The sequence below is a fragment of the Salinactinospora qingdaonensis genome (genome assembly GCF_039539445.1).
GTDB lineage: Bacteria > Actinomycetota > Actinomycetes > Streptosporangiales > Streptosporangiaceae > Salinactinospora > Salinactinospora qingdaonensis.
Window position 1 is genome coordinate 56,323 of the sequence record NZ_BAABDD010000017.1, and the last position, 47,124, is coordinate 103,446.

At 67.0% G+C, this 47,124-nt stretch carries 38 protein-coding genes and 4 tRNA genes (1 of these 42 only partly in view); 35 read left to right on the forward strand and 7 right to left on the reverse strand.

The window, feature by feature from the left end; genetic code table 11:
* The 3 genes from ABD848_RS17000 to ABD848_RS25040 all read right to left on the reverse strand — a co-directional run.
* Positions 1-582 carry the 5' portion of a 2-oxoacid:ferredoxin oxidoreductase subunit beta gene (locus tag ABD848_RS17000; protein ID WP_344973168.1) on the reverse strand. It extends 405 nt beyond the left edge of the window, so only the first 582 of its 987 coding nucleotides appear in the window; its start codon is at positions 580-582; the stop codon falls past the left edge of the window.
* Between the two features lie 70 nt (positions 583-652).
* Positions 653-2,506 carry a 2-oxoacid:acceptor oxidoreductase subunit alpha gene (locus tag ABD848_RS17005; protein ID WP_344973095.1) on the reverse strand — a complete coding sequence of 618 codons (1,854 nt, stop codon included), beginning with the start codon at positions 2,504-2,506 and terminating at the stop codon, positions 653-655.
* A gap of 280 nt (positions 2,507-2,786) precedes the next feature.
* Complete coding sequence (locus ABD848_RS25040; protein ID WP_425567583.1) at positions 2,787-2,900, reverse strand: putative leader peptide; 114 nt, start codon at positions 2,898-2,900, stop codon at positions 2,787-2,789.
* Positions 2,901-3,220: 320 nt separating this feature from the next.
* Between ABD848_RS25040 and ABD848_RS17010 the strand changes: the two genes are divergently transcribed.
* Positions 3,221-4,072 (forward strand): M48 family metalloprotease, encoded by an 852-nt coding sequence (locus ABD848_RS17010; RefSeq protein WP_344973097.1) that lies wholly within the window; start codon positions 3,221-3,223, stop codon positions 4,070-4,072.
* A gap of 159 nt (positions 4,073-4,231) precedes the next feature.
* On the opposite strand, the gene ABD848_RS17015 is transcribed toward ABD848_RS17010, so the two are convergent.
* Positions 4,232-4,729, reverse strand: a complete 498-nt coding sequence (locus ABD848_RS17015; protein ID WP_344973099.1) for a YajQ family cyclic di-GMP-binding protein — start codon at positions 4,727-4,729, stop codon at positions 4,232-4,234.
* A 243-nt stretch (positions 4,730-4,972) separates the two neighbouring features.
* Here ABD848_RS17015 and ABD848_RS17020 point away from each other — a divergent pair.
* The 18 genes from ABD848_RS17020 to ABD848_RS17105 all read left to right on the forward strand — a co-directional run bounded on the left by ABD848_RS17020 (position 4,973) and on the right by ABD848_RS17105 (position 21,700).
* Positions 4,973-5,054 (forward strand) — tRNA-Tyr (locus ABD848_RS17020).
* Positions 5,055-5,530: 476 nt separating this feature from the next.
* Positions 5,531-5,755, forward strand: coding sequence for a hypothetical protein (locus tag ABD848_RS17025; RefSeq protein WP_344973102.1), 225 nt, complete (start codon positions 5,531-5,533; stop codon positions 5,753-5,755).
* 542 nt (positions 5,756-6,297) lie between these two features.
* The gene (locus ABD848_RS25045; RefSeq protein ID WP_425567588.1) at positions 6,298-6,672 is read left to right on the forward strand and encodes a hypothetical protein; all 375 of its coding nucleotides are present in this window, start codon (positions 6,298-6,300) and stop codon (positions 6,670-6,672) included.
* Positions 6,673-6,728: 56 nt separating this feature from the next.
* A complete protein-coding gene (locus ABD848_RS17035; protein ID WP_344973104.1) occupies positions 6,729-6,980 on the forward strand; it encodes a hypothetical protein in 252 nt (83 codons plus the stop codon).
* A 36-nt stretch (positions 6,981-7,016) separates the two neighbouring features.
* Positions 7,017-7,262 carry a hypothetical protein gene (locus ABD848_RS17040; protein ID WP_344973106.1) on the forward strand — a complete coding sequence of 82 codons (246 nt, stop codon included), beginning with the start codon at positions 7,017-7,019 and terminating at the stop codon, positions 7,260-7,262.
* An 11-nt stretch (positions 7,263-7,273) separates the two neighbouring features.
* Positions 7,274-7,588 (forward strand): hypothetical protein, encoded by a 315-nt coding sequence (locus ABD848_RS17045; protein WP_344973108.1) that lies wholly within the window; start codon positions 7,274-7,276, stop codon positions 7,586-7,588.
* A gap of 255 nt (positions 7,589-7,843) precedes the next feature.
* Positions 7,844-8,380, forward strand: a complete 537-nt coding sequence (locus ABD848_RS17050; protein WP_344973110.1) for a hypothetical protein — start codon at positions 7,844-7,846, stop codon at positions 8,378-8,380.
* 262 nt (positions 8,381-8,642) lie between these two features.
* On the forward strand, positions 8,643-9,317 hold the full coding sequence (locus ABD848_RS17055; protein ID WP_344973112.1) for a DUF2397 family protein: 675 nt from the start codon (positions 8,643-8,645) through the stop codon (positions 9,315-9,317).
* Between the two features lie 55 nt (positions 9,318-9,372).
* On the forward strand, positions 9,373-10,602 hold the full coding sequence (locus ABD848_RS17060; RefSeq protein ID WP_344973114.1) for a TIGR02678 family protein: 1,230 nt from the start codon (positions 9,373-9,375) through the stop codon (positions 10,600-10,602).
* Between the two features lie 187 nt (positions 10,603-10,789).
* Positions 10,790-15,199: a TIGR02680 family protein gene (locus tag ABD848_RS17065; RefSeq protein ID WP_344973116.1), complete on the forward strand. Its 4,410-nt coding sequence runs from the start codon at positions 10,790-10,792 to the stop codon at positions 15,197-15,199.
* A gap of 209 nt (positions 15,200-15,408) precedes the next feature.
* Complete coding sequence (locus ABD848_RS17070; RefSeq protein ID WP_344973118.1) at positions 15,409-17,490, forward strand: AAA family ATPase; 2,082 nt, start codon at positions 15,409-15,411, stop codon at positions 17,488-17,490.
* 130 nt (positions 17,491-17,620) lie between these two features.
* Positions 17,621-17,696: transfer RNA gene (locus tag ABD848_RS17075), tRNA-Thr, on the forward strand.
* Between the two features lie 107 nt (positions 17,697-17,803).
* A tRNA-Met gene (locus tag ABD848_RS17080) sits at positions 17,804-17,876 on the forward strand.
* Between the two features lie 84 nt (positions 17,877-17,960).
* Positions 17,961-18,125: a 50S ribosomal protein L33 gene (rpmG, locus tag ABD848_RS17085; protein ID WP_344973172.1), complete on the forward strand. Its 165-nt coding sequence runs from the start codon at positions 17,961-17,963 to the stop codon at positions 18,123-18,125.
* A gap of 238 nt (positions 18,126-18,363) precedes the next feature.
* Positions 18,364-18,828: a MaoC family dehydratase N-terminal domain-containing protein gene (locus tag ABD848_RS17090; protein WP_344973120.1), complete on the forward strand. Its 465-nt coding sequence runs from the start codon at positions 18,364-18,366 to the stop codon at positions 18,826-18,828.
* 19 nt (positions 18,829-18,847) lie between these two features.
* On the forward strand, positions 18,848-19,276 hold the full coding sequence (locus ABD848_RS17095; protein WP_344973122.1) for a MaoC family dehydratase: 429 nt from the start codon (positions 18,848-18,850) through the stop codon (positions 19,274-19,276).
* A 47-nt stretch (positions 19,277-19,323) separates the two neighbouring features.
* A complete protein-coding gene (locus ABD848_RS17100; RefSeq protein ID WP_344973124.1) occupies positions 19,324-20,394 on the forward strand; it encodes a UDP-N-acetylmuramate dehydrogenase in 1,071 nt (356 codons plus the stop codon).
* Between the two features lie 670 nt (positions 20,395-21,064).
* Positions 21,065-21,700, forward strand: coding sequence for a TMEM165/GDT1 family protein (locus ABD848_RS17105; RefSeq protein ID WP_344973175.1), 636 nt, complete (start codon positions 21,065-21,067; stop codon positions 21,698-21,700).
* A 65-nt stretch (positions 21,701-21,765) separates the two neighbouring features.
* Here ABD848_RS17105 and ABD848_RS17110 read toward each other — a convergent pair whose 3' ends face one another.
* Positions 21,766-22,800 (reverse strand): adenosine deaminase, encoded by a 1,035-nt coding sequence (locus ABD848_RS17110; RefSeq protein ID WP_344973126.1) that lies wholly within the window; start codon positions 22,798-22,800, stop codon positions 21,766-21,768.
* 156 nt (positions 22,801-22,956) lie between these two features.
* Between ABD848_RS17110 and tnpA the strand changes: the two genes are divergently transcribed.
* Together tnpA and ABD848_RS17120 are read left to right on the forward strand one after the other, a co-directional pair.
* Positions 22,957-23,379, forward strand: a complete 423-nt coding sequence (gene tnpA / locus ABD848_RS17115; protein ID WP_344973177.1) for an IS200/IS605 family transposase — start codon at positions 22,957-22,959, stop codon at positions 23,377-23,379.
* Positions 23,376-24,593, forward strand: a complete 1,218-nt coding sequence (locus tag ABD848_RS17120; protein WP_344973128.1) for an RNA-guided endonuclease InsQ/TnpB family protein — start codon at positions 23,376-23,378, stop codon at positions 24,591-24,593. The genes tnpA and ABD848_RS17120 overlap by 4 nt, the downstream gene beginning before the upstream one ends.
* A 149-nt stretch (positions 24,594-24,742) precedes the next feature.
* On the opposite strand, the gene ABD848_RS17125 is transcribed toward ABD848_RS17120, so the two are convergent.
* The gene (locus tag ABD848_RS17125) at positions 24,743-25,951 is read right to left on the reverse strand and encodes a pyridoxal phosphate-dependent aminotransferase (protein ID WP_344973130.1); all 1,209 of its coding nucleotides are present in this window, start codon (positions 25,949-25,951) and stop codon (positions 24,743-24,745) included.
* Between the two features lie 317 nt (positions 25,952-26,268).
* On the opposite strand from ABD848_RS17125, the gene ABD848_RS17130 reads away from it, so the two are divergent.
* The 12 genes from ABD848_RS17130 to ABD848_RS17185 all read left to right on the forward strand — a co-directional run bounded on the left by ABD848_RS17130 (position 26,269) and on the right by ABD848_RS17185 (position 44,711).
* Positions 26,269-26,341: transfer RNA gene (locus tag ABD848_RS17130), tRNA-Trp, on the forward strand.
* A gap of 96 nt (positions 26,342-26,437) precedes the next feature.
* Positions 26,438-26,683 carry a preprotein translocase subunit SecE gene (gene secE, locus ABD848_RS17135; protein ID WP_344973132.1) on the forward strand — a complete coding sequence of 82 codons (246 nt, stop codon included), beginning with the start codon at positions 26,438-26,440 and terminating at the stop codon, positions 26,681-26,683.
* A 141-nt stretch (positions 26,684-26,824) separates the two neighbouring features.
* On the forward strand, positions 26,825-27,694 hold the full coding sequence (gene nusG, locus ABD848_RS17140; RefSeq protein WP_344973134.1) for a transcription termination/antitermination protein NusG: 870 nt from the start codon (positions 26,825-26,827) through the stop codon (positions 27,692-27,694).
* A 222-nt stretch (positions 27,695-27,916) separates the two neighbouring features.
* Entirely contained in the window at positions 27,917-28,348 is a 432-nt protein-coding gene (rplK, locus tag ABD848_RS17145) for a 50S ribosomal protein L11 (RefSeq protein WP_344973136.1), read from the forward strand.
* Between the two features lie 155 nt (positions 28,349-28,503).
* A complete protein-coding gene (rplA, locus tag ABD848_RS17150) occupies positions 28,504-29,217 on the forward strand; it encodes a 50S ribosomal protein L1 (protein ID WP_344973138.1) in 714 nt (237 codons plus the stop codon).
* A 303-nt stretch (positions 29,218-29,520) separates the two neighbouring features.
* Positions 29,521-30,366, forward strand: coding sequence for a LolA-like protein (locus tag ABD848_RS17155; protein ID WP_344973140.1), 846 nt, complete (start codon positions 29,521-29,523; stop codon positions 30,364-30,366).
* A gap of 261 nt (positions 30,367-30,627) precedes the next feature.
* Complete coding sequence (locus tag ABD848_RS17160) at positions 30,628-31,509, forward strand: hypothetical protein (protein ID WP_344973142.1); 882 nt, start codon at positions 30,628-30,630, stop codon at positions 31,507-31,509.
* Positions 31,510-31,836: 327 nt separating this feature from the next.
* On the forward strand, positions 31,837-32,358 hold the full coding sequence (gene rplJ / locus ABD848_RS17165) for a 50S ribosomal protein L10 (RefSeq protein WP_344973144.1): 522 nt from the start codon (positions 31,837-31,839) through the stop codon (positions 32,356-32,358).
* 94 nt (positions 32,359-32,452) lie between these two features.
* Complete coding sequence (gene rplL, locus ABD848_RS17170) at positions 32,453-32,842, forward strand: 50S ribosomal protein L7/L12 (protein WP_344973146.1); 390 nt, start codon at positions 32,453-32,455, stop codon at positions 32,840-32,842.
* A gap of 824 nt (positions 32,843-33,666) precedes the next feature.
* On the forward strand, positions 33,667-37,134 hold the full coding sequence (gene rpoB / locus ABD848_RS17175) for a DNA-directed RNA polymerase subunit beta (protein ID WP_344973148.1): 3,468 nt from the start codon (positions 33,667-33,669) through the stop codon (positions 37,132-37,134).
* A 31-nt stretch (positions 37,135-37,165) separates the two neighbouring features.
* On the forward strand, positions 37,166-41,041 hold the full coding sequence (locus ABD848_RS17180) for a DNA-directed RNA polymerase subunit beta' (protein WP_344973150.1): 3,876 nt from the start codon (positions 37,166-37,168) through the stop codon (positions 41,039-41,041).
* Between the two features lie 160 nt (positions 41,042-41,201).
* A complete protein-coding gene (locus ABD848_RS17185; RefSeq protein WP_344973152.1) occupies positions 41,202-44,711 on the forward strand; it encodes a hypothetical protein in 3,510 nt (1,169 codons plus the stop codon).
* Positions 44,712-44,986: 275 nt separating this feature from the next.
* Here the strand turns inward: ABD848_RS17185 and ABD848_RS17190 are convergent, their stop codons facing one another.
* Complete coding sequence (locus tag ABD848_RS17190; protein ID WP_344973154.1) at positions 44,987-45,340, reverse strand: hypothetical protein; 354 nt, start codon at positions 45,338-45,340, stop codon at positions 44,987-44,989.
* Between the two features lie 222 nt (positions 45,341-45,562).
* Here ABD848_RS17190 and ABD848_RS17195 point away from each other — a divergent pair, with 222 nt between their 5' ends.
* The gene (locus ABD848_RS17195; protein ID WP_344973156.1) at positions 45,563-46,414 is read left to right on the forward strand and encodes a helix-turn-helix domain-containing protein; all 852 of its coding nucleotides are present in this window, start codon (positions 45,563-45,565) and stop codon (positions 46,412-46,414) included.
* Positions 46,411-46,617 carry a DUF397 domain-containing protein gene (locus ABD848_RS17200; protein ID WP_344973158.1) on the forward strand — a complete coding sequence of 69 codons (207 nt, stop codon included), beginning with the start codon at positions 46,411-46,413 and terminating at the stop codon, positions 46,615-46,617. The genes ABD848_RS17195 and ABD848_RS17200 overlap by 4 nt, the downstream gene beginning before the upstream one ends.
* Positions 46,618-47,124: the final 507 nt, after the last annotated feature.

Here is a 47,124-nt window from a genome sequence, read left to right on the forward strand (position 1 = left end):
CTGGTATACCTCGACGAACGAGGCGCCCTTGTGGTCGGCGGCCGCGCGCAGCACGCTCGTCAGGTGCTTGCGGTCGGAGTCGATGGTGCGCGCCACGAAGCTCGCCTCCGCGCCCAACGCCAGCGACACCGGGTTGAACGGCGAGTCCAGCGACCCCATCGGCGAGGACTTGGTGACCTTGCCCGACTCCGAGGTCGGGGAGTACTGCCCCTTGGTCAACCCGTAGATGCGGTTGTTGAACAGCAACACGTTGATGTTGACGTTGCGCCGCAGCGCGTGGATCAGGTGGTTGCCGCCGATGGACAGTCCGTCGCCGTCACCGGTGATGACCCACACCGACAGGTCGGGGCGGCTCGCGGCCAGCCCCGTCGCGATGGCGGGGGCCCGGCCGTGGATCGAGTGCATCCCGTAGGTGCTCAGGTAGTAGGGAAACCGGGACGAGCACCCGATACCGGAGATGATGACGATGTTCTCCCGCGGCACCCCCAATTGGGGCAGGAACCCCTGGAACGCGGCCAGGATCGCGTAGTCACCGCAGCCCGGGCACCAGCGGACCTCCTGGTCGGATTTGAAGTCCTTCATCTTGTAGCTGGCGTCGCTGCGCGGCACCAGCTCCAGACCCCCGGACCCCTCCGCCGGGGAGAAGTCGTTGTCACTCGGCACCGTCGATGACCTCCTGAATGACGCCCGCGAGCTCTTCGGCCTTGAACGGCAGCCCGCGGACCTTCGTGTAGCTGATGACGTCGACCAGGAACCTCCCGCGCAGCAGCAGCGCGAGTTGGCCCATGTTGATCTCGGGGACGAGCACGCGCTCGTAGGAGCGCAGCACCTCACCGAGGTTCTCCGGGAAGGGACTGAGGTGGCGCAGGTGAGCCTGGGCGACCTTGCCACCGGCCCGGCGGATTCGCCGCACGCCCGCGCCAATGGAGCCGTAAGTACCGCCCCAGCCAAGGACCAGCACGTCGGCGTCGCCGGAGGGGTCATCCACCTCCAACGGCGCGATGTCACGGGCGATGCCGTCGATCTTGCCCTGCCGCGAACGCACCATGAGGTCGTGGTTGGCCGGGCTGTAGGAGATGTCGCCAGAGCCGTCGCTCTTTTCGATACCGCCGATGCGGTGCTCCAAGCCCGTCGTGCCGGGCACCGCCCAGGGACGGGCGAGTGTCTCCTGGTCACGCAGGTAGGGCAGGAACTTGCCGTCCTCCCCGTTGGCCTCGGTGGCGAAGTCCACGCTCAGGTCGGGCAGCTCCGCGACGCCGGGAATCCGCCACGGTTCGGAGCCGTTGGCCAGGTAGCCATCGGAGAGCACCACGACCGGAGTGCGGTACTGCGTCGCGATCCGCGTGGCCTCGATCGCGATATCGAAGCAGTCGGCCGGCGAGCGCGGCGCCAGGATCGGCAGCGGCGACTCCCCGTTGCGGCCGAACATCGCCATCAACAGATCGGCCTGCTCGGTCTTGGTCGGCATGCCGGTGCTGGGCCCGGCGCGCTGCACGTCGATGACGACCAGCGGCAACTCGGTGGTCACGGCCAGCCCGATCGTCTCGGCCTTGAGCACCATGCCCGGACCCGAGGTGGTCGTGACTCCCAGCGCCCCGCCGAACGCGGCGCCCAGCGCCGCGCCCACCCCGGCGATCTCGTCCTCTGCCTGGAACGTCCGCACGCCGAACCGCTTGTGCTTGGACAGTTCGTGCAGGATGTCCGAGGCCGGGGTAATGGGGTAGGAGCCGAGGAACAGCGGCAGCCCCGACAGTTCCGAGCCGGCGATCAGGCCGTAGGAGATGGCGAGGTTACCGGTGATGTTGCGGTAGGTGCCCGAAGGCAGGGTGGCCGGCTTGATCTCGTAGGAGACCGCGAAGTCCTCCGTGGTCTCACCGAAGTTCCACCCGGCCTGGAACGCCGCGATGTTGGCCGCCATGATCTCGGGCTTCTTAGCGAACTTGTCCTTAAGGAAGCCGAGCGTGCCCTCGGTAGGCCGGTTGTACATCCACGACAGCATCCCCAAGGCGAACATGTTCTTGGCGCGCTCGGCGTCCTTCTTGGAGATGTCGAACTCCTCCAGCGCCTTGATCGTCATCGACGTCAGCGGCACTGCGCTCACCTTGAACTCCGCCAGCGACCCGTCCTCCAGTGGGCTGGTGGCATAGCCCACTTTGTTCAGGTTGCGCTTGGTGAACTCGTCGGTGTTGACGATGATCATGGCCCCGTTGGGGACGTCTTCAATGTTGGCCTTGAGCGCTGCCGGGTTCATCGCCACGAGGACATTGGGAGCGTCCCCAGGCGTCATGATGTCGTGGTCGGCGAAATGGAGTTGGAAACTGGAAACCCCGGGAAGCGTCCCGGCGGGAGCCCGGATCTCGGCTGGGAAGTTCGGCAGCGTCGACAGGTCGTTGCCAAACGACGCGGTTTCCTGGGTGAAGCGGTCACCGGTCAACTGCATGCCGTCACCGGAGTCGCCCGCGAAACGAATGATGACGCGATCGATTTGTTGGACCTGCTTGGTCACTGAGATCGCTGACCTCCTTGACGAGCCGCTGAGTGGGAGGTTGCGGCTCAGGTTTTGTCTCAAGTCTCGCCACGATGGCGCGCACCAAGCACTCACTTGGCTCGTGGCTGGGGCTTCATTACAGGCTCATCAACAGGGGCCTCATCTTCAGGCTATGAGCGCGCCGTAATGCCAGTGACCGGCCGCGCTGTCGCAGCCAGGTGACCCTTACCACGGGGCAGGCCCACGATGTTCGCGTGTGACCGCGGTTGGGGCCGTGGCGAATGAACCCCTGTCTTAACTACCGGAAAAGACGACAGAGCGCGCTGGCGATGCGGGCCAGGTCCACGTGCCGTCGCTGGACGAGCACAGCACCGGGAGCGGCGGGGACGGGGCCCGAGGTGATAGCGGTCACCCTCGCACTATAGGACGTCGAGAGCCGATCGTCCGCTTCAGGTGGTTGATTTCACAACTCTGCGGACAACAAGCGCACGATCCAACAAGGATAAGGGTAAGCCGGGGACATTCCAGTTCCCTGCCGAGGCGTGGGTCTTGGCGCGCCACAGCCCCCCGCCGCCGGGTTCTGATGGAGCACGCCCCGCTCATGGCCGACCGCGAAGGTGGCAAAGATCATGCCAGGTGAGCAGTTGGGAACGGAACAGCCCGACCCGGACGTTTGTATCGGTGCACGGGCCCTGAAGGGGCCCAGAAACCCGAGGGAGGCCGGGAAACGCCGTGCGTGGTAACACGATCCGTGCCGCCGCTCTCCTCGCCGGTCTCTCCGTGACGGTCGTCGCGTGCGGGTGGATTCTGGCGGGGCGAGCTGGCCTACAGATCGGGATCGTCACGGCCATCGCGGGCAACGGCATGGTCTTCTTCTTCGCCGACACGCTCGTGCTGCGCGCCATGCACGCCCGCCCCGTCAGTGAGATCGAGCAACCCGATCTGTATGCGCTGGTGGGAAAGCTCGCCACTCAGGCTCGCCAGCCCATGCCGAGGGTCTACCTGTCGCCCACCCCGGCTCCCAACGCCTTCGCGGTGGGGCGTACGCAGCGCCGCGCTGGCGTGTGCTGCACCACGGGCCTGTTGCGGCTCCTCAACGAGCGGGAGCTGCGCGCGGTACTCGCTCACGAGCTGGCGCACATCCGCCGCGGCGACACTCTGGTCTCCTCGGTCGCCGCGACCCTGGGCACGCTGATCACCTCGTTGACTGCGCTGGCTCTGCTGCTGCCTCTAGGGGACTCCGAGGACGAGGACGTCCCCAACCTGCTCGGTGGCCTGCTGTTCCTGTTGCTGGGGCCACTGGCGGCGGCTGTCATTCACGCCTCGGGCAGCCGGGCCCGCGAACACCGCGCCGACGAGGAGGCAGCTCAGCTCACCGGCGACCCGATGAGCTTGGTCAGCGCTTTGCGCAAGATCCAAGTGGGCGCGGGAATCCACACGCTGCCCGCCAACCGGGAACTCCTCAGTGCCGCCCACCTGATGATCACCCACCCGTTCCCCCGCGGGGGGATGGGCCGTCTCTTCGCCGCCCACCCGCCCCTGGCCGAGCGTGTCGACCGGTTGCGGCGCATGGCCGGCTTATGAGCGGTTTTTCGGGGCTGCTGGAGGCTTCGCCGCGGTTTCGCTGGCCGCGGGGCTGTGCCGAGCTGTGGGGCGTCCCCGCTCAGCCGGCAGCGCTATGGCTGGGCGGGCGGGGCGGTGCTCCGCCCGCCCAGCGCGCCGGCCCACGGTGGGGTCGACCTGCTACCGATAGTTGATGAACTGCAACGCGATGTCGAGGTCCTTCTCCTTCAGTAGGGAGATCACCGCCTGAAGGTCGTCGCGCTTCTTGGAGCTGACGCGCAGTTCGTCGCCCTGGATCTGGGCTTTCACGCCCTTGGGGCCCTCATCACGGATGATTTTGGACAGTTTTTTGCCGTCTTCAGCCGAGATGCCCTCCTTGAGGGGGACTCCCAGCCGGTACTCCTTGCCGGAGGATTTGGGCTCGTTGTCGGTATCGAGGACCTTCAGCGACACCCCGCGCTTGATGAGCTTCTCCTTGAACACCTCCAGCGCGGCCTTGACCCGTTCTTCGGAGTTGGCCCTGACCTCCACGCCCTGCTTACCGGACCAGGTGATCGTGGCCCCGGTGCCTTTGAAGTCGAAGCGCTGAGAGAGTTCTTTGGTGGCCTGGTTCAGGGCGTTGTCGATCTCCTGCCGGTCAAGTTTGGAGACGACGTCGAAACTGACTTCGGACGCCACGTGCGCTCGCACCCCCGATGATCGTCACTTTGAATCCGGCCCCCGCCGGGTGGCCGGTGCTTAACGGCGACGCGGCTCGCCCGTCGGGGCACCGCGTCCGCTTGTGAATAGGCCCGAGCTTAGCCCGCGAACCACCGGGGGACCCGTCGAGCCTCGCAGTGGTTCGCGGCGTAATCGATTTCGTGTCAGGGCGCGGTCTCCGCTATGATCGTGCATGCAGCGACAGCGAGTCGCCGCACCCCAGGCAGGTTGCCCGAGCGGCCAAAGGGAGCGGTCTGTAAAACCGCCGGCTCAGCCTTCCAAGGTTCGAATCCTTGACCTGCCACCCAGCGGGAACAGCCCCTGACCAGCATGTCCGCGGTCGGGGGCTGCTCTTTGCCGGCCGGGGCTCCGCCATGGTTTCCCTGTGTTCCTCTCAAGGCGGGGACCGCTGCGGCCGATAGACGGCGAAGTACCGGCACTTGCCGCCGATGCGTGTCCGCGCCCCCCATGTGTCAGATCAGTTCGTTTCTGGCTCCGATTCTCTCCTCGGCTGCCATGGTGCGGTCTGCAACGGGGCTCACATGGCCGCCGCAGCCGGCCGTGAGTCCAGAAACGGCGTAGGCCTCGCTCGTCATCCTTTCGAATCTTGATTTACCGTTACAGGTAGTTTCTTATATGTACAAATCAGACATATAGCAATCAGTCATGCCAGCTTTGATGGACCTTGCAGAAGTGGTAATAGTTGTTACTTCTATTTCCCCAAGGGTGACAAATAGTATTTTGCCTTTTCGTGGTAGATGTCACCTCCCGGAGGATCTTGTGCTGAGGAAGTTCACAGCCGCTGCTTTGATCGCCGGTACCGCTGCGGGGTCGGTGCTGATGGCCGCTCCGGTGCAGGCGGCTGACCAGCCGTCCACCTGGCCGCCGCAGCTCGTGCCAGAGCAGGTGTGTGATTCCCCCATTGGTTCGCTCGTGGGCACTGCGGCTCCGCTGGTCTCTCCGATCATCGGATGCACCGACGGCTCGAGTCCGTCGGTCGGCTGACAATCTGTACGGACCGTCCCGGTCTAGCGGTGCGAGTCCGGCGCCGAAATGGGGCATAGACCGTTTCTTCGGTTGTCCTTCCCATAAATGAAGAAGCGCCGAAAACTCGTAAATTCATCGACCCTCCCACCCACCGGAAGCCCGCTGCTGTGCGGAGCCTCCGGGGGGTTTCGTGTTCGGCGTGCTCTCGAGACGTGCCGCTGCGGTAGGGCGCGCCAAGGAGGGCGTTCTTTTATGCGCCCTGCCCGCTTCTGGCATATCCGCGCCCGGCGGTGGACCTTATCTCGCGCGCGAGCCGCCGATTGCGTCGTGCGGCCGGCCCTGCGGCAGCTCCATCCCGATAGCGCCGTTACGGCCGTCGCCTCCCGTGCACTCGCCGGCGAGCTTGGCCTCCTCGCCGTCCGTCGCTACCCATACCTCCGCTCCTGCGGCGCCGGAGGTGCCCGCTGGGCCACAGGCGGCAGGCACATCAGAAATGGCATAACCCCCATTTATTATCGTTGTTTATTTTCCCAATTTCTTGTGTCAAACAAGATCTATATGTGCGAATCGGACATATTGCAGGGCGTTGTTCTGGCTTTGACAAAATCCGGGGGAGTGGTGATGATGAACAACGTCCGCCGCGATTAAGGACGCCAACCGGCGTCCTGTTTGATTTCATTACGAAAACTATTCCGGGGGATCTTGTGCTGAAGAAGTTCACGGCCGCCGGTCTGATCGTCGGCGCCGCTCTGGGGTCGATGCTGATGACCGCTCCGGCGCAGGCTGCCGATCAGACGTTCAACCAGAATCTTCAGGTTGTGCCGGTCACGGTGTGCAACGCCAACGCCAGCGTGCTTGGCATCACCGTGCCGGTGCTGTCGCCGCAGACCACCGGCGACTGCACCAACGGCCCGGTTCAGACGGCTGTCAAGTAATTACACCTCGCACGAATCGCCCCGATTTAACTGATCTTTTGGAAAGAGGAATGACCATGCTGCGTAAGTTCGGAGCAGTCGGCGCTATCGCGGGTATCGCCATGGGTGCTGTTTTCGCCGCCAGCCCTGCCTACGCCAGCCACGGCAACGGCAACGACCAGAACTACAACCAGAACCTGCAAGGTGTTAGCGCGGCGGTGTGCAACACCAATGTCGGCGCTGCTGTTGGTGTTGTCGTGCCGGTGCTGTCGCCGCAGACCACCGGCGACTGCGTCAGTGGCCCGGTCAACACGATCGTCAACCAGTAGCCAACAACCGACGAGTCAGCGAAGAGAGGAATCACCATGCTGCGCAAGATCAGCACCCTGGGTCTGCTCGCCGGTACGGCCATCGCGCTCTCCAGCGCCCCGGCCCTGGCTACGCACGGCAACGGCGATGACCAGAACTACAACCAGAACCTGCAAGGTGTTAGTGCGGCGGTGTGCAACACCAATGTCGGCGCTGCTGTTGGTGTTGTCGTGCCGGTGCTGTCGCCGCAGACCACCGGCGACTGCGTCAGTGGCCCGGTCAACACGATCGTCAACCAATAGTGGGGGCCGCGATGCTGCGCAAGCTCACCGCCGCCGGACTGGTGGCTGGAGCGGCCCTGGGAGCGGTACTCATGGCCGCTCCGGCGCAGGCGGCTGACCAGCAATTCAACCAGAATCTTCAGGTTGTGCCGGTCACGGTGTGCAACGCCAACGCCAGCGTGCTTGGCATCACCGTGCCGGTGCTGTCGCCGCAGACCACCGGCGACTGCACCAACGGCCCGATTAACACCACGCTCAGCTCCAAAGACGCCTATGAGGCCATCCCACAGGAAGGCAGCGGCAGGCAGAGTGGGCAGGGTGAGAGCCCCGGCTACACCGGTTACTAAGCCCCGGTTCGCCGCCAGGGGGTAGCCGCCCCCCTCCTCCTGGGCCCACCGGCGTCGGGAGGGGCGGCTGTCATCCCCCGGAGCCCGCCACCGAGCGGAGGCTCCGGGGGATTTCCGTGTTCAGGGCGGCACCATGGTTCCGTGTGGAAAAGCGCCCATCGCGCGTCCATCCCACTCCCTTGTGAAGAGTGCGCATAATATTACTCGCAGTGACACGAATGGGGCGTTGCGGCTTCGGAGCCAAGGGAGGAACGCATGAGGACGGTACGCGCGGTCGCTGTCGCATGCTCACTCGTCATCCTCGCCGGGTGCGGCATCCACAACTTCGGCGCTGCCGCAGGGGGACCGGCCTCCTCAGCCGAACCCCCTCCCACGCGATCGCCGCTCGTCCCCTCCGCATCCCCCAGTCAGGAGGCGAGCGTCTTCGTTTACAACACCCATGACGCCGAGCGGGGCACGAAGTCGCAGCGCCCGCGCGGGCTGACGCTCTCAGAGTTCACCACTGTCACCGACATGCAATGGCGCTCCTGGGGCGGCCAGAGCGCCGCCGCCACCGGCCGGCTCAGCGGCACCTGGTGCCTGCCTGCGTGCCAAGAGGAGCCCTACGACGTCACCATCGAAGTGAGTGCTCCCACCGAGGTGGCCGGTACTACCTACTACACGGAGTACACGTTCGCCGCTCCGCTGGCGATACCCAGCGAACTACGAGACAAGATGTACCAGGCTGACGACGGTACGCTCATGCTGCCCGGCGAACGGCGTGCCAGCTCCCCACCCTCGCCGACCACCTGAGCACAGGCAGGCACCCCTTGACCGCGGCAGCTTTGTTCGTGCCCTGCTCACGGTCGTTCAAAAACAATGAAAGCGCAGGTCAAAGGCGTGTCATTGCCTCTGTAGGGGCGTCGGTTCGCCATCTTCCGGACGCGGGAGTGGCCTGAGGTCTTTAGTCTGCTGAGTTGTGGGTGATTCAGCGCATCAGGTGAGAGCCATCGACCCCCGTCCCACCGGGGAGACGACGGGCCCGATCCATCGGGCGGAGAGCGAGGGCGCCACCATGGACAACCACCCGACCGCGCGGCGTGGTCGGGCCGCGCTGCTGCGCTTGGCCGCGTGGTTCGACACCTCCGACACGGCCACGGCACACGAGGTCTTCACAGCCGCGTTCGCGATGCACGCCGCCCGCCATCTCGGCGGCGCCGGCGACACGACGACAGCGGTCACCACGAGCTGGTGGCACGCTCCCGCCGCCGACACGTCGGCCGCCCACCCGGCGGGCGCCGCGCCGCCCGCGCCCGCCCAGGATCACAGCGCCCAACAGGCCCGGTTGCGCGATGCCGCCGAAGCCGCCGCCCACTGGCGCCAGTCCGCTGCCCAGGAAGTGCGCAGCCTGCTCGCTGCCCCCACCGACGACGACGCCCGACTTTCCCTGTCCTCGGCCGCCCTGGACGTGCTCATGGAGCTGCTCACTGCGGCACTGGGCTCAGGTGACGCCACCGCGGGCCGGGTCTCCGCCGGTGATATGGAGTTGGACCTACGTCTGCACGTCGATCACGCCCCCGAGGCCACCGTCACGTTGTGTGAACCCGAGGGGGAATTGCTGTTGCAGGAACTGCGCATGCATGTGACCCGCTACGATCCCGAAGCGGTCTCAGCTGACACGGGGGGCCACACGCCGCTCGCCAAAACCGGCCACCATCACTCCGAGGAACGCCTCGTGCGGCAGCCCTGAACGGCCCCTCGCCCAGTCAGGGCCGGTACCGGACCAGGGAGGGAGAACGGTACACGTGTCTTCGAGCCAGGATGTAGCGCTCACCGTGGAGCGCCAGGCCGTGGCACGGCGACTGCTGGCCGAGCCACTATTGACCGCGCGCCGCCATCCCGACGAGCTCGCCGTCGCCCAGACGCACGCCGAGTGGCTGGTCCGGCGGTTCCGCCAAGTCCTCGCCTACCCCCTCACGGTGGCCGACGGTTACGCCCGCCTGGCCAAGCAGGGCATTGTCTCCACTGTCGCCCAACCGTTGACCCGACCCAGCGGAGCCCACTTCACCCCGCGCGCCTACACCTATCTGGCGCTGTGTCTGGCCGCGCTCGGTGAGGTCCCGCCGCGCGTCACCGCCGCCCGCGTGGCCGCCGATGTCCGCTCAGCGGCCCACGAAGCCGGTATCGACCTTGACCCCGAGGAACGGATGAGTGAGCGCCGTGCCTTCGCCGCCGCCATGTCACGCCTGGTCGACTGGGGAGTCCTCACCGAGACTCAGGGAACGTTGGCGGCTTACGCCGCCGACGGCTCCACCCTGGTCGAATTCCACGTTGACCACGATGCCGTGAGTACGGTGGTCGCTCACCCGCCCCACGCCACCGCCGAGCGCGACACCTACCTGCGCACTATGGACAGCGCCCCTCTCCTCAACGAGGCCCACGCCGCAGAGCTGACCATCCGTCGGCTCCTGGCCGAGACCACCGTCCTCTACCGAGACGATCTGGAGCCACGGCAGCGCGACTGGCTCACCCACCACCAGTGGCGGGCTGTAGCTGAGCTGGGTGACCTCCTGGGCTGCGACGCCGAGATCCGTGCCGAGGGCGTCGCCCTCATCATGCCCGATGAGGCCGCCTCCGAGGTCAAGGTCACCGACCGCGCCACTCTCTTCCCCAGCGCCGACCCCGTCGGCCAGGCCGCTCTGATGCTCGTCGAACGCCTTGTGGGCGCACTGCGTGTTCCCGGCGGCCGCGCCCACGCCCTAGACGTCCCGGCCCGTCTGCTCAGAGACGAGTTGACTGACGTGCTCAGCACCGGCCCCGGCACTGGTCGCCCGTGGTCCCGCACGGCCTTCAGCTACCTGCCGGGAGCCGAACAGCACCAGGAGCAGATTCTGGGTCTGCTGACCCAGACGCGGCTCATGGACCGGCCCAACCCGGGACTTGACCCCTTCGAGGGGTGGCGGCTCTTGGCCGCCGCCGCGCGCTACGGCAGCGGAGCCACCACCGCCGGTCGCGAAACGGAGGGTCCGCAATGAGGGTGTCCCTGTCCCCCTCCACGGCCGCCACCCGGTCCCAAAGCGCTAGCGGGAACGCGGCGCCCCCCAGTATCCGGGACAATGGCGGGACCGCCGATCCGCTGAGCACGAGCGGCGCCAACGTCGCCGCCAACGCGATCGGCGCAGTGAAACGACCAGCCCAGGAGCACCGAGCGGAAGGCTGCCGATGACCGACGATGGGCACCCCGCGGCGACCTCCGAGCGCGCCCGTTTGCAGCGGTACCGGCTCAACCGGGCCGGCATTCACAATGTCTGGCAGTACGACAACCACGTGTTCCACTTCGCGGACGGACGGTTGCTGCTGCGGGGCCGCAATGGCGCGGGTAAGTCCAAGGCGCTGGAGATGCTGCTGCCGTTCCTGCTCGACGGCGACGCGCGCCGTCTCGACACCACCGGCACCAGCCGAACCAGCCTGCGCTGGCTGATGCTCGAAGGGCGCACCGCCACTGAGACCGGCAGCCCCGATGAGGATGACGGTGCCGCCGACACCGTCGATGACGTGGCCACGAGCACTCTCGGGCATCTGTGGGTGGAGTTCACCGGCCGTGGCCCCGATGGTGAGGAGCGTTGGCGCACCCTCGGTGCCGCCATTACCGCCTCGGCGGCCACCGCTGAGGCCCGCGCCGTGTTTTTCGTCACCGAACGCCGCATCGGTGTGGACCTCGACCTGGTTCGCGACGGGCGCCCGCTGTCCATCGAAAAGCTGCGGGGCGAGATCGGCGCCGAGGACTGCTACGAAACGCCCGCCGCCTACCGCGCGCGCGTCATGCGTGAACTCTTCGGTATCGATGACCCGCGCCGCTACCGCAACCTCATGCACCTGCTCTACCGGTTGCGCCGCCCCACCGTGGGCGAACGCATCGAGGCCGGGGAGCTTGTCGCGGTCCTCGCTGAGGCGCTGCCCCCCATGGACGAGTCCGTGCTCGACGAGGTGGCCCGCAACATCGCCGACCTCGACGACGCCCGAGCCCGCCTCACCGCCCTGCGCAGCGCCAAGGAGCAGACTGACGGTTTCCTCGACGACTACCGTCGCTACCTGCACGGCAGCCTGCGGCGCCAGTCGCGCATCGTGCGCGAGCAGATCGACGCCCACGAGCGTCGCGACGCCGAGGTCACCCGCCTGGAAGCAGAACTCGACGAGCTCGTCGCAACCGAGAGCTCCATCCAAGAGGAGCGCGACCGGCTGCGGCGCACCCGCGACACCGCCAACTCTGACGCGGCCACTCTCAGCGCCGGCTCCCCGGGCGCGCCGGCCCCCTCCCAGACCGAACAGCAGGCCCGCTACGCTGCTGTCACCGCCTACATTCGCGCTGCCGAGGCCGCCTCGGCCGCCGCCGGCCATGCGCTCACCAGCGAGGAGTGCACCAAAGACCGGCTCACCGCCGACATCGCCGCCATCGATCGTGACCTCTCCGAGCTGCGCGCCCGCCACGCTGAACTGGCCGCTGACGCCGAGGAGGTTGGGCTCGACCTCGCCGAGTTGGGGCACGTGCCCGAGACCATCCCCACCATCCTCGCGCCCCGCGAAAGCGTCACCCACGTCAGCCTCGAAGGGTTGGAGCAGGCCACCGAACGCGACCCGGTCCACGGCATCGACCTGGACCATCTGCGCGGCCTGCTCGCCGAGCTACACGACCGGCTCACTCGGGCCGATACCTGGGCGGCCCAGCGTGAGGAGGCCGCGACCGCACTGCGCGACCGCGCCATCGACCTCACCGCCGCCCAACGCCGCGAGAACGGACTCGCCGCCGAAGCCGAATGGTGCGACAGTCGGCTCGAACGCGCCCGCGAGCGCGAGCGCGCCGCCATCGACGGCGTCCGTGCGGCCAGCGCCGCCTACGCCGACTCGCTGCGCGAGTGGAGCGCCTCGCTACGCGCGGCCGAACCCGACGCCGATCTCACAGCTCCCCTGGCCGAGCTGGAAGAAAAAGTCGAACTTCCCCTCGACGACTCCCTGCGCGTGCTGGAAACCACCGTCTGCGACGAGGTGACCCGGCACGCCTACGCCATCGTCGACCCCCTGCTGGAGGAGCTGCGCACCCGCCGCGACACCACCGTTGGCGAGGAGCGGGAACTCGCCACCGAACTTGACGAGCTCTCCGAACGCCGCGGCGCCATCACCGACCACATCGCCGCTCCCGCCCCCTCCTGGGTCGCGGCTCCGCGCGACGAAACCGCCGGCGCTCCCTTCTATCTCGCCGTGGACTTCGCCGACGGGGTGACCACGGCCCAGCGCGCCGGCCTGGAGGCCGCCCTGGAGTCCTCAGGACTCCTCGCGGGCTGGATCACCGCCGCCGGAACCGTCGTCTCTGCGTACACCCGCGACCTGCTGCTCACCCCGGGGCCGCCCCGCTCCGGCCCCACCCTGCGCGACGTGCTCGTCCCGGCCGCCGGAACCGGCGTGGATACCCACGTCGTCGACGCCCTGCTCGCATCGATTTGCCTCAGCGAGGGCGACAGCGAGGACAGTGACGAGCACGGCGACGAGTCCGACACCGGCCGTGCTGCTGAGACAGCCGACTCCCACGAGGCCAGCGTGATCGGGCTCGACGGCCGCTGGCGACTGGGGGTGGCCTCAGGGTGCCACCACAAGACCGCGCCCGAGTACATCGGTGACGAAGCGCGTACCGAGGCCCGCGACCGCCAGTTGGCCAAGATCGACCGGCGTATCGCCATCGCTGAGGCGCTGCTCGCCGAAGCCGGGGAGCGCCGCGGCGACATCGAGCACCGCGCCACCGTCCTGACCGAGATCGCCAGGTCCGTGCCTACCGGTGCCGAGCTCACGTCGGCGTGGGCGGCCGTGGACAACGCCCGCGCCTGGTTCTCCGAGGCCGAGCGTGACCACGCCGCGGCCCAGCGCGCCGCTGAGGCCGCGCGCGAGACCGCTCTCGACGCGCGCGCCCGCCTGTTGGAGATGGCCGACGAGCACGCCCTGCCCCGCGACCGCGAAGAGCTGACCACCATCCTCACCGCGCTCGCGCGGCTGCGGGTGCGCATCAGCGCCGCCCATAGCGACCTCGAAGCCCTGGCGGTGCTGTTGGAGGAGTACCGCGGCCACGTCCAAGAGTGGGAGCGCGCCCGGGCCGACCGGGTCCTCGCGGAGGACGCCCGTACCGCCGCGATCGGCGACATGATCACCGTCCGCCGCGAGACTGAGCTCACCGACCGCGCCCGCTCCGCCGCACCCGAACAGATCGACACCGCGATCGCGGAGGTCCGTTCCCGCGGCGAGGAAGCCGCCAACCACCTGCCTGAGCTCGAACGGGCCGCCCAGCGCGCCCGAGACGACCGCGTCGCCGCCGAGACCCGCCACGACGTCGCTGTGCGCGAACGCGCCGAACAAGCCCGCCGCGCCCTCGACGCCGGCGCCACCCTGCGCGCCATGCTTGGCCCTAGCGGCACTGTCGCCGCAGATGGTACCGCCACCGCCGGCACGCTGCTCAAGGCCGCCGGGTGCGAACACATCGCAGAGCCCACCGGCCCGCTCGCCCGCTACGACACCACCGAAGGCGACACCGACAGCGGCGAGGAACTCGCCAAACGCATCGAAGCCCTCAACGCGCTGCTCACCGACGTCGAGGCCGCCATCGACGGCGACAGCGCCGGCGATCTCGCCGACAGCGACATCCTGGGCCGCCGCGAGGAGCTGCATCGCGCCCTAGCCTCAGGCGGCCCCGCCAACGCCCTCACCGAACTCACCGAGACCGCCGGTGTGAAACGGGTCACCGTCCACGACGACGACGGCTCCCACGACATCACCGTCTACGCCGAACGCCTCGACAGCGCGATCCAGCAGGCGGAGGAGACCGTGGCGCTCCGGGAGGAGGAGGCCTACGAGCGTCACCTCCTCGGCGACCTCGCCAGTCACCTCTCGCGCCAGATCGAGGACGCTCGGGCCCTCATCGCCACCATGAACGACGTGCTCAGCGAGGTGCACACCTCCCAAGGGCTGGGGGTGCGCCTCGACTGGCGGCTGGCTCCCGACGCCGACGAGGACATCACGGCGGTCGTGCCGCTGCTGGAGCGCCCCGCCGAGAAACGCAGCCGGGTGGAGACCACGCGGCTGCGGGACGCACTGCGCCGCTGTATCGAGGCGATCCGCCGCCTCGACCCCACGGCCACCACCGGCGCCCAGTTGCGCGCCGCCCTCGACTACCGCTCCTGGTTCTCCTTCACCGCCTATGTGACCAATGCCTCGCAGTCGGGCCGGGAGCGCAGGCTGAGCCATCGCACCGCCCTGAGCCAAGGCGAGCAGCGCGTCATCGCCTACCTGGTGCTCTTCGCAGCGGCAGCGGCCCAGTTCGGCGCGCTGGCCGCCGAGGCCCCGCAGAGCCCTCGCCTCATCCTCCTCGACGACGCCTTCGCCAAGGTCGACGAACCCACCCATGGCCGACTGCTGGGGATGCTCGTCGAGCTCGACCTTGACTTCGTGCTCACCTCGGAGCGCCTGTGGGGCTGCTTCCCCAGCGTTCCCAACTTGCACATCTACGAGTGCCTGCGCGATCCGGCCGAACCCGGCATCGCCACCTTGCACTTCACCTGGGACGGCAACCGCCGCCGTCTCAAGGGCGTGTGAGCCCGCTCAGGCCCAGCCCCTCCTGTCCCGGCCAGGCGCACGCGCGGCGCCTGGCCGCGGAGTGAGGCCGCAGCGCTGCCCCAGCCGAGGCATCGGTGCCCCCAACCGCGCATGCACGGGATGCCCGTGGCCGGCCATTTCCGCATCGGCCTACTGGTTTTTCCCGACCTGTCCTAATGTGCAAGGGCAACGTCAAGGATGAAGCGGATGTGGTGACGAACGTGACGACGGCCTCTACAACGTTCGCCGCAGAGCCGCCAGGCTCCGGAGAGGAGCCCGCCCTGGGTGGCACTGTGGGAAGCAGGCTCGCCCACGCGCCGCTGGACCCCCAGGCTCGCCAGTGGGTGGCGGCGGCCCTGCACGGCGACGACGCCCTCGCCGCTTGCGCGCGCGGCGAACAGCTCGACCTGCCCCTCCCAGCCGATCCCGCTCCCAGCGCGCGGCGGACCCGCCGCAGCTATCTGCGGCGTATCCAGGTACAGGGGTTTCGGGGGATCGGGCGCTCCGCGGCGCTGGAGTTCTCCCCCGGTCCGGGACTCAGCGTCATCGTCGGCCGCAACGGCTCCGGCAAGTCCAGCTTCGCCGAGGCCACCGAGGCAGCCCTCACCGGCCGCAACCTGCGCTGGGACGCCATGCCCACGGCGTGGCGCGACGGCTGGCGCAACCTGCACGTCGAGGACCGCACGCAGGTGACGGTGGACCTGTGCCTGTCCGGCGACGAATCTGTAACGCGCGTCACTCGGCTGTGGGAGGGCGACAGTGTCCGTTCTGCTCGCGGCGAGGTCGTGTTCCCCTCAGGGGAAACCGGCTCGCTGCGCAGCCTGGGGTGGGGCGAGGAGCTGGTGCGCTACCGCCCCTTTTTGTCCTACGACGAGTTGGGCCGCGCCGTCGCGGGCCGCGCCGCCGAGCTGTACGACACGCTGACCACGCTGCTGGGGTTGACCGAACTCACCGAGACCGAGCGCCGCCTCGCCAAGGCATGCGACCGGCTGGCCAAGCAGGAGAGTCGCCCCCGACGAGACCTGCCCTACCTGGTGGACCAGCTCAACCGCAGCTCCGATCGCCGGGCGGCCCGGGCGGTGGCGATCCTCAACTCCGACTCCATCGACCTTGAGGCGCTCGCCGCCATCGCCGCCGACGACGGCCCCGCCGACCCGTCCCAGCACGTCGTCCTGCGCCGCCTGCGCCGGCTCTCCGTCCCCGAGCGCGCGGTAATGACCGACGTGGTCAACGAACTGCGCGGCGCTGCCATGGAGCTGGCCATGGCGGCCGGCACCAAGGGCGACCGGGCGCGCGGCGTCATCGACCTGCTGCGCCGCGCCATGGAACACCACGAGCGTCACCCCAACGAGGCCAACTGCCCCGCGTGCGGCACCAAGAACGTCCTCGACGCCGACTGGCAGCGTCGTGCCCGCGCCGAGATCGCCTCCCTCGAACCCATCGCCGCCAGCGCCGCCGCAGCCTATGAGCGCGCCGACAACGCCCGCGACCAGGCGCGGTTCCTCATGGCGCCGCCGCCCTCCTGGCTACCTGCTGACAGCGAACTCGGCCGCGTGTGGGCGGAATGGGCCGACGGTGCCCGCCTGACCGACCTCAGCGAGTTGGCCGACCATATCGAAAACACTGGGCGCCGGCTGCGTTCCACGGCGATCTCCGCCCGCAAGGAGGCCACCGAGCGGCTGGCCGACCCGACCGACGGCTGGGCCGAGTTGGCCGAACAGCTCTCGGCGTGGGTCGACGACGCTCGGGCGGCCATACGCGCCCGAGATCTGCTGGGCCCGGCGGAACAGGCGCTGAACTGGTTCACCGGCTTGGCCCGCGAGATCCGGGCCGAGCGGCTGAGCCCACTGGCCACCCACGCCGAGCAGGTCTGGCACCGGCTACGCCAGGAACGCCACATCGATCTGGAAGCGCTGCGTCTGGTCGGTCGAGGCGCGCAACGTCGGGTCGCCGTCGATGTCAGCGTCGACGGCACCGACAGCGACGGCAACGCGCCTGGCCTGCTCAGCCAGGGCGAGTTCCAAGCCCTGGCGCTGTCGATCTGCCTGCCGCGCACCCTGGTCCAGGGCAACCCTTTTGGCTTCCTCGTCCTCGACGATCCGGTGCAGGCCATGGACACCGAGACGGTCGAAGGACTCGCCGACGTGCTGGCCGAAGTCGGCCGCCATCGCCAACTCATCGTCTTCACCCACGACACCCGGCTGCCCGATGCGCTGCACCGTCTCGGCCTGCCCGCGGCGATTCGCACCATCGAGCGCGACGCGATGTCCAACGTGTGGGTGACGGAGTGAAGGGAATAAAAAGGGTGCCGCGGGGCCTATGAGCAGCAGGAGGGCGCCGAGTTGGCAGTGGACCCCATAAGCGCTGTATAGTCGTCACCGACGCCAACGGCGAACCCCTCCGGGGGAAGCCGGAAAGCGTGCCCCTTTAGCTCAGTCGGCAGAGCGTCTCCATGGTAAGGAGAAGGTCTACGGTTCGATTCCGTAAAGGGGCTCCACCACTTGATGAGGCCGGGGGCCTCGGGTGGGCGACCGACGGAAATACGGTTCGTCGGCTATATCGGGCTCCGGTAGCCTGGGAACTGGCTTCGGAAGCCCGAATCCTGGCGGAGTAGCTCAGTAGGCAGAGCAAGCGGCTCATAATCGCTGTGTCGTCGGTTCAAGTCCGGCCTCCGCTACTGTCCTGCGCGTCCTCCCACAACGAGGAGGAACGCGGGCTTTTCAATGTCCGTACGTCGTTTTCGCGAGAAAGGCACTCCAACGTGGCTGCCACCGACGTGAGGCCGAAGATCACCCTGGCCTGCCAGGAGTGCAAGCATCGGAACTACATCACCCGCAAGAACCGTCGGAACAACCCCGACCGTCTTGAGCTGAAGAAGTACTGCCCGAACTGCCGGACCCACCGCGACCACCGGGAGACCCGCTAGCCTCAGCTCGCCGCGGGTGGTGAGGAGGCGCCCACCAGCGCCGGAGGGCGGTGCTCGACTGGAATACAGCCAGGGCAGCGCCGCACTTAAGGACGTCCGGTGCCGCCAACGGCGTGGCTTCATCGCTCTTTAGCCCAGTGAGCTGCATCAGCTCACTGGGCTATTACTGTGTTAGGGCCTGTAACCGCGAGCGGCGCGACCGCGGCGACAGAGGGCACCACAGCGAGAGAGGACGCCAGTGACGATCAACCGCGACCTCGTGGGGCGGGTCTATGAGTCCACCGAACCCTACGAAGTGACCCGTGGCAAGATTCGGGAGTTCGCCGAGGCGATCTCCGATCCCAACCCCGTGTTCCGCGACACCGCGGCGGCTAAGGAGGCCGGCTACCCCGACGTCATCGCACCCCCCACTTTCCCCATCGTCATGGGCATGCAGGGCACGGGGCAGATCTTCGTCGACCCAGCGGTGAATCTGGAATTCTCCGGGGTCCTCCACAGCGAGCAACGGTTCCGTTACACTCGCCCAGTCCAGGCCGGAGACGTCGTCACCACCACTACGACTATCTCCGCGATCAAGACCATCGGCCGCCACGAGGCGATGACCCTGGAGAGCGAGATCTCCACGGTCCAGGGGGAGCACCTCGTCACCGCCACCAGCACCCTCCTCGTGCGCGGCTCCGCCGAGCAGGACGCCAAAAAGTAGGGGAGCAGGGACAATACTCATGACGGCAGCCCTCCGCTACGCCGACGTCGAGATCGGCACTGAACTGCCCGAACGGACCTTCCCCGTCCGTCGCCTCGACCTGGTCCGCTACGCCGGTGCCTCCGGCGACTTCAACGAGATCCACTGGAACGAACGGGTCGCCAAGAGCGTCGGCCTGCCCGACGTGGTCGCTCACGGCATGTTCACCATGGCCCAGGCGTGCAAGCTCGTCACCGATTGGGCAGGCGACCCCGGCGCTGTCGTCGAGTACGGCGTGCGCTTTTCCACTCCCGTCGTCGTCCCCGACGACGACACCGGCGCCGAGATCACCGTCACCGGCGCTGTCACCGACAAACGCGACGACAACCAGGTCGTCGTCACGTTGACCGTGCGTTCCGGCGGCGCCAAGGTCCTCACCCGCTCCACCGCCACCGTCCGGCTCGCCTGACACCCCCGCGCTCCCGGTAACCGGCAAGCCCAGGAGAGGTAAGCGCAGTGCCCGCTGTCCCCGAACACGATGTCGCACTCGCCGGCTACACCACGCTCGGAGTCGGCGGCCCCGCAGCCACCTTCATCGCCGCCCGTGACACCGACACGCTCGTCAACCTCGTCGCCAGCACCGACACCGCCCGCGAACCGTTGTTCGTGCTCGGTGGCGGCAGCAACGTCGTCGTCTCCGACGCCGGTTTCCCCGGAACGGTCGTGCACGTCGACTCCCAAGGGGTCGCCTTCCATGCCGTGGACGAGCACACGGTGCGCCTACGCGCCGAGGCCGGAGTGGAGTGGGAGCCTCTCGTGGCGCGCTGCGTCAGCGAGGGACTCAGCGGCGTCGAATGCCTCTCCGGCATCCCCGGGCGGGTCGGCTCCACCCCGATCCAAAACGTGGGCGCCTACGGCCAAGAGGTCAGTCAGACCATCACCGAGGTCCTCGTCTACGACCGTGAGGACGGGCGCCGACGCACCCTCAGCAACGCCGAGTGCGGTTTCAGCTACCGCGATAGCGCCTTCAAGGGCACAGACCGCTACATCGTCTGCCATGTCGTCTTCGAGTTGACGCGCTCGGAGTTGAGCCGCCCCGTGGGCTACGCAGAACTCGCCCGCACTCTCGGTGTCGAGATCGGTGACCGGGTTCCCCTCGCTGACGCCCGTGCGGCCGTCTTGCAGTTGCGCGGCGGCAAGGGGATGGTGGTTGATCCGGCCGATCCCGACAGCCGCAGCGCCGGATCGTTCTTCACCAACCCCATCCTCGACGCTGAGGAATTCACGGAACTGCGCAAACGGATCGCTGAGACGCTGGGGCCCGATGTCGAGCCGCCCGCCTACCCCGCCGGCGACGGCCGCGTGAAAACCTCAGCCGCCTGGCTCATCGACCGTGCCGGCTTCGGGAAGGGCTACGGGTCGGGGCCAGCCCGCATCTCCAGTAAGCACACCCTCGCCCTGACCAACACCGGGACGGCCACCGCCGCCGATCTGCTCGCCCTCGCCCGAGAGGTGCGCGCCGGTGTCGCCGAGGCCTTCGGCGTGACGCTGGTCAACGAGCCGGTCCTCGTCGGAACCTCTCTGTAGCCCTCCCTTCTCTCCCGTTCGTTCCGCTTTTCCGGCACCTGCCGGAAGGCAGCGGCGGGTGGGGTGCGTGGGGTGTTCTTTCGCCGCTCGTGCCTCGATCGCTTCGCGATCTCGGCAGCCTTGGGTGGCGCTGGGGCTAGGGTGAGGTCGGTGAGGTCAGGGCCGTCGTGATCGCGGCGAGGTGTGTCCGCTCGGCGGCCCTCGCGGATCAGAATCGCCGAACAGACACACCTCGCCGCCCCACGTCACCCGCCCCACCCAGAGCGGACAGCTAGTCCCGAGCCCGGTGCCCCGGAGCCGCCCGGGCACCTCTCCGCGGCTTGCTCGCCCCCGATTTCCATCCGTTCCCGCGGCGATACCGGAGGCGAAGCCGTGGCCAAAAACACGGAAAGCCATGCGGAATAATTTTCTTTGGCTGGGCGAACATTATTATTGGCCATTCTTGCGAGAGTGAATCGCTGCGCCAAGAAATTGCCACACCAAAATTCGCTGTTATAGTCGAACCTGCCGCCGGGACGTGGATGCCGTCGCTTTCCCGCGGCGAACTGAGGCGGGTCAACGGCTGGAGAGCTGCTGAAAACAGCGGAGTAAAGCCATCCGAGTGGAATCGTGAAAAATCACGACTCGGCAGTGTCGCCGAGTGGTGAGACCGCTTCGCGGTAACGCCCGCATGTTGTTGCGTTTCCGTGCAGCGGCACTGAGGGGCGGATGTATTCTCGTGGTATTCCTTACGGCGCTCGGAGCGAGCACGACGGCCATCTTTCTGGCGGAGATGGGCGACAAGACACAGCTCGTCGCGATGTCGCTGGCAACCCGTTACCGGATTTCTGCCGTCCTGCTCGGCATCACGCTGGCCACCGTCGTCGTTCACGCGGGCAGCGTGCTCATCGCCGAGGCGCTCGGACTGGCCATCCCCACCGACTGGATGAGTCTCCTCGCCGGCCTGGCCTTCATCGGCTTCGGGGCGTGGACGCTCCGCGGAGACGAACTCACCGCGAAGGACGAGGAACGTGCCTCCCGCCGCGCGCGCTCGGCCGTCATCTCGGTCGCCCTCGTCTTCTTCGTCGCCGAACTCGGCGACAAGACGATGCTCGCCACCATCACCGTCGGCACCAGCCACCACTGGCTTCCCGTGTGGGTCGGCTCCACCGTCGGCATGGTGCTCGCCGACGCCGTCGCCATCGGGGTGGGGGCGGCCCTCGGCAAGCGGCTGCCTGAACGCGCGCTCAGCGTGACCGCGGCTGTCCTGTTCTTCGCGGTTGGAGCCGTGATGACCGTCCACGGTGCCCTCATGTTCGCCGGCTGAGTGCCTTCCAGGCAGCGTGCCGCGCCGCGCGGCGGTTCGCCTTCCCACCCGCTCGCGTTGCCGTCTCAGCTCGCCGGTGCGGCCGGCGGTGTCGCCAGCCAAGCGTCCACGCCGGCCAGCAGTTCCTTCTTGCGGGTTTCGGGCGCCCCCGAGCCGCGGATGGACATCCGGGCCAGCTCGGCCAGCTCCGGGTCGGTGAAGCCGAACACCGTGCGAGCGATCTCGTACTGCTCAACCAGGCGCGACCCGAACAGCAGCGGGTCGTCGGCCCCCAAGGCGATCGGCGCACCCGCGTCGAACAGGTGCCGCAGCGGCACGTGGCCCAGTTCCCGCGCCACCCCCAGGCCCACGTTGGAACTGGGACACACCTCCAGGGTGACCTCCTGCGTGGCGATACGTTCCACAAGGTAAGGGTCGTCGATAGCGCGCACCCCGTGCCCGAGCCGGTCAGCTTCCAGCGAGTCCAGGCACTCCCGCACGCTGCGGGACCCTTCCAATTCCCCCGCGTGGGGGGTCGAGAGCAGCCCCACGCGCCGTGCGATCCCAAACGCCCGCTCGAAGTCGAGCGCCCGCCCGCGCCGCTCGTCGTTGTTCAACCCGAACGACACCACGCCGCGCCCGGCGTATTGGGCCGCCAGCCGCGCCAGCACTCGGGCGTCCAGCGGATGGCGGGTCCGGTTGGCCGCGACCATGATCCCAATGCCCACCCCAGTGGCGTCCTCAGCCGCGCGGGCGGCCTCCAGCACCAGCTCCAGCGTGGCGGTGAGCCCGTCGAAGCGGGAAGCGTATCCGCTGGGGTCGATTTGGATCTCCAGCCACCCCGAGCCGGCCGCACGGTCGTCCTCGGCGGCCTCCCGCAGCAGCCGGAACACGTCGCCGGGCTCGCGCACCACGGAACGGGCGATGTCGTAGAGGCGCTGGAAACGGAACCATCCCCGCTCGTCAGTGGCGCGCAACTGCGGTGGCCACGCCTCCACGAGTGACTGCGGCAGGTGCACGCCCCGCTCTGTGGCGAGTTCCACCAACGTCGCGTGGCGCATCGATCCGGTGAAATGCAGGTGCAGATGAGCCTTGGGGAGGGAAGAGATCGGGCGTTGCATCAAATCCTCCTGAGGGGGCCACCGGCTTTAGTCGGTGGGGGAATCGGGTTGTCCGCGTGCCGGGGCGGGGAAAGCCGAACCGCCGTTAGGCGGTCCGGCGTCCACCACAAGACGCGTCTAATAGACCTGTGGAGCGTGTATATTGCTCTCGTGTCTGTGACGCGCAAGGTTCGCCGGTTCTCCGGCGGCGTGTACGACCTCGGCCTCCACGTGGTGTGGTGCTCAAAGTACCGCCGCCCGGTACTCGGTGGCCGCGTCGCGGACCGGCTGGAGCAGTTGATCAGGTCCAAGGCGGACGAACGCGGGTGGGAGATCATCGCAGTTGAGGTGATGCCCGACCACGTGCACCTGTTCGTCAAGCACGACCCCAAGGCATCGGCGTCATATGTCGCCAACCAGTTCAAGGGGTTCACCTCGCGGATGCTGCGTGAGGAGTTCCCGCACCTGAAGTCACGGCTTCCTACCTTGTGGTCGTCGTCGTACTTCGCCGCATCCGTTGGGGCGGTCAGCGCCGACATGGTGCAGCGATACATCGACACCCAGGGGGAACGCCCGTGGAAGAAGGAGGGGGAGGCTTGAACCGCGCTTACAAGTTCCTCCTCCGACCGACGGAACAGCAGGTCGGCGCGCTCACACGGATGCTGCGTGACCACTGCTCGCTGTACAACGCCGCACTCCAAGAGCGACGCGACGCCTACGCCCACCCTTCGAAGACGAAGATCACCTACGGCGACCAGTCGGCACAGCTCAAAGAGATCCGCGCGTTTGATCCCGGGCGGCAGGGGCGTTGGTCGTTCTCCTCCCAACAAGCCACGCTTCGCAGACTCGACACGGCGTTCCAATCGTTTTTTAGGCGGGTGAAGGCCGGTCACAAGCCCGGCTATCCCCGCTTCCGGGGGGTGGGCCGGTTCGACACGGTGGTGTTTCCCACAGACGGGGACGGCTGCCGGTGGGACTGCACACCCCACGATGCGGTGACCCGTGTGCGGTTCCAGGGTGTGGGGCATGTGCGTGTCCACCAGCACCGCCCGGTCAAGGGGCGTGTGAAGACGGTCAGCGTCAAGCGCGAGGGCAACCGGTGGTTCGTGGTTTTGGCCTGCGACCAGGCACCGGACGAACCCTTGGAGCCGACCGGGCGTGTGGCCGGGATCGACATGGGTATGGCCTCCTTGCTCACCACAAGCGAGGGTGAGCACGTTGACAACCCCCGGTTCCTCGCACGGTCCTGCGAAAAGCTGGCGGAGGCGCAACGGCATCTCGACACCTTCCCCAAGAAGGTCAAGGCCAAGAACCGCGCTCGTAAGCACAAAGCCGCGCAAGCCAAGGTGTCGCGACTGCACGCAAAGGTGCGGCGCCAACGCCTCGACCACCACCACAAGGTCGCGCGTGATCTGGTTCGTCGGTTCGACGCGATCGCACACGAACGCCTGAACATCGCGGGCATGACCAAGAAACCCGCACCCAAGCCCGACCCCGAACAGCGAGGCGTGTTCCTTGCGAACAACGCCGCCGCTAAGGCCGGGCTGAACAAGAGCATTCAGGATGCGGGTTGGGGGGTGTTCCTGGGAATCCTCGCGTACAAGGCTGAGAGCGCCGGTCGCGTGCTGGTTCCGGTGGACGCCCGCAACACGCCGCGCACCTGCCCGCGCGAATCGTGCGGGCACACCAGTGCGGACAACCGCCCAACACAAGAGAAGTTCCGCTGCCTCCGGTGCGGCTACACAGAGCACGCCGACCGGGTGGGAGCGGTCAACGTCGGTGTAAGGGCCGGGCTGGTCCTTCCTGTCGCCTGAGCGAAGACAGGAAAAGCCCGCCGCTTCAGCGGTGGGAGGAGTCACGACCCAAGGGTGCCCTACCGTGACCATGTCCGTCGCACGATTCGACGGGAGGACGCGGCTGCCTCGGTGCCGCGTCCTCGAGCGCCGATAGCCCGGTGCCCTGCTCAGGCCACCTCCCCCAACAGCTTGGCGATCCGGCCGACGCCTTCAGCCAGGTCGGCATCGCCCAGCGCGTAGGACAGCCGCAGGTAGCCAGGGGTGCCGAACGCCTCGCCCGGCACGACGGCGACCTCGACCTGCTCCAAGATCAGCTCGGCCAGTTCGGTGGAGCTGGTGGGGCGCTTCCCGCGGATCTCCTTGCCCAGCACGTTCTTGACCGAAGGGTAGGCGTAGAACGCGCCCTGCGGCTCGGGACACACGACGCCGGGGATCTCGTTGAGCATGCGCACGATCGTCTGTCGGCGCCGGTCGAAGGCGGCGCGCATCTGCGCGACGGCGTCGAGGTCGCCCGAGACGGCGGCCAGGGCGGCGGCCTGCGACACGTTCGCCACGTTGGAGGTGGCGTGCGACTGTAGGTTGCCCGCCGCCTTGATGACGTCTTGCGGACCGATGATCCAGCCCACGCGCCACCCGGTCATGGCGTAAGTCTTGGCGACCCCGTTGACGACGAGGGTGCGGTCGGCGATCTCGGGGACCTCGACAGGCATCGAGGTGAACTCCGCGTCCCCGTAGACCAGGTGCTCGTAAATCTCGTCGGTGAGCACCCACAGCCCCTTGTCGACGGCCCACTGTCCGATCTCGCGCACCTGCTCCGGGGGGTACACCGCGCCCGTCGGATTGGAGGGAGAGACGAAGACCAGGACCTTCGTGCGCTCGGTCCGAGCGGCCTCCAACTGTTCGACGGAAGCCAGGTAGCCGGTCGACTCGTCGGTGACCACGTAGACCGGCACGCCACCGGCCAGCTTGATGGACTCGGGGTAGGTCGTCCAGTACGGGGCCACGACAAGGACCTCGTCGCCAGGGTCGAGCAGGGTGGCGAACGACTCGTAGATGGCCTGCTTGCCCCCGTTGGTCACCAGGATCTGGCTCGGCTCCACCCGGTATCCCGAGTCGCGCAGCGTCTTGGCCGCCAGCGCTTCCTTGAGTTCAGGCAGCCCCCCAGCCGGCGTGTAGTGGTGGAACCGCGGCTCACGGCAGGCCTGAGCGGCGGCGGCCACGATGGGCTCGGGCGTGGGAAAGTCGGGCTCCCCGGCGCCGAATCCGATAACGGGTCGGCCGGCGGCCCGCATCGCCTTTGCCTTGGCGTCCACAGCCAGCGTCGCTGACTCGGAGATGCCGCCGATACGTGCAGAAATACGGGGTCGGTCAGTCATGTTCACATGCTTTCATGGGTGGTCCAGCGCTTTTCCCGAAAGGGTAGTGACGTGGGGCGGATCGGCGTGGCTCAGGAGCGCCCTTCCCCTGTCGCGCGGAACGGTTCACAGCAGCGGTGCTGTGCGCAGGGAGTTCGCACGTGAGTGTGCTCCGGTATCAATGGCGGTGCAACGCCGTCAGCCTCACGGGTTGGTGCTAAGTGGGGATAGGGCATAGACTCTTGCACCCGATGGCCCCGACGCGGGGCGGACCCGAGAAATATCTCGCGCGTTCGCTGTCGTTACCGGCTATCGTGGTGAACAACGAAGTAACACCAAGGGCAGTGGCTCAATTGGAAGAGCACCGGTCTCCAAAACCGGCGGTTGGGGGTTCGAGTCCCTCCTGCCCTGCAAGGTACGGCGCGTAAGGAAACGTTCTCCAGCGCTCGATCAGCGGTCGGCGGGCCGTACGGGCCAGCGGGAACATCGACGGCTAAGGATCGCAAGGTGACACAGACGGACGCCGACGCAAAGCCGGAGAAGCAGCCAAAGCGTCGCACGGGTCCGGTGACCTTTACCAAGCAGGTCGTCGGTGAGCTCCGTAAGGTTCGCTGGCCGACGCGCCGTGAACTCATCACCTACACGATCGTGGTGATCGTGTTCGTCATCGTCATGGTCGGATACGTCTACCTGCTCGACCTCGGATTCGGCGAGGCCGTCACCTGGCTCTTCGGTTTGGTGGCCGCGGGCTAGACCGCACAGACGCCTTGAACGGCAATTGGTCTCAACACGTCAATTGAGATCGTAAGCTGGCGTTATCGGCCGTTAGCGTATTGGCCTGGCCAACTTCGCGCACCGGTCGGCAGTGCGTAACCGACGAGAGAAAGAGCAGCCGTGTCCGAGTCCCCACTGACCTCTGACGACTTCCCTGACGAGGGGCGGGAGCAGTCGGTAGCGGAAGAGACCGGTCGGCGGGCCGATCAAGCGGAGGCTGCCGAGATGGCTGCGGCGCTGCGGGCCGCCGGAACCAACACCAACGACACCGGTAACGGTGACGAGGCCGCGGAGCTTGGTGCCGACGCCGAACCGCTGCCGAGTGACGAGCGAGCAGCCGAGGGGGAGACGGCCGAAGCCGAGGAAGAAAGCGGTGCGGCCGACGAGACTCCCCAGCTCGATCCCGTCGAAGAGTTCAAGATCCATCTCCGCATGCTTCCCGGGGATTGGTACGTCGTCCACACCTACGCGGGTTATGAGAAGCGGGTGAAGGCCAACGTCGAGAGCCGCACCCAGTCGCTCAATATGGAGGACTACATCTTCCAGACCGAGGTCCCCACGCAGGAGGTCACCGAGGTCAAGAGCGGCAAGCGCCAGCAGGTCACCGAGAAGGTGCTGCCGGGCTATGTGCTGGTGCGCATGGAGCTCACCGACGAATCGTGGGCCGCCGTCCGCAACACCCCGGGGGTCACCGGGTTCGTGGGGCTGTCTAACCGCCCCGCTCCGCTCAGCTTGCAAGAGGTCGCTGATCTGCTGGCTCCCGAAGCCGAGGAGGAGCCCCAGGAGGTCAAGAAGAAGGAGACGGAGCCCAGGGCCGACGTCGCCTACCAGGTGGGCGAGTCCGTCACTGTGATGGAGGGGCCGTTCGCCACGCTGCCCGCCACGGTGAGCGAGATCAACCCCGACACGCAAAAGCTCAAGGTGCTGGTCTCGATCTTCGGCCGGGAGACCCCGGTCGAGTTGGGCTTCAACCAGGTCTCCAAGATCTGAGGCAGCACGTAGAATTGGTGGGTCCGTCTCTTGGGCGGTCCCACCACGCTCCGCTATAGCGGAAACGCGCGCGCCGCTCCTTAGGCCCCGGCGGCCGTGCGGTCAGCCACGTTCGTGGCGGTGAACGGCGAGCCGGCACCGCCGGCGCCGGCCGTTCGCGTGCCGCGCGCCCGTGGTGGTAACGGGGCCGTATTTCGTACCACACCAGGCAAAGGACCCGAAATGCCTCCGAAAAAGAAGGTCGCGGCGCTCGTCAAGGTTCAGTTGCCCGCTGGCCAGGCCACGCCCGCCCCGCCCGTCGGTACCGCTCTCGGTCCGCACGGCGTCAACATCATGGACTTCTGCAAGCAGTACAACGCTGCCACGGAAGGCCAACGCGGCAGTGTCATCCCCGTAGAGATCACCATCTACGAGGACCGTTCCTTCACCTTTGTCACCAAGACGCCTCCGGCGCCCAAGCTCATCCTCAAGGCCGCCGGCATCGACAAGGGCAGCAAGGACCCCAGCCGCAACACCGCCGGTGCCATCACCCGGGAGCAGGTGCGTGAGATCGCGCAGACCAAGCTGCCCGACCTCAACACTCCGTCGCTCGACGTCGCCGAGAAGATCGTGCTCGGCACCGCTCGTTCCATGGGCATCGTCATCAAGGACTGAGGGTCTTCACCGTTTCCCCGCCTTGAGCGTGCCCATGCCGGCGGGAAGCCGCCATGGCGGCAGCCCGTCGTTTCGATGGTCCCGCCGACCGTCGAATCCGTGGCAGGGCCAGGCGCTGGTCCGCACACCACACGTCCTTTCATAGGAGTTCAACAGTGAAGCGCAGCAAGAACCACCGCAAAGCCGCCGAGAAGGTGGACCGCAGCCGGCTGTACGCGCCACTCGACGCGATCCGGCTCGCCAAGGAGACCATCTCCGTCAACTTCGACCCCACTGTCGAGGTCGCCCTACGCCTGGGGGTCGACCCTCGCAAGGCCGATCAGATGGTCCGTGGCACCGTGAACCTGCCGCACGGCACCGGTAAGACCGCCCGGGTCCTGGTCTTCGCCACCGGTGACCGTGCCGAGCAGGCCCGCGCCGCCGGCGCTGACTTCGTCGGAGACGACGATCTGGTCGAGGAGATCCAGAAGGGCTTCCTCGACTTCGACGCCGTGGTGGCCACGCCCGACATGATGGGTAAGGTCGGTCGGCTGGGCCGCGTGCTCGGTCCCCGCGGCCTCATGCCCAACCCCAAGACCGGCACGGTCACCCCGGATGTCACCAAGGCTGTCAACGACATCAAGGGCGGCAAGATCGAGTTCCGCGTCGACCGGCACGGCAACCTGCACTTCATCATCGGCAAGGCATCGTTTGACGAGCGGTCGCTGCTGGAGAACTATGTCGCCGCCGTCGACGAGATCGTCCGGATCAAGCCCTCGGCCGCCAAGGGCCGTTACCTCAAGAAGGTCACGATCACCACGACCATGGGTCCCGGCATCCCGGTCGACCCCAACGCCAGCCGCAGCCTCAGCACCGCCGCTGCCGCCTAGGCACGCCGGCTCGCCATAGCGCGCAACAGCGTCCCGGTTCCTCATCGCAGGAGCCGGGACGCTGTTTTTCGGTCTCATCGCGCCCGGCCTGCTGCATCGGTGTCATGTTCTGCCGTGCGCAGGCACTCCCAGGCCCCACCCTCTGGTCTTTTCGGAGGGTGGAAGCGACCCCGGCAACCCTTTAAGACCCGCGGGGGCACACAGGACGGCTGTCACCTCGATGGAAACCGTTCACGCCGTGGTCGCGCCGCAGGGACGCATGTCCCACCCCTTTCCCCCAAGCAAACCAATGTTGGAGCTGCAATGTTGCGCAAGATAGCGGTGGTCGTCACTGGGAGCGCTCTCACGATGGCTGTTGCGGGCTGCTCTACTGCCGACGGCAACGGCGACGGCGATCCCAGTGCCGACCAGTCCAGCGCTTCGCCCTCGGCCGGTAGCGCATCCGCCGCCCAGGCCGAGGGCGATCAGTCGGCTGCCACCGAGGCGGTCGCCGAGGCGGTTAGCCGGGTTGCCGACGCCACGTCCTACCGTTTCAAGATGACGTCCTCTGGAGAGGCCTCCGGAGAGTCCGCGCAACCCGAAGGCGACTTTTCCCAGGAGATCGTCTACACCAGCAACCCTGAACCCATCTACAAGATGAATGTTCCCGTGACCCCCGAAACGACCACCCTCGGGGTAATCCGTGGCGACGAACTCCTTGTGCAGGGCGACCCCTCTATTGGGATGCCCCCCTGGATGCGCATGGAGGTCCCTCCCGAGGTTCAGAAGCAACTCCAGTTAGATCCACTGGCCCTGATACGCCAGCTACTGGCCAGCGAGGACGTCGAAAAGGTGGGTTCCGAGGAGGTCAACGGGGTCGCGACGACCAAATACGAAGGCAGCTATGCCGTTGAAGCCGCTCTGGAGCAGGTCCAAGACGAGCAGGCACGGCAGAGCATACGCAGCCTCTACGAGGAGGAGGGCGCCACCGAGGTGGACTTCCAGGTGTGGGTCGACGCGGACGGGCTGCCGCGCCGGGTGGGCGACAAGGCCGGAGACTCCGCCGGTGTTGAGTTCCTGGAGTTCAACCAGCCGGTCGACGTCCCCTCTCCCGCCCCCGACGAGATTCAGGACATCGACGGACTGATGGGCAACCCCAACGCCCAGTAGCCCTCCGCTCGCCGTTCCTTGAAGACACGGGGCCGGGAGCCACCAGGCTCCCGGCCCGCTACATCGACGTCGCGTTCTTGCGGTGTGCAGCGGACGCACGGACCGACCCTTCCGGTCTTTGGAAGGCCGTATGCGACCACAGCCAGCACAGGGCGGCTGCCACCTCGATGGAAACCATTCACGCCGCGGTCGCGTCCCAGGAAAGTGGGGCTCAATAGCCTTCTCCTCACACCCCTCTAGCCAATCGACGTTGGAGCTTTAATGCTGCGCAAGATAGCGGTGGTCATAGCCGGTAGCGGGCTTGCACTGGCCATCGCGGGATGTTCTGCCGCTCCCGGCGGCGACGAGCCGAGTGTCGACCAGTCCAGTGGCGGCGATTCGAGCGCCGCCCCCTCCGGCGGCAACGAGGCGAACACCGATCCCTCAGGTGGCAGCGAGGCGAGCACCGAGGACTCGGGGATCGATGTGTCGGGCATCGCCGACACGATCAAAAACCTGGTCAGCCAGACCAGCGAGGTCAGCTCCTACCGGGCCGAGGTCTCCCTGTCGGGCGACAACCTCGGTGCCGCCGCGACCGAGTCCACCCAGGAGCTCATCTACACCACTGACCCCGAGCCCACCTACAAGATGGTGATGACCGGTACCGAGGGCATGGGCGGCACAGTGCTCATGCGCGGCGACGAAGTCCTGGTGCAGGGCGATCCCTCCATCGGCGCGTCCGCGTGGATGCGCGTGGAGATGGGCAGCCAGTTCCAGCAGCAGCCCCAGCAGGACCCGGTGGCTGAGATGCGCAAGCTGTTGGCCGCCGAAGGAGTCGAGAAGGTTGGCTCCGAGGAGGTCAACGGGGTCGCCACCACCAAGTACGAGGGCACCTACGCCATCGATACCGCTCTGGAACGGGTCCAGGACCAGCAGACCAAGGAGACCGCGCGGCAGTTCTACGAGCAGATGGGTGTCAGCGAGATCGCCTTCCAGGTGTGGGTCGGCGGGGACGGGTTGCCGCGCCGGCTGGTTACCGACGCCTCGACGTTTGTCACCACCATGGACTTCCTGGAGTTCAACCAGCCGGTCGACATCTCCTATCCCGGCCCTGACGAGATCCAGGATATGGGCGGCATGATGAACGACCCCAACGGCCAGTAGCTCCAGGGCGAGCTCGGCCGCCTCCGGCACACGGGGCCCGGGCCAGCGTGCCCGGGACCCGTCGTCTCGGGCACGCGGTTCGGACCACTGCCGTGTGTCCAGTAGGATTGACAGCACCGAAGACCGCCGGTCGTCACCTCTCACGGTGACCTAAGGTTCCATGCGAATGGGCGGCCCGCGCAGGTGTGATGTGAGCTTGAGGACGTGTGAGTCCATGACGGACTCCGCACTACCCACGCCCCGCGCACGTGCGCTGGGGCGTTTTTCATTGCCTCCGCCCGCGCCGCTGGCTCCGCGTGACCGGTGTTCACTGTTGGAAGGAGTCCCATGGCGAAACCGGAGAAGGCAGCCGCGGTCGCCGAGATGGCGGATGAGTTCCGCAACTCGACCGGCGCCGTGCTTGCCGAATACCGTGGGCTCAGCGTGGCGCAGATCTCTCAGTTGCGCCACACTCTCGGCCAGAACGCGCGCTTTCGCGTCGTCAAGAACACGCTGACCAAGATCGCCGCCACCGAGGCCGGCCTCGACAAGCAGGTGCTCGACCTGCTTGAGGGCCCCTCCGCCATCGCGTTCGTGCGTGGCGACGTGATCGAGGCCGCCAAGGGCCTGCGTGACTTTGCGAAGGCGAATGCGCCGCTGGTGATCAAGGGCGGTGTCATCGACGGTAAGCCGATGTCGCCAGAGGAGATCACCAGGCTGGCCGACGTCGAGTCCCGCGAGGTCCTGCTCTCGAAGATGGCGGGCGCGCTCAAGGCCAAGCAGAGCCAGGCCGCCGCCGCGTTCGACGCGCTGCCGTCCAAGGCCGTCCGGCTGGCACAGGCCCTGCACGACAAGCGAGCCGAAGCCTAACCACCCCTGAACCTGGCCGGCGCACCCGCGCCGGTGTCGATGACTCCGCCGACCGCCGGAGGCGGTCGCGCTGGAAGAGGAAAGAGAGATCACCATGGCCAAGCTCAGCACCGAAGAGCTGCTCAGCGCGTTCGAGGAGATGACCCTCCTGGAGCTGTCGGAGTTCGTGAAGCAGTTCGAGGAGAAGTTCGACGTCACCGCCGCCGCTCCGGCCGCGGTCGTCGCCCCCGGTCCCGGTGGCGGCGGCGAGGCTGCCGAGGAGGAAGAGGAGCAGAGCGAGTTCGACGTCATCCTCGACGCGGCCGGCGACAAGAAGATCCAGGTCATTAAGGAGGTCCGTGGCCTCGCGGACCTGGGTCTCAAGGAGGCCAAGGAGCTGGTCGACAACGCGCCCAAGCCGCTGCTGGAGGGTGTCAGCAAGGAGGCCGCCGAGAAGGCCAAGGAGACCCTTGAGGGCGCCGGCGCCACCGTCACCCTCAAGTAGGCAGCAGACACTCGCCTCCGGCCGGGCTGCGGCCGGTTCGCGGTGGGCGGTCATCCCGGGTGGGGTGGCCGCCCTGTCTGCTCCCAGAGGGCGGTGCATGGCAGCCTGTGGCCGGCCGACCTTCGGCGGGGATACATCGGTGTCTTCGCCCGTCCCAAATCGTCCCGGTTGAGGGTGCACAGACAGACAGTTGGATTCGACGTGAGCAGGCGGCCGGGCCGACCGTTTCCCCCTGATCTCCGCCACGCTGGTCTCGCGTCCGTGTCGCGACGTTTCGGGCCTGATCCGGCGCCGCTCCTCGACTGTTTTCTGCCACCGGCGAACGGCCCGCGTCGCCATGGCTCCGGTGGAAGGCAGTCGTCTCCATGTGAACGGCAAGCGAGCTATCTGTCGTTTATGTTGGCAAATGTCCAGAATCGCCGCTGTCGCCGAGGTTCTGGGGAGATTGGGGGAGAACTTCTAGACATTCCCTGCTGTCGACCCGCTCACACCTGTTATGAGCTGTGTGACCTCTCACGGCGGCGCAGGGCAGCTCGTCGGGGCCCTGGGCTTGACGGATCAGCCTGTTCGGGCGATGCTGCCAGGTGTCGTGAATGACTTCGGGGGGCGTGGTTGGACAGCGGTGTAGTATTCGGCTACACTGCCCTTTTGCGCTGCCCTTTGACGATTCCCGTGCCAGAGCACGTACCCTGCGTCCAATTCCTCGGTGATTGGACCCGCCTGTACGTCCTCTACTGAGAACCGCCCCTTGCCCGGCGGTTCTTCGCGTTAGAGTCGTCCGGCGTGCGCGCATCAACCGCCACAAGCCTTCGGAAGGACCCCTGTTGGCAGCCTCGCGCAACGCCTCCGCTAACGCCCTTGGTCCGAACCGCGTCTCTTTTGCCCGCATTCAGGAACCACTCGAGGTCCCCGACCTTCTCGCGCTACAGACCCAGTCGTTCGACTGGCTCCTCGGTAACGAGAAATGGCGTACCCGAGTCGAGGCGGCCCGTAACGCAGGCCGTAAGGACGTTCCGGAGCAGTCTGGTCTCGAAGAGATCTTCGAGGAGATCAGTCCTATTGAGGACTTCTCCGGCACCATGTCGCTCTCGTTCCGCGACCATCGGTTCGAGCCGCCCAAGTACTCCGAAGAGGAGTGCAAGGACAAGGACATGACCTACTCCGCCCCGATGTTCGTCACGGCGGAGTTCATCAACAACGACACCGGCGAGATCAAGAGCCAGACGGTCTTCATGGGCGACTTCCCGCTCATGACCGCCAACGGCACCTTCATCATCAACGGCACCGAGCGTGTCGTGGTGTCGCAGCTTGTCCGCTCGCCCGGCGTGTACTTCGACCACCAGCTCGACAAGACCTCCGACAAGGACATCTATGGTTGCAAGGTGATCCCGTCGCGGGGGGCGTGGCTGGAATTCGAGGTCGACAAGCGCGACTTCGTCGGTGTTCGCATCGACCGTAAGCGCAAGCAGGGCGTCACCGTCCTGCTCAAGGCCCTGGGGTGGACTACCGATCAGATTCTGGAGCGCTTCGGCGGCTACGAATCGATCCGTAACACCCTGGAGAAGGACCCCACGGCAGGCACCGACGACGCGCTGCTCGACATCTACCGCAAGCTGCGTCCGGGCGAGCCGCCCACAAAGGAGTCCGCGCAGACGCTGCTGGAGAACCTTTACTTCAACCCCAAGCGCTACGACCTCGCCAAGGTCGGTCGCTACAAGATCAACAAGAAGCTGGGGCTGGAAGCCGAGTTCACCCAGGGCACGCTGACCGATGATGACATCGTCGCCACCATCGATTACCTCGTGCGGCTGCACGCCGGAGAGGAGGAGTTGGAGCGGCCAGGGGGCACGTTCCCCATCGAGGTCGACGACATCGACCACTTCGGCAACCGGCGGCTGCGCACGGTCGGAGAGCTGATCCAAAACCAGGTCCGGCTGGGCCTGGCGCGCATGGAGCGCGTCGTCCGGGAACGTATGACCACCCAAGACGTCGAGGCCATCACGCCGCAGACGCTGATCAACATCCGGCCGGTCGTCGCCTCCATCCGGGAGTTCTTCGGCACCAGCCAGCTCTCGCAGTTCATGGACCAGACCAACCCGCTGGCCGGACTGACCCACAAGCGGCGGCTGTCCGCGCTGGGTCCCGGTGGGCTGTCCCGTGAGCGCGCGGGCATGGAGGTCCGTGACGTTCACCCCTCCCACTACGGTCGGATGTGCCCGATCGAGACGCCGGAGGGTCCCAACATCGGTCTCATCGGCTCGCTGGCCGCCTACGGTCGGGTCAACTCGTTCGGGTTCGTCGAGACGCCCTACCGCAAGGTCGTCGACGGCAAGCTCAGCGACGAGATCTCCTACCTCACCGCCGACGAAGAGGACCGCTACGTCATCGCTCAGGCCAACACGCCGATCGATAGCGAGGGCAACCTCTCCGACGTCCGGGTCCTGGCCCGGCGCAAGGGCGGTGAGTTCGAGGCCGTCGCGCCCAGCGAGGTCGACTACATGGACATCTCGCCGCGCCAGATGGTCTCGGTGGCCACGGCCATGATCCCGTTCCTCGAACACGACGACGCCAACCGGGCGCTCATGGGGTCCAACATGCAGCGTCAGGCGGTGCCGCTGCTACGCGCCGAGGCTCCGCTGGTGGGCACCGGCATGGAGTACCGCGCGGCCACCGACGCCGGTGACGTCATCGTCACCGAGCAGGCCGGTGTGGTCGAGGACGTCACCGCCGACTACATCACCGTGCTGCACGACGACGGCACCCGCAAGACCCACCGCGTCTCCAAGTTCCGCCGCACCAACCAGGGCACCTGCTTCAACCAGCGCCCGATCGTGGAGGAAGGCCAGCGCGTCGAGGAGCGTCAGGTGCTTGCCGACGGTCCCTCCACCGACGAGGGCGAGATGTCGCTGGGCAAGAACCTCCTCGTGGCCTACATGTCGTGGGAGGGTCACAACTACGAGGACGCCATCGTCCTCTCGCAGCGACTGGTGCAGGACGACGTCATGTCCTCGATCCACATCGAGGAGCACGAAGTCGACGCCCGCGACACCAAGCTCGGCCCCGAGGAGATCACCCGCGAGATCCCCAACGTCAGCGAGGAAGTCCTCTCCGACCTGGACGACCGCGGCATCATCCGTATCGGCGCCGAGGTCATCGACGGCGACATCCTGGTTGGCAAGGTCACGCCCAAGGGTGAGACTGAGCTGACCCCCGAGGAGCGGCTGCTGCGTGCCATCTTCGGCGAGAAGGCACGCGAAGTGCGCGACACCTCGCTCAAGGTGCCGCACGGCGAGTCCGGCAAGGTCATCGGGGTACGGGTGTTCAGCCGTGACGACGGCGACGAGCTTCCGCCTGGCGTCAACGAGCTGGTCCGTGTCTACGTCGCCCAGAAGCGCAAGATCACCGACGGCGACAAGCTCGCCGGTCGGCACGGCAACAAGGGTGTCATCGCCAAGATCCTGCCGCAGGAGGACATGCCGTTCATGGAGGACGGCACGCCGGTCGACATCGTCCTCAACCCGTTGGGTGTTCCCGGCCGTATGAATGTCGGCCAGATCCTGGAGATCCATCTGGGCTGGTTGGCCAAGAGCGGCTGGAAGATCGACGGCAGCGACGAAGGGTGGCAACAGGCGATGGAAGCCATCGGCGCTTCCGACATTCCATCCGACAGCAGGGTCGCCACCCCGGTCTTCGACGGGTTGCGTGGCGACGAGCTCAACGGTCTCCTCGCCTCCAGCCGCCCCAACCAGGACGGCGACCAGATGGTCGACCAGAACGGCAAGGCGGTGCTGTACGACGGCCGTACCGGCGAGCCGTTCCAGGAGCCCATCGCCGTCGGCTACACCTACTTCCTGAAACTGCACCACCTGGTGGACGACAAGATCCACGCCCGCTCCACGGGTCCCTACTCGATGATTACGCAGCAGCCGTTGGGCGGTAAGGCCCAGTTCGGCGGCCAGCGTTTCGGCGAGATGGAGGTCTGGGCGCTGGAGGCCTACGGTGCCGCCTACGCGCTGCAAGAGCTGCTCACGATCAAGTCCGACGATGTGTTGGGTCGCGTCAAGGTCTACGAGGCCATCGTCAAGGGCGAGAACATCCCGGAGCCGGGCATCCCCGAATCGTTCAAGGTGCTCATCAAGGAGATGCAGTCACTGTGCCTGAACGTGGAGGTGCTCTCCAGCGATGGCATGTCCATCGAGATGCGTGACACCGATGAGGACGTTTTCCGCGCCGCGGAAGAACTGGGAATCGACCTGGGACGGCGCGAGCCCAGCAGCGTCGAAGAGGTCTAATTCCGCGATCTGAGAGCAGGGGACGAATCAAGTGCTCGACGTCAACTTCTTCGACGAGCTGCGTATTGGCCTCGCCACGGCCGAAGAGATCCGTCAGTGGTCTCACGGCGAGGTCAAGAAACCCGAAACCATCAACTACCGCACCCTCAAACCGGAGAAGGACGGGCTCTTCTGCGAGAAGATCTTCGGGCCCACACGTGACTGGGAGTGCTACTGCGGCAAGTACAAGCGTGTCCGGTTCAAGGGCATCATCTGTGAGCGCTGCGGTGTGGAGGTCACGCGCGCCAAGGTGCGGCGTGAGCGCATGGGCCACATCGAGCTCGCCGCGCCCGTGACCCACATCTGGTACTTCAAGGGCGTTCCCAGCCGGCTGGGGTACCTGCTCGACCTCGCCCCGAAGGATCTCGAGAAGATCATCTACTTCGCGGCTTACATGGTGACCTGGGTCGACACCGAGGCGCGCGAACGCGACCTCCAGTCGCTGGAGGCGCGCATCTCCGTGGAGCGCCAGCACATGGAGCAGCGCCGCGACTCCTCGATCGAGGAGCGTCACCGCAAGCTTGAGACCGACCTGGCCGAGCTGGAGGAACAGGGCGCCAAGGGCGACGCCCGCCGCAAGGTGCGCGAGAGCGCCGAGCGTGAGATCCGTCAGATCCGCGAGCGCGCCCAGCGCGAGATCGACCGTCTCGACGAGGTGTGGAACCGCTTCAAGGGCCTCAAGGTGCAAGACCTTGAAGGTGACGAGCTGCTCTACCGCGAGATGCGCGACCGCTTCGGCAAGTACTTCCGCGGCGGCATGGGGGCCCAAGCCATCCAGGAGCGCCTGGCCAACTTCGACCTCGACGCCGAGGCCGAGCGGCTGCGCGACATCATCCGCAGCGGCAAGGGCCAGAAGAAGGCGCGCGCGCTGAAGCGGCTCAAAGTCGTCTCGGCGTTCCTCAACACCCGCAACAACCCCAACGGCATGGTCCTGGACTGCATCCCGGTCATTCCGCCGGACCTGCGTCCCATGGTCCAGCTCGACGGGGGCCGGTTCGCCACGTCCGACCTCAACGATCTCTACCGTCGCGTCATCAACCGCAACAACCGCCTCAAGCGGCTGCTGGATCTGGGCGCGCCCGAGATCATCGTCAACAACGAGAAGCGGATGCTTCAGGAGGCCGTCGACGCACTGTTCGACAACGGCCGCCGCGGGCGTCCGGTCACCGGTCCGGGCAACCGGCCGCTGAAGTCGCTGTCGGACATGCTCAAGGGTAAGCAGGGGCGGTTCCGCCAAAACCTGCTCGGTAAGCGCGTCGACTACTCCGGGCGTTCGGTCATCGTCGTCGGTCCGCAGCTCAAGCTGCACCAGTGCGGCCTGCCCAAGCAGATGGCGCTGGAGCTGTTCAAGCCCTTCGTCATGAAGCGTCTGGTCGACCTGAACCACGCCCAGAACATCAAGAGCGCCAAGCGCATGGTGGAGCGGTCGCGTCCCGTCGTGTGGGACGTCCTCGAAGAGGTCATCACCGAACACCCCGTGCTGCTCAACCGCGCTCCGACGCTGCACCGGCTCGGTATTCAAGCCTTCGAGCCGCAACTGGTCGAGGGTAAGGCCATTCAGATCCACCCGCTGGTGTGCACCGCGTTCAACGCCGACTTCGACGGTGACCAGATGGCGGTCCACCTGCCGCTGTCGGCCGAGGCGCAAGCCGAGGCGCGGGTGCTGATGCTGGCCACGAACAACATCCTCAAGCCCTCTGACGGCAAGCCGGTGACCATGCCCACCCAGGACATGATCATCGGGTTGTACTACCTGACCACGCGCAAGGAGGGGACCAAGGGCGAGAACCGGGCGTTCCGCACCCCGGGTGAGGCCATCATGGCCCACGACCTGGGGGAGCTGGACCTGCGTGCGCCCATCAAGCTCTCCCTCAACGGCGACGTTCCGCCGCCGCGCGACTGGGCGGCGCCGGAGGGCTACGAACCTGGCGATCCCTACGTGCTCGAAACCACGCTGGGGCGCTACCTCTTCAACGAGACCACGCCGCAGGACTACCCCTTCGTCAACTACCAGGTTGGCAAGAAGCAGGTGTCGGCGCTGGTCAACGAGTTGGCGGAGAACTACCCGAAGATCCAGGTCGCCACGACCCTCGACGCCTTCAAGGACGCGGGCTACCACTGGGCGACCCGGTCGGGGCTGACCATCGGCATCGGTGACGTCGTCGCCCCGCCCTCCAAGGAGGCCACACTTGAGGGCTACGAGCGTCAGGCCGACAAGATCCAGCGCGAGTACGACCGCGGTCTCATCACCGAAGAGGAGCGCAACCAGGAGCTCACCGAGATCTGGACCAAGGCCACCAACGAGGTTGCCCAGGAGATGGAGGACAACTTCCCCGCCGACAACCCGGTGTGGATGATGGTCAACTCCGGTGCCCGGGGTAACCCGATGCAGGTCCGTCAGATCGCCGGTATCCGTGGTCTGGTCTCCAACACCAAGGGTGAGACGATCCCGCGTCCCATTAAGTCCTCCTACCGCGAGGGCCTCTCGGTGCTGGAGTACTTCATCTCCACCCACGGACAGCGCAAGGGTCTGGCCGACACCGCGCTGCGTACCGCCGACTCCGGATACCTCACCCGGCGACTGGTCGACGTCGCCCAGGACGTCATCGTCCGGGAGGTCGACTGCCAGACTGACCGTTCGCTGTGGCACGAGGTCGGTGAGGAACGCCCCGACGGCAGCATCGTGCGCAAGCACAACGTCGAGAACACCGGCTTCGGCCGCACGCTGGCCGAGGACGTCGTGGTCGACGGCAAGGTGATCGTCCCGGCACTCACCGACACCACCGAAGCCGTCATCGACAAGCTGGTCGCCGCCGGTGTCACTCGAGTCCGGGTGCGCAGCTCGCTGACCTGCGAGGCCAAGATCGGTGTGTGCAGCACCTGCTACGGTCGCTCGCTGGCCACCGGCAAGCCGGTCGACGTCGGTGAGGCCATCGGCATCATCGCCGCCCAGTCCATCGGTGAACCGGGTACCCAGTTGACCATGCGGACCTTCCACATGGGTGGTTCGGCCGGTCAGGACATCACCCACGGTCTGCCCCGTGTTCAGGAGCTGTTCGAGGCCCGCATCCCCAAGGGTGTGGCTCCCATCAGCGAGGTCGACGGCCGTATCCGCATCGAGGAGACCGAGAAGAGCCGCAAGATCGTGCTCATGCCCGACGACGGCTCCGACGAGATCTCCTACCCGGTGCCCATGCGTGCCCGGCTGCTGGTCAACGAGGGCGACCACGTCAAGGTCGGCCAGCAGCTCATCCAGGGTGCTATTAACCCGCACGAGGTGTTGCGTATCCAGGGGCCGCGCGCGGTCCAGCAACACCTGGTCGCGGAGGTGCAGGAGGTCTACAAGTCGCAGGGTGTCTCGATTCACGACAAGCACATCGAGATCATCGTGCGCCAGATGCTCAAGCGCGTGAACATCCTGGAATCCGGCGACACCGAGCTGCTGCCTGGCGAGATGGTGGAGCGTCCCAAGTTCGAGGGCCTCAACCGACAGGTGGTGGCCGAAGGTGGCCACCCGGCTTCCGGTCGCCCGGTGCTCCTTGGGATCACCAAGGCGTCGCTGGCCACGGAGTCGTGGCTGTCGGCGGCCTCCTTCCAGGAGACCACTCGGGTGCTCACCGAGAACGCCATCCACGGCAAGAGCGATCCGCTACTTGGCCTCAAGGAGAACGTCATCATCGGTAAACTCATCCCGGCCGGTACCGGTATGCCGCAGTACCGCAACGTCCGGGTTGAGCCAACCGAGGAAGCCAAGGCGTCGATGTACTCGGTTACCTCTTACGAGGAGCCCAGCGAGTACACCTTCGGGCAGGGCTCCGGCGAGGCGGTCCCGCTGGAAGAGTACGATTTCGGTCCCTACAACAGGTGACCCCTTCCAAGGGCAACCGGTGAGATCGATTGATTGATCTGGCGACGGCGGTAGCCCACCCGGCAGCGGGTGGTGCTGCCGCCGTTCGTTGTCGTTCGTCGGCATGCTTGGATGGCGACGGATTACCAAGCGCGTACGCGCGGTCGGGAGATCGGACACAGTGACGGAATATGGGGGAGGCCGGCACGGTTCGCCGGCGGAGGGTGACGAGTCCTCAAACCAGTATCCGGGGTCATGGTTCACGCCCAGCAGCGATCGGCACCGCAGACAGGCGCAATACCAGACCCCCCACGAGGAGTCGGGTGAGGCGCACGAGGGCCGCGACAGCTCACCAGGGGCGTGGCCGGACACAACGGAGCGAGGGCGCCAGTGGCCCTACGACCCGGCGCTGCCCCCCGAGGGAACAAGCGGACCCTACCCCGCGCACTCCAGCTACCCGGGCTACACCAAAAGCACCGGCGGCTACGGGACGTTGGGCGCTGCCCCGGGCATGGCCGAGCCGTACCCTTCAGCATTGGAGGGGCTAGGCTCGCCCGCGCCGCCCCCCACAGGGGAGGGAGCCGGCTCCAGCGGCGCGGGCGGCAGCGAGACGGCGGCCGGCATGCCGCCGGAACCCGCGCAATGGCACACCGGGGCGGGCCCTCCCACCGGCGGGAGCGGCGACGGCCACGGGGAACCAGAGCGGTCGCCCCACGCTGAACCGTTCCCAACCTCGCGCGAGACCTTCGACGAAGCGGAGCGCGCCCAACCGGATGAGCCGGTCACGGCGCCGTTCAGCGCCACCGGTGGGGCCAGAGCAGGCGACGCCGACCGCTCCCGGGGGGCTGACACGCCCCAGGAAGGGCAGACTCCCACGGAGGGCGGCGGTATCGATCCGCACAGCGTCTACCGCTTCCCTACCGGCGGGCAGGGCGCCGCTGCCACGGGCGGCGGTGATGAGTCTGCCGGCAGCCACCGTGACGCCACCGGCGCGTCCCCGTCCCCGGCCGCTGACGCCTCCCAGACGTTTCCCGCGGCAGGGCGGGGCGAGTCGACCACCGACTGGCGCGCGGGGCTGGGCGACTCCGGTGGTCCTGACGCGCAACGGCAGCCATCGCGCGACTCGCCTCTCCGCTCGGGCCGCGACGTCTCCGGCCTAGGGGAAGGCCGCGATGAGGGGGCCGCCGACTCCCGAACCGAATCTGGGCAGGCCGGCAGCGGGGCCGAACGGCTGTGGCGCGACGACCATTCCCCCGCCACTGCCGTCCCCTCGGACTGGTTGGCTACACAGCAACCCGCTGCTGACGACACCGCCGGATGGCGGGAATCCGCCACAGGCGAGGGCAGCGGCCCGGGCCGCCGCAGCGATCGTGCCCCTGGCCTCGCCGCGGAGGCGAGTGACCGGTCGTCGACTCTGCTGGGCGAGAGCGGCCCGCACAACGCAGCGACCGAGGCGCCCGAGGCGTGGCGCGAGCGCTCCGGCTCACCCTCCTCGCGGCCGGGCGCCGAGCCGACCGATCCGCGCTACACCCCTGGCCCTCCACGTCCCGAGGACCCCCTCTCCGGCGGTGCTCCCGAGCGGAGCCGGGAACCGGGGTGGCCCTCGCGTGGCAGCGGCGACGCGGGCGGTACCTCTCACGTGGGGCCGGCCCCAGCCGGCTACGGCTCTGACCGCTTCGACGAGCTCGGGGAGCTGCCCCGCGACGTGAATCCTTCGGTCAGCCCGCCGGGAGTCGAGGGGCCGGGTTCGGATGAGTTGGGGCCGTTGGGGCGGTTCGATCCGTCGTTGAGCGAGTCTTCGCGCGCGGGTGCGCGTTTCGATGAGCTGGGCGAGTTGCCCCGTGATGAGGAGCGTCGGGAACACACGGGTCCTGCCTCCGCCCCCCGTTTCGACGAGTTGGGCGAGTTGCCCCACGAGGACGCATGGCGCGGCACTGAGCGCCCCGAGGCCCCGGAGCCGACCGAGCGCAGCGACGAGCCGCGCAACGGTGACAAGCCTTCCGGCGCGCACGGTTTCGCTACTTCGTCGGGTTCGGATGAGTTGGGGCCGTTGGGGCGGTTCGATCCGTCGTTGAGCGAGTCTTCGCGCGCGGGTGCGCGTTTCGATGAGCTGGGCGAGTTGCCCCGTGATGAGGAGCGTCGGGAACACACGGGTCCTGCCTCCGCCCCCCGTTTCGACGAGTTGGGCGAGTTGCCCCACGACGGCGAGCGCCGCGAGCGCACCGCCCCGGACTCGGCGCCGCAGTTCGACGAGTTGGGGCAGGTGCCGCGCGAGGAGGAGCGTCGCGACTCTTCCCTTGACGTCTCGTCCTACGACATCGATTCCGAGTCCCCCACAGCCGCTCCCGGTATCCCCTCCGACCTGCGCGGTGACGGGGGAGCCTCCGACTTCAGCGCCTTCTACAGCGGATCGTCTGAGACCGCCGAGGACCGTGGCCACCGCGGGGCCGAGGAACCGGGCGAGGCCATGGCCGGCGATGGCGGCACGGGCAGCGGTAACACGTGGGCCTTTGGCCGCAACGATCCTCGACTGCCCGACTACCTGCGTACCGGCGGCGGTGAGGATGCGCCCAAGCGGCGCGACGGCTCGCCCGAGCACACAACGCAGTTCGTTCGCCGGGACGGGGAGGGCTCCGGCGGAGACAAGGACGAGCATACCGAGACGCCCCTCGGCATGGACTCTGTCGTACCGCCCTCCAACGATCCGCTGGGCGCCATCGCCGCCCAGCAGGCCCGCGGTCGCGGCGCTGAGCAACCTGTCGAGGAGCCAGACGAGCTGGATCGGCCCGTCGACACCGGAGCGGCCGATCGTGGGCAGGGTGATACGGGACAGCAGGCCACTGTCGACGAGTTGGGCGACCCGAGCCAGTGGCGCCACGAGCCCCGCCGCTCCGACCCGGGGGAGGGCACCAGGGAGATGCCCCAGGTCAGTAGCTATGCCGATCTCGCTCCGGAATCTTCCTCGGGCGAGTCGGATAGCGGCGAGTTCGGCGGAGATCACGGTTCGGGCTATGTGCCCGAGGCTCCCGCAGCCGGCTACGGCGACACCGGACCCGACTACGGGGCGTTCTACGCCTCCGGCTCTGCCGAAGCGGACGCCCCGACCGGCGCCGGTGCCGCCGATAGCGGGGAGTGGCGTGGCGACCTTGGCGCGTCGGCGGGGGAGACGACGGCGGCATGGACGCCCGACTTCGACTATGACGACTACGGTGCTTCCGAGCGTGGCCCTGACGCGCCTGCTGAGTACGGTTACGCCGATGACCAGTACCGGCCCGACTACGGGCCGGACCGCTACGACGAGCGGGCCGAGCCGGCGTCATCGGCTTCCCGGGGGCGCCGTTCCCGTTCCGGGCGCGACCGGATCACCGAGGAGTTCCCCGGTTTCCAGGACGAGGGGGCACCCGACGACGAATACCCCGGCTACGACGTCGTTGAGGGCTGGCCCGAAACAGAGCGGCTGGCCACGGCCACCCTGTGGCTGGGGATCGCGGGCTTGATCCCGGGCATCGGCCTGATCACCTCGATTGTGGCGCTGGTGCTGGCGCCGCGGGCACGGCGCAACATCCGCCGTTCTCAAGGCGAGTTGGAGGGGTTGACCCAGGTCAAGGCCGGTGTCGTCATGGCTTGGATCGGTATCGCCCTGTTTGTGGTGGGTCTGGCGGTCGGCGGCGGCATGGTGGTCGGCGGGTAGGGGGCGCAGCGCCGGGTGACTGGGCGAATTTTCCCGATCAACCGGCGAGAGTCACCACAACCGCGCGGTCTGCTCGGTTTGCCAAGGGCGCAGCCCCGGCTTCGGTAGCGGCGAGGGAGTCACCCCATTTCCAGCCGGTAAGTAGCGCATCCAACGTTTTGTGGCGGGGGCTGGCTCGATTTCGAGATCCGAGCCAGCCCCCGCCGTCGTGTGTGCGGGCCGTATCGGGGGAGAGGCCACATTGCGGGCTGCGCTGCTCGCGGTGGCCGTGCCGGTTAGTTCTGACTGTCGACGGTGAGTAGAGCGGCCATAGTCGAGGCCAACCGGGAAGCGGAGGTGCCTTCGGGGGCGGCGCCGGTGAGGCTCCATTCGGCGCTGCGGTCGTCGTAGAGGTCGAGTTCGACGGTGTGTCCGGTGGTGGGTGAGGTGATCTCCAGCCGGGTGGGGTCACCCTCGTCGGGGGTGCGTATCCACAGCCCCAGCGCCCGCAGCAGCGTCGCCACAGTCTCGCTGTAGCGGGTCAACTGCTCTTCGGAGAGCAGTTCAGGCGCTTCACTATCGATTGAGGTGTCGATGCCTTCCCACTCGTGGTAGACAGACGACACGGGAAGTGTGCGGACATCGGTCACGATGGTCCCCTTTCCTCACGGCATCGCCCGGGGCGCCGCGCAGCGCTAACTCACGTCAGCGCCCCGGGCGATGCCTCCTCCTGGCCTTGGAGTGATCCCTCTATCGCCCTATCTCAGTCACTCCTAGTGAGATATCGGTGGCGTACTGCTAGAGTGGCAGTTGCTGCTCAGCTGTGCAAGATTTCCGTAGATATTTCTAGGAAGATTTTTTGGAGTGGCCCGATGGCGGCTAAGACAAAGGTGACACTTCGGGCGCAGTGGCTCGGCAAGATGCTCAAAGAGCTGCGTGAAGACGCGGGGCTGACCTTGAGGGAGCCAGCGGACCACATCCGGCGTAGCACCTCGACTCTCAGCCGGTATGAATCCGGCACTCTGCCGATCACCCAGGGTGAGGTGACCGAGCTGATGAACCTCTACGGCGTAGAAGAGAAAAGCCAACGTACGGCGATGCTCCAACTCGCCGACGAGATCACCAAAACCGGCTGGTGGGACAGGTACTCCAAGGACATTTCGCGTACTACTGACTACGTATGGTTGGAGAGTCGTTCCCAGCACGTCCGAGTCTTCAGTCCCTTGGTAGTCCCTGGTCTGCTGCAAACACCCCAATACGCTGAAACAGTCATCAAGACGGCAGACCCAGATGCTTCAAAGCAGCAGATCGAGCGGTGGGTCTCAGCTCGGATGACCAGGCAGCGGGTCATTGAAGGAGAAAACCCGACTGCTTTGTCGGTCATCTTGGAGGAAGCGGTTCTTCGATGCCCTACAGGAGGACCGGCCATTATGGCCGAACAGGTGCGCCACCTGTGCGTGATGGCCGAACGACCCAATATCGAGCTTCGCGTCCTTCCTTTTGATTCAGGCGCTTATCCCAACCCCGGCGGCGAGTTCACGCTGTTCAAGCTGGCCGATCCCTTCCCTGAAGTGGTCCACGTTGACAGTGTCGCCGGGGTGATCTTCCTGGAACGCGAGGATGCTGCGCGACTGGCAGCCTTGTACGGTCGTTTGGAAGGGCACTGTCTTAGCGTGGCTGATTCCGCCGCGATGGTCATGGCCCTGGAAAAGGAGCTCTCATGAGACACGCTAGCTTCAACTGGAAAACCAGTAGCTACAGTCCCAGCCGTAACGGCGACTGCGTTGAGGCTGGGGCGAGCCTTGATGGCACCTTCCAATACGCCGTACGCGACTCCAAAAACCGAGGTGGGACGGCGCTGTTGTTCTCCTCGGTGGAGTGGGCGGCGTTCGTGCGAGGCATCAAGGCGGGAGATTTCCCGAGCTGACAGAGGCTGCCGTGAGCCGTCTCAACGTCGCCCGGCACATCAGCACCTACAGCCGCAACGGCGGCGGCCAGGGCCTCGAAGCCGCCCTCTGCCGTTGCGCTCTTCCCGTCTCGCCGTGCGCGATTCCCCCATCGCGCGCAGACTCCGCCGGCGACACTGGCCGAGGAAAGCTAGCCTGCCGTCATCCTTCCCACCGATCTCGCCAATAGCCGACTCCGTTCGGGAGCTACTCTGACTCCAAGAGCAACCTGTTCGCCCAGGTTACGGCTTTTGAACAAGACGGGCCGGTCACCGGAACACCCAAGCAGGCCGCCGAACTCCTACGTTGCCCTGTCCCGGTAGGTACCCGCGCCCGCTCTGGTATGAGCTGCGGTGCTCGCGGCCGATAGCAGTACGGCGCGGCGGCCTTTGGGCCGCCGCGCCGTGGCTGTGGGGGTGTGGGTTAGAAGGTCACCGTGCGCTACAGGAGACCGAGGGCCAGGTCCAGTTGCCGTTGTGTTGGATGGT

Bases quoted from the DNA above. Each gene is read 5' to 3' on its own strand.
- ABD848_RS17160 (WP_344973142.1), top strand. From the start codon at position 30,628: ATGCTGCGCAAGATAGCGGTGGTCATAGCCGGTAGCGGGCTTGCACTG.
- ABD848_RS17035 (WP_344973104.1), top strand. From the start codon at position 6,729: ATGCTGCGTAAGTTCGGAGCAGTCGGCGCTATCGCGGGTATCGCCATG.
- ABD848_RS17040 (WP_344973106.1), top strand. From the start codon at position 7,017: ATGCTGCGCAAGATCAGCACCCTGGGTCTGCTCGCCGGTACGGCCATC.
- rplL (WP_344973146.1), top strand. From the start codon at position 32,453: ATGGCCAAGCTCAGCACCGAAGAGCTGCTCAGCGCGTTCGAGGAGATG.
- ABD848_RS17095 (WP_344973122.1), top strand. From the start codon at position 18,848: ATGACGGCAGCCCTCCGCTACGCCGACGTCGAGATCGGCACTGAACTG.
- ABD848_RS17110 (WP_344973126.1), bottom strand. From the start codon at position 22,800: ATGCAACGCCCGATCTCTTCCCTCCCCAAGGCTCATCTGCACCTGCAT.
- ABD848_RS17125 (WP_344973130.1), bottom strand. From the start codon at position 25,951: ATGACTGACCGACCCCGTATTTCTGCACGTATCGGCGGCATCTCCGAG.
- ABD848_RS17055 (WP_344973112.1), top strand. From the start codon at position 8,643: ATGGACAACCACCCGACCGCGCGGCGTGGTCGGGCCGCGCTGCTGCGC.
- rplK (WP_344973136.1), top strand. From the start codon at position 27,917: ATGCCTCCGAAAAAGAAGGTCGCGGCGCTCGTCAAGGTTCAGTTGCCC.
- ABD848_RS17200 (WP_344973158.1), top strand. From the start codon at position 46,411: ATGAGACACGCTAGCTTCAACTGGAAAACCAGTAGCTACAGTCCCAGC.
- rplJ (WP_344973144.1), top strand. From the start codon at position 31,837: ATGGCGAAACCGGAGAAGGCAGCCGCGGTCGCCGAGATGGCGGATGAG.
- ABD848_RS17155 (WP_344973140.1), top strand. From the start codon at position 29,521: ATGTTGCGCAAGATAGCGGTGGTCGTCACTGGGAGCGCTCTCACGATG.
- ABD848_RS17105 (WP_344973175.1), top strand. From the start codon at position 21,065: ATGTTGTTGCGTTTCCGTGCAGCGGCACTGAGGGGCGGATGTATTCTC.
- ABD848_RS17195 (WP_344973156.1), top strand. From the start codon at position 45,563: ATGGCGGCTAAGACAAAGGTGACACTTCGGGCGCAGTGGCTCGGCAAG.
- ABD848_RS17045 (WP_344973108.1), top strand. From the start codon at position 7,274: ATGCTGCGCAAGCTCACCGCCGCCGGACTGGTGGCTGGAGCGGCCCTG.
- ABD848_RS17050 (WP_344973110.1), top strand. From the start codon at position 7,844: ATGAGGACGGTACGCGCGGTCGCTGTCGCATGCTCACTCGTCATCCTC.
- ABD848_RS17065 (WP_344973116.1), top strand. From the start codon at position 10,790: ATGACCGACGATGGGCACCCCGCGGCGACCTCCGAGCGCGCCCGTTTG.